Origin of the sequence: Paenibacillus prosopidis, assembly GCF_003337375.1 — a bacterium.
GTDB classification, from domain to species: Bacteria; Bacillota; Bacilli; order Paenibacillales; family Paenibacillaceae; genus Pristimantibacillus; species Pristimantibacillus prosopidis.
Genome location: NZ_QPJD01000007.1, coordinates 57672 through 115342, shown reverse-complemented (window position 1 = coordinate 115342; position 57671 = coordinate 57672). Strand labels below are relative to the sequence as shown.

49 protein-coding genes and 1 riboswitch (2 of these 50 cut by a window edge) are annotated in these 57671 nt (G+C 43.1%); of the genes, 40 read left to right on the top strand and 9 right to left on the bottom strand.

What is annotated here, in order from left to right; translation table 11 throughout:
• From DFP97_RS12430 to DFP97_RS12415, 4 genes are all read right to left on the bottom strand, one after another.
• Positions 1-499, bottom strand: partial view of a mannitol-1-phosphate 5-dehydrogenase gene (locus DFP97_RS12430; RefSeq protein ID WP_114380314.1) — the 5' end (the start) only. 668 nt of this gene lie to the left of the window's left edge; the window shows 499 of its 1167 coding nt (coding positions 1-499); the start codon lies at positions 497-499; its stop codon lies beyond the left edge, outside the window.
• On the bottom strand, positions 496-933 hold the full coding sequence (locus DFP97_RS12425) for a PTS mannitol transporter subunit IIA (protein WP_114380610.1): 438 nt from the start codon (positions 931-933) through the stop codon (positions 496-498). Before DFP97_RS12425 ends, DFP97_RS12430 begins: the two co-directional genes overlap by 4 nt.
• A gap of 3 nt (positions 934-936) precedes the next feature.
• Positions 937-3000 (bottom strand): BglG family transcription antiterminator, encoded by a 2064-nt coding sequence (locus tag DFP97_RS12420; protein ID WP_114380313.1) that lies wholly within the window; start codon positions 2998-3000, stop codon positions 937-939.
• 63 nt (positions 3001-3063) lie between these two features.
• On the bottom strand, positions 3064-4497 hold the full coding sequence (locus tag DFP97_RS12415) for a PTS mannitol transporter subunit IIBC (RefSeq protein ID WP_114380312.1): 1434 nt from the start codon (positions 4495-4497) through the stop codon (positions 3064-3066).
• Between the two features lie 319 nt (positions 4498-4816).
• On the opposite strand from DFP97_RS12415, the gene DFP97_RS12410 reads away from it, so the two are divergent.
• Entirely contained in the window at positions 4817-5755 is a 939-nt protein-coding gene (locus DFP97_RS12410) for a DMT family transporter (protein ID WP_114380311.1), read from the top strand.
• An 811-nt stretch (positions 5756-6566) separates the two neighbouring features.
• On the opposite strand, the gene DFP97_RS12400 is transcribed toward DFP97_RS12410, so the two are convergent.
• Positions 6567-7424 carry an MSCRAMM family protein gene (locus DFP97_RS12400; RefSeq protein WP_114380309.1) on the bottom strand — a complete coding sequence of 286 codons (858 nt, stop codon included), beginning with the start codon at positions 7422-7424 and terminating at the stop codon, positions 6567-6569.
• Between the two features lie 354 nt (positions 7425-7778).
• On the opposite strand from DFP97_RS12400, the gene DFP97_RS12395 reads away from it, so the two are divergent.
• The 23 genes from DFP97_RS12395 (at position 7779) to DFP97_RS12290 (ending at position 33361) form a co-directional block, all read left to right on the top strand.
• The gene (locus DFP97_RS12395; protein ID WP_114380308.1) at positions 7779-8441 is read left to right on the top strand and encodes an HAD family hydrolase; all 663 of its coding nucleotides are present in this window, start codon (positions 7779-7781) and stop codon (positions 8439-8441) included.
• Positions 8442-8563: 122 nt separating this feature from the next.
• Complete coding sequence (locus tag DFP97_RS12390; protein ID WP_114380307.1) at positions 8564-9730, top strand: mannitol-1-phosphate 5-dehydrogenase; 1167 nt, start codon at positions 8564-8566, stop codon at positions 9728-9730.
• 716 nt (positions 9731-10446) lie between these two features.
• Positions 10447-12582: an S-layer homology domain-containing protein gene (locus DFP97_RS12385; protein WP_114380306.1), complete on the top strand. Its 2136-nt coding sequence runs from the start codon at positions 10447-10449 to the stop codon at positions 12580-12582.
• 167 nt (positions 12583-12749) lie between these two features.
• Positions 12750-13517: a YveK family protein gene (locus DFP97_RS12380; protein WP_114380305.1), complete on the top strand. Its 768-nt coding sequence runs from the start codon at positions 12750-12752 to the stop codon at positions 13515-13517.
• Entirely contained in the window at positions 13498-14190 is a 693-nt protein-coding gene (locus DFP97_RS12375; protein WP_114380304.1) for a CpsD/CapB family tyrosine-protein kinase, read from the top strand. Before DFP97_RS12380 ends, DFP97_RS12375 begins: the two co-directional genes overlap by 20 nt.
• Positions 14191-14235: 45 nt before the next feature.
• Complete coding sequence (locus tag DFP97_RS12370) at positions 14236-16059, top strand: polysaccharide biosynthesis protein (RefSeq protein ID WP_114380303.1); 1824 nt, start codon at positions 14236-14238, stop codon at positions 16057-16059.
• 32 nt (positions 16060-16091) lie between these two features.
• A complete protein-coding gene (locus DFP97_RS12365) occupies positions 16092-16736 on the top strand; it encodes a hypothetical protein (protein ID WP_114380302.1) in 645 nt (214 codons plus the stop codon).
• Between the two features lie 43 nt (positions 16737-16779).
• Positions 16780-17667: a UTP--glucose-1-phosphate uridylyltransferase GalU gene (gene galU, locus DFP97_RS12360; RefSeq protein ID WP_114380301.1), complete on the top strand. Its 888-nt coding sequence runs from the start codon at positions 16780-16782 to the stop codon at positions 17665-17667.
• A gap of 26 nt (positions 17668-17693) precedes the next feature.
• Positions 17694-18299 carry a sugar transferase gene (locus DFP97_RS12355; protein ID WP_114380300.1) on the top strand — a complete coding sequence of 202 codons (606 nt, stop codon included), beginning with the start codon at positions 17694-17696 and terminating at the stop codon, positions 18297-18299.
• Between the two features lie 13 nt (positions 18300-18312).
• On the top strand, positions 18313-19182 hold the full coding sequence (locus DFP97_RS12350; RefSeq protein ID WP_245976169.1) for an NAD-dependent epimerase/dehydratase family protein: 870 nt from the start codon (positions 18313-18315) through the stop codon (positions 19180-19182).
• 19 nt (positions 19183-19201) lie between these two features.
• Positions 19202-20530, top strand: coding sequence for a UDP-glucose dehydrogenase family protein (locus tag DFP97_RS12345; protein WP_114380299.1), 1329 nt, complete (start codon positions 19202-19204; stop codon positions 20528-20530).
• 46 nt (positions 20531-20576) lie between these two features.
• Positions 20577-21395: a hypothetical protein gene (locus tag DFP97_RS12340; protein WP_114380298.1), complete on the top strand. Its 819-nt coding sequence runs from the start codon at positions 20577-20579 to the stop codon at positions 21393-21395.
• Entirely contained in the window at positions 21373-22692 is a 1320-nt protein-coding gene (locus DFP97_RS12335; RefSeq protein ID WP_114380297.1) for a lipopolysaccharide biosynthesis protein, read from the top strand. The genes DFP97_RS12340 and DFP97_RS12335 overlap by 23 nt, the downstream gene beginning before the upstream one ends.
• Positions 22676-24157 carry a hypothetical protein gene (locus tag DFP97_RS12330; protein ID WP_114380296.1) on the top strand — a complete coding sequence of 494 codons (1482 nt, stop codon included), beginning with the start codon at positions 22676-22678 and terminating at the stop codon, positions 24155-24157. The genes DFP97_RS12335 and DFP97_RS12330 overlap by 17 nt, the downstream gene beginning before the upstream one ends.
• 11 nt (positions 24158-24168) lie before the next feature.
• Complete coding sequence (locus DFP97_RS12325; RefSeq protein WP_114380295.1) at positions 24169-24942, top strand: glycosyltransferase family 2 protein; 774 nt, start codon at positions 24169-24171, stop codon at positions 24940-24942.
• 2 nt (positions 24943-24944) lie between these two features.
• Entirely contained in the window at positions 24945-26057 is a 1113-nt protein-coding gene (locus tag DFP97_RS12320; protein WP_114380294.1) for a glycosyltransferase family 4 protein, read from the top strand.
• A gap of 1 nt (position 26058) precedes the next feature.
• On the top strand, positions 26059-27243 hold the full coding sequence (locus tag DFP97_RS12315) for a hypothetical protein (protein ID WP_114380293.1): 1185 nt from the start codon (positions 26059-26061) through the stop codon (positions 27241-27243).
• Positions 27215-28312, top strand: a complete 1098-nt coding sequence (locus DFP97_RS12310; RefSeq protein ID WP_114380292.1) for a glycosyltransferase family 4 protein — start codon at positions 27215-27217, stop codon at positions 28310-28312. Before DFP97_RS12315 ends, DFP97_RS12310 begins: the two co-directional genes overlap by 29 nt.
• A 29-nt stretch (positions 28313-28341) precedes the next feature.
• Entirely contained in the window at positions 28342-29508 is a 1167-nt protein-coding gene (locus DFP97_RS12305; RefSeq protein ID WP_114380291.1) for a glycosyltransferase family 4 protein, read from the top strand.
• An 11-nt stretch (positions 29509-29519) separates the two neighbouring features.
• Positions 29520-30707 (top strand): glycosyltransferase, encoded by a 1188-nt coding sequence (locus DFP97_RS12300; RefSeq protein ID WP_114380290.1) that lies wholly within the window; start codon positions 29520-29522, stop codon positions 30705-30707.
• Positions 30708-30745: 38 nt separating this feature from the next.
• Positions 30746-32110, top strand: coding sequence for a mannose-1-phosphate guanylyltransferase/mannose-6-phosphate isomerase (locus DFP97_RS12295; RefSeq protein WP_114380289.1), 1365 nt, complete (start codon positions 30746-30748; stop codon positions 32108-32110).
• A gap of 158 nt (positions 32111-32268) precedes the next feature.
• Positions 32269-32353: riboswitch (cyclic di-GMP riboswitch) on the top strand.
• A gap of 48 nt (positions 32354-32401) precedes the next feature.
• Positions 32402-32560 (top strand): hypothetical protein, encoded by a 159-nt coding sequence (locus tag DFP97_RS30725; protein WP_181873488.1) that lies wholly within the window; start codon positions 32402-32404, stop codon positions 32558-32560.
• 117 nt (positions 32561-32677) lie between these two features.
• Positions 32678-33361, top strand: a complete 684-nt coding sequence (locus DFP97_RS12290) for a hypothetical protein (protein WP_114380288.1) — start codon at positions 32678-32680, stop codon at positions 33359-33361.
• Between the two features lie 101 nt (positions 33362-33462).
• On the opposite strand, the gene DFP97_RS12285 is transcribed toward DFP97_RS12290, so the two are convergent.
• Positions 33463-33798, bottom strand: coding sequence for a PilZ domain-containing protein (locus DFP97_RS12285; protein WP_114380287.1), 336 nt, complete (start codon positions 33796-33798; stop codon positions 33463-33465).
• Between the two features lie 194 nt (positions 33799-33992).
• On the opposite strand from DFP97_RS12285, the gene DFP97_RS12280 reads away from it, so the two are divergent.
• From DFP97_RS12280 to DFP97_RS12255, 6 genes are all read left to right on the top strand, one after another.
• Positions 33993-34931: a stalk domain-containing protein gene (locus DFP97_RS12280; RefSeq protein WP_114380286.1), complete on the top strand. Its 939-nt coding sequence runs from the start codon at positions 33993-33995 to the stop codon at positions 34929-34931.
• A gap of 237 nt (positions 34932-35168) precedes the next feature.
• On the top strand, positions 35169-37070 hold the full coding sequence (locus DFP97_RS12275; RefSeq protein WP_114380285.1) for a putative bifunctional diguanylate cyclase/phosphodiesterase: 1902 nt from the start codon (positions 35169-35171) through the stop codon (positions 37068-37070).
• A 38-nt stretch (positions 37071-37108) separates the two neighbouring features.
• Entirely contained in the window at positions 37109-38143 is a 1035-nt protein-coding gene (galE, locus tag DFP97_RS12270; RefSeq protein WP_114380284.1) for a UDP-glucose 4-epimerase GalE, read from the top strand.
• Positions 38144-38304: 161 nt separating this feature from the next.
• Complete coding sequence (locus DFP97_RS12265; protein ID WP_181873487.1) at positions 38305-39030, top strand: SDR family oxidoreductase; 726 nt, start codon at positions 38305-38307, stop codon at positions 39028-39030.
• Positions 39031-39091: 61 nt separating this feature from the next.
• A complete protein-coding gene (locus DFP97_RS12260) occupies positions 39092-39907 on the top strand; it encodes a 6-carboxytetrahydropterin synthase (RefSeq protein ID WP_114380282.1) in 816 nt (271 codons plus the stop codon).
• A 36-nt stretch (positions 39908-39943) separates the two neighbouring features.
• Entirely contained in the window at positions 39944-42478 is a 2535-nt protein-coding gene (locus DFP97_RS12255; protein WP_114380281.1) for an EAL domain-containing protein, read from the top strand.
• A gap of 58 nt (positions 42479-42536) precedes the next feature.
• On the opposite strand, the gene DFP97_RS31905 is transcribed toward DFP97_RS12255, so the two are convergent.
• The gene (locus tag DFP97_RS31905; protein ID WP_281270965.1) at positions 42537-42665 is read right to left on the bottom strand and encodes a hypothetical protein; all 129 of its coding nucleotides are present in this window, start codon (positions 42663-42665) and stop codon (positions 42537-42539) included.
• Between the two features lie 165 nt (positions 42666-42830).
• Between DFP97_RS31905 and DFP97_RS12250 the strand changes: the two genes are divergently transcribed.
• Entirely contained in the window at positions 42831-43382 is a 552-nt protein-coding gene (locus DFP97_RS12250) for a VanZ family protein (protein WP_245976200.1), read from the top strand.
• Positions 43383-43477: 95 nt separating this feature from the next.
• Complete coding sequence (locus DFP97_RS12245) at positions 43478-44653, top strand: acyltransferase family protein (RefSeq protein WP_181873485.1); 1176 nt, start codon at positions 43478-43480, stop codon at positions 44651-44653.
• 156 nt (positions 44654-44809) lie between these two features.
• Here the strand turns inward: DFP97_RS12245 and DFP97_RS12240 are convergent, their stop codons facing one another.
• Positions 44810-45673, bottom strand: a complete 864-nt coding sequence (locus DFP97_RS12240; protein WP_114380278.1) for a LysR family transcriptional regulator — start codon at positions 45671-45673, stop codon at positions 44810-44812.
• Between the two features lie 180 nt (positions 45674-45853).
• Here DFP97_RS12240 and DFP97_RS12235 point away from each other — a divergent pair, with 180 nt between their 5' ends.
• Positions 45854-47230: an MFS transporter gene (locus tag DFP97_RS12235; protein WP_114380277.1), complete on the top strand. Its 1377-nt coding sequence runs from the start codon at positions 45854-45856 to the stop codon at positions 47228-47230.
• Positions 47227-48141, top strand: coding sequence for an NADP-dependent oxidoreductase (locus DFP97_RS12230; protein ID WP_114380276.1), 915 nt, complete (start codon positions 47227-47229; stop codon positions 48139-48141). Before DFP97_RS12235 ends, DFP97_RS12230 begins: the two co-directional genes overlap by 4 nt.
• Positions 48142-48180: 39 nt before the next feature.
• Here DFP97_RS12230 and DFP97_RS12225 read toward each other — a convergent pair whose 3' ends face one another.
• Complete coding sequence (locus DFP97_RS12225) at positions 48181-49065, bottom strand: helix-turn-helix transcriptional regulator (protein ID WP_114380275.1); 885 nt, start codon at positions 49063-49065, stop codon at positions 48181-48183.
• A gap of 161 nt (positions 49066-49226) precedes the next feature.
• Between DFP97_RS12225 and DFP97_RS12220 the strand changes: the two genes are divergently transcribed.
• The 6 genes from DFP97_RS12220 to DFP97_RS12195 form a co-directional block, all read left to right on the top strand.
• On the top strand, positions 49227-50636 hold the full coding sequence (locus DFP97_RS12220; protein WP_114380274.1) for an MATE family efflux transporter: 1410 nt from the start codon (positions 49227-49229) through the stop codon (positions 50634-50636).
• 369 nt (positions 50637-51005) lie between these two features.
• A complete protein-coding gene (gene infC, locus DFP97_RS12215) occupies positions 51006-51494 on the top strand; it encodes a translation initiation factor IF-3 (RefSeq protein WP_114380606.1) in 489 nt (162 codons plus the stop codon).
• Positions 51495-51968: 474 nt separating this feature from the next.
• Positions 51969-54323, top strand: a complete 2355-nt coding sequence (locus tag DFP97_RS12210) for an FdhF/YdeP family oxidoreductase (protein WP_114380273.1) — start codon at positions 51969-51971, stop codon at positions 54321-54323.
• A 101-nt stretch (positions 54324-54424) separates the two neighbouring features.
• On the top strand, positions 54425-55156 hold the full coding sequence (gene fdhD, locus DFP97_RS12205; RefSeq protein WP_220271156.1) for a formate dehydrogenase accessory sulfurtransferase FdhD: 732 nt from the start codon (positions 54425-54427) through the stop codon (positions 55154-55156).
• Between the two features lie 66 nt (positions 55157-55222).
• Positions 55223-56941: an ABC transporter ATP-binding protein gene (locus DFP97_RS12200; RefSeq protein WP_114380271.1), complete on the top strand. Its 1719-nt coding sequence runs from the start codon at positions 55223-55225 to the stop codon at positions 56939-56941.
• A 461-nt stretch (positions 56942-57402) separates the two neighbouring features.
• Positions 57403-57671, top strand: partial view of a cupin domain-containing protein gene (locus DFP97_RS12195; RefSeq protein ID WP_114380604.1) — the 5' portion only. 184 nt of this gene lie beyond the right edge of the window; only the first 269 of its 453 coding nucleotides appear in the window; it begins with the start codon at positions 57403-57405; its stop codon lies off the right edge, out of view.

Genomic DNA, 57671 nt, shown 5'->3' with positions numbered 1-57671 from the left:
CGTTTTGCTGAAGCGGGACGATCCGATCTACGGCCGCGTCCGGGAAAGCGACAAGCCGGTCGGCCAGCGTCTGAGTCTCCGGCGACAGGTGTTCATAGACCAAATGCTTAAGCGTCGTACTGCCGCCTAAGGCGTTCTCGCATGCAATAAAATGAAGCGGCTCCCGGCTGCCCGCTAGTCTAAGCTCGATTCCCTTAGAGATGGCGGCTGCAATATGCTTCAGAACCGATACGCCGACGGCGGTCGTGACAAGATCTGCCTCTGCGATCGTTTCGGCGACCAACGCAATATTTTTACCGTCAATGGCGGTTACCTGATCAACAAGAAAGGTGTCAGCCTGTTCATTGGCAAGCTTGACGGTATATTGCCGCTTCGTCTGCAAGAGGGAAACGAGCGTATCGTTTACGTCGACGAAAGCAACCTCATACCCTGATTGATGCAGCAGCAGTCCTATAAAACCTCTGCCGATATTGCCGGCTCCGAAGTGAACGGCCTTCATTCCTGCATCCCCGCCTCGAAAATAGAAATGAGCTCTTCTTCAGAAGAAGCATTCAGAATGCGCCGCATATCCTCTTCTTCGGACACGAGCATAGCTACGTTCGTCAAAATATTCAAATGGTCGTCGCCAACCGCCGCTAAACCAATAATTAATTGAGCGGGTTCATCGCCTCCGAAGTCTACGCCATCAGGAACAGTGAGAATAGCCATGCCTGTCGAGCGGATCAAAGCCTTCGACGCATTCGTTCCATGCGGCATGGCAAGACCTCCTCCGATATAGGTGGATAAATCCTCCTCGCGCTCAATCATTTTATCGATATATTCCAGAGGCACGTGTCCGGCGTCAACAAGCAATTGCCCGGCTAAACGAATGGCCTCGTATTTGTCCTTCACTTTTACATTCAGTTTGATTTTTTCTTTCGCTAAAATAGTCATCATTTACTCTCTCCAATCCATTTTTGTTTTTATATAAAGCTCCAGCTTCTGTGAGATAAACAATTTGATGCTTTCCGCAGGGTCATGCTCAAGAACGGCAATCATTTCCGGCAGCAGCAGCATTGCACTTATTTCGCTAAGCACCTCCAGGCTGGACTTATCCAGCTTTACAGGCCCAAGCATCATTAATACTTGTTTAGCCTTTATCTCTTCATCATCGTTAAGCAGAAGGGGCTTATCGTAACGGTACAAAGCCAGCAGCGGCTCTTGAATCCATTCGCTTCGGGTATGGATTAAGGCAAGCTCCGTATCCGGGATGACCAGGCTGCCTTGCTGCTCTCTTGCGAGCAGCTGGGCGGCTATTTTCTCGCTATGAGCTAAAATGTCCGGCTTCCCAATCAGCGAGATCATCGGCAGCAGCTGAGTCTCTAACTTCGATTGCGGCTCCGTAATGGCCAAATCATGCACGGTGAAGCTTTCAAGCAGCCGGAGGATGCTCCCGGAATATTGCTGCAGCAGCGTCAAACGATCCATTGGCGAATGCATAGACGGCTCTGACGCAGAGGCGGGAACGAGCCTCTTTAAGGTCGTGCTCTCAATATAAGAGCGAAGCTTATCCGTTTCTTCTTGAGTAAGAAGGGGGCTTAGCTTAATGTACTGACCCGAATCCAGAGGCAGGTCGACGGTCGAAATGATCAGGTCATATTGATGCGAAGGCAGCCGTGCGGCTTCGTACCAAGAATAATGACCCAGTAATTCGATTTGCGGCAGCTTCTTCGTGATTCTTACGGCGAGCAGCTTGGATGAACCAATGCCGCTCGTGCAAACGAGCACAGCTCTAATTTTTCTCGGGAATTGCTTTAAGCGTTCAATGGAAGCGCCGAAATGCATCACGATATAACCGATTTCCTCGTCAGGCACAACAATAGAAGGGATAACCTCATTGACGCCTTGCCGGACCGCGGCGAATAGCTGGGCGTAATCCTTTTTAATGGGCGCCAGCATTGGATTGCGTATCGCGATGCCTTCTCTTATCCGCTGAAACGCCTTTTTAATATGTTGAATTAACCCTTCTACCAGCGATCGGTCTTCCAAAAGCGGCATTTGTAGTTGTTCCTCAACGTAACGGATCAGCAGCGTTACAGTTTCAATAAGTGACATATCGTCGTGATGAATTAGGAGGCTGCTTTCCGGGAAAGCCTCGTTGTCGAGCAATCGGGAAAGGTATCGTTTTTCTTCTATTGGAAGCTGTATATCAAGCGCGTTCAGCAGGCTTCTCAGCAAAGGGATTTCACCGCCGGTGCTATAATCGCCCGATTGAATCAAGTGGTTATGCTCAATCCGGGTTAACGCAACCGACAACTTAATAAGCAATCTGGTGTAATCGGATTCGGATAAGTCGTTCGGCCAATCGTCATTCAACTCCCACAAAGCCTGTTCAAGCCTCTTGAAATTTTTCTTGCCGATCATGTCAAGAAGCTGTGCCGTTATGGGATTGGGATGTGAAACCGTCTGGTCCGTGAATTGCCCGAATAAATCGGAATCGTCAAAATGATTGAAAGCAAGCAAGCTGATAAAATGGCGTTTCGCTGCTTCCGGGCCGCTGATCTCAACGCCGTAGCCTCTTTTTCGGACGAGGGTCAATCCTTGCTTGATAATGGATTGTTCCAGCTCATCGAGGTCATGGCTGATGGTCGGTATCGCCACGCGCAGCTCGTGAGCGAGCGAGAACAGCTTAATGGGCTCGTCATGCTTAAGCAGTCTGCAGAGAATAAGGATCTGGCGTTCTTCTGCCGAATATTCGAATGAATCGGTTAGGTCGAATGATTGCTTAAAGCGCTCCAGTGTTTCGTTGTCCGCTTCAATTCGAATACCAAGTCCGGATATTTTGTGAAGAAGAATGCCGTTAGCGGCAAGCAGCGGTTCAATATCGCTAAGCTCGCGATGGATCGTTCTCGTGCTTGTTCCGACGATAGCTGCGATATCGGCCGCGGTGATTTCATGCTTTTGATCGAGCAGCAGCTCGATAATACGACGCTGCCTGGTAGACGCTTTTATAGGAATCATCCTCCTTCCGAGGGGAATGAGCTTAACGCCGACAGGACTCTGTCAGCGTTAGGTAGGGTAGAACTAACTTAGTCTTTCTACGAGCAAATCATACTCTGGACTTTTGAGAAAATTATCGATTGAAATATGCTCCGCATTCGGAGCCTTCTGCCGCGCGCGGTCGGTGAGCGTCTTGTGAGTAATGACGATGTCGGCATCGCCCGGAATATCATTGATTGCCGTATTAATGACCGTGATCGGCAGCTCCGCCGCATTTATTTTTTTGCGCAAAATGGAAGCGCCCATTGCGCTTGAGCCCATGCCTGCGTCACAGGAAAAGACGATTTTGTTTACTTGCGCCTTCGTTTGCTGCGCCGGCTGCGATACGGACTGAGCGGCTGTACCTTTGGATTCAGCTTTCATCTGTTGCACCTTCTGAGCAGCAAGCTCAAGACCGTTGTCCGAATCATCCGCCTGCTTGCTTGTTTTCAGCAGCAGCGCAGCGACCAGGAACGAAACGATTGTGGCCACTATGACACCGCTGAACATTGCCAGGAATCCACCTTTAGGCGTCATCGTAATGTAGGCGATGATACTGCCCGGCGAAGGAGCGGCGACAAGACCGGCACCGAAGATGGAGAAGGTGAACGTACCTGCCACGCCTCCCGCGATAGCGGCTAGAATCAAACGCGGGTTCATGAGAATGTAAGGGAAATAGATTTCGTGAATACCGCCGAAGAAATGGATAACGACTGCGCCTGGAGCAGACTGTTTGACCATTCCTTTACCAAAGAGCCAGTATGCAAGCAGAATGCCAAGACCCGGACCGGGATTGGATTCCAGCATGTAAATGATCGATTGGCCTGCTTTGGATGCCTGTTCAAGCGCAAGCGGTCCAAGAATGCCGTGATTGATCGCATTGTTCAGGAACAACACCTTTGCCGGTTCGATCAAAATGTTAGCGAGCGGCAGCAATCCCGTGTTGATAAGGAATTCGACGCCTTGTGCAAGCAGCTTGCTGAAGGTTTCAACCACAGGCCCGATTCCTTTGAAAGCCAGCAGCGCGAGTCCGCCGCCGATGATGCCGGAAGAAAAGTTGTTGATCAGCATCTCGAAGCCCGAAGGAATTTTGCCTTCAATCGATTTATCGAATTTTTTGAGCAACCATGCGGCAAAAGGTCCAACAATCATCGCACCGAGAAACATCGGTATTTCCGATCCTACTATAACCCCTGCCGTAACGACTGCACCGATGACGCCGCCCCGCACGCCATGAACCATTTGACCGCCGGTATAACCGATGAGTATAGGGAGCAAATAAGTAATCATCGGTCCGACAAGCACTGCCAGACTTTCGTTCGGAATCCAGCCTGTCGGTATGAATAAAGCCGTTATGAGTCCCCATGCAATAAAAGCGCCAATATTCGGCATGACCATGCCGCTTAGAAAACGGCCAAATCGTTGAACTGAAACTTTAACGCCGCCGGATGCCGGTTTTTCTGATGTCAGTTTACTCATGCTGCAACCTCCAATTTGTAATTTATTGGTCTTTATAATGTTCTCTTCCAGAACCTGATTCAATCGTAATGTACAGCGCTTTCATTTTCAATCATTTGAAAAGCAGGTTGCGTCATGATAGCTGTTGACATCATTTTTGTTTTACTATTCTGATTTCCGGGGATACATCTAAATGTGGCTCTGTTCCCTACATGTTCCTAGAGGTTAAAATGCATATAAAATGAGCTAAATTCATTGAATACTTCGTCACGCACTCATGCTATGATGGATGAGGAATTTCTTGATAGGTGATAATAGCAAATAGATGGAGCGGAGAGAAATGAATAAAAAATGGTTGAACTACGGCGGACTTGTGCTAATAGCTGTCGTATGGGGGGCGAACTTCGGTATATCGCGTCTGGCGATGGAGTCATTTAATCCGGTTGTATTCTCGTTTTTAAGATTTGGATTGGCAATTCCGTTTTTCTTCCTTATTTTGAAGCTGACCGAGGGCAGCGTGGGCATTCCTTGGCGAATCGTTCCGAAGCTGGCGCTAATCGGGCTGCTCGGCATTACGCTGCTCGAAATTATGGTCATGTACTCGATTAAATATACGACGCTCGCTAACTCGTCGCTATTAAATGTCGCGCCATGGCCCATATTTGTCGCTTTATTCGCGCCGCTATTTACTCGCGAATCCATAACGATGCGGCTTGTGGTTGGCGGTTCTATATCGATAGTCGGGGTATGTCTCGTCATACTAGGCGGCGGCGAAGGCTTCACGCTATCTTCTGAAAATATGCTCGGCAATGCAATGGCATTCGGAGTCAGCATCATCGGCTCTTTGTACAACCTGAGCTCGATTTCGCTCATGAAGCAATACTCCGCGCTGCGCGTAAGTACATGGACGATCGCGTTCGGATCCTTGTTCATGCTGCCGCTGACCTTTGGCGCATGGGGGCAAACGGACTGGTCCGCTCTAAATACCGGCCATTATTTATCGATTGTATATAACGTGCTTATTTGTACCGTGCTGGCATTTGTCGTTTGGAACGCCTGCATGTTCAAGGTCGGAGCCACGCGGTCGAACTTTTTTCGCTACGCGGTTCCGGCTGCGGCGGTCGTTGCCGGCTACTTGATGTTCGGTGAGAAGATCGCGCTGCTGCAAATGTGCGGCGCCGGCTGCATGGCCGCAGGACTGATATGGATCAGCATAGAGCGCAAGCGGCGAGAGGAGCCGGTGGTTCCGGTAACGAAGACAGGCGGTCAAATGATCTAGTGCGAACTGCGTTTCAAGCGGTTAGCGTATCTGTCCGGTGTATTTTTCAGGGACACGCTTTAAGGCCTCCTGAAAATTTAGGTTTTAAAAATTAATGTATGCCCGTGAACTGTAAGAAGCCCACCGACCAATGGGCTTCTTCTTTATGTGGGTGATAAACTCAGTAAGCAATACGTTTTCTATCGCCATGCATATTTCATCAGAGACCAATTCTAAAGAGAGTCTTCTAACACCATGGGGAGATACCTACCACGATAACGGTATGTGCCTATTGCAAAAAAGAATTGGGATATAGGAACAATAGAAGGGTGTTTTAAACCTAGCGGCCTAAGGCCGAACAGGACGATACACATGACTAAGGTGAGTGAAGTCCAAAAGAATTGCACTTCTACATGGTCCAATGAAATCGTTGTTTGATAACCGCGTGCGACCGGGTTTTTATCATCATACTTCCCGTAGTTCGTACAGTTCCTTTTTCTTTACCGCATTTTCGTTTAAGCCGTTTGGACCATTTGGTATGATTGCTTAACAGCTCAATAGGCTTCCCGTATCGGAGTGATCGCTTTAATATAGCTTGAACCCGATACTTGACTACCTTCGTTTTTTTTCGTTGGGTTAAGCAGAAAATGACGGTGACAGGTACCAGTCCGCGATAAGAGCATTTCTTTTTCTTATGAAAACATTTGTTTCTTTTTGGTGGATGGATTGGTACTTTATCCAGTGACAGGTTGACGATAGCATTCTCCTTCGGTTCTAATTCAATCGGGGGACTATCTTTCGTTAGATATTCGGGGCTTGTTGTCACCTGTCCTCACTCCTGAACTTGTACGGATGCCTTTACACGATAGGTGCCGGCAGTAAGATCCCCGAACATATAAAAACCCCCAGCGTTCGTTTTAGTAATATCCGTTACTAGCTCATTTCCGTTGTTTATGAGGTAGAGTGCGACGATTGCATTGGGTATTGCCTGCCCGCCTATGCTATCTGTAATAAACCCGCTGATTGTTCCCGTATTCGCGTCAGGATCTGCTGACAGATTAATATTTAGCGGGGAAAACTCTCTGCCCGAAATCGAAACGGGAGCGCTTTGGTTCGGCAAAAACCCTGCTTTGCTCGCTCTAATTACATAAGTAGCGTCTTCCAGAGCAGCAAATAAATATTGGCCATCACCGTTAGAGGAGACGATTCCCACCATTTGCAGTGTTGAATTAACTTCCTGGAACAATTCGACGGTAGCATCGTTTACAGGGGTTCCTGTGCTGTTTTGGATGATACCATAGAGGGCATTCTTCTGTCCGTCAGGATCTGTTTGCATCGTAATATTCACTGTTGTCGTGGCATTCCTAGATACCGAAATGGGTATCCGGACAGGTGTCAACAGTGTAGGCTCAGAAGCCGTAATGAAATAGGAACCTACTGGAACCCTGGGGAAAATAAACAAACCGGCAGGATTACTATTGTTATGCTCAAATGGCTGTCCATTGGAAGAAAAAAGCATCACTGTTGCTAACGAAATGGCTGTGCCGTCAGGAAGTCTTACAGATCCCGAAACATTTCCTGAATCCGCATCGGGTGCAAGCTGTAGTTGCAGATTAGCTGTTTCCTGATCACGCCCGTCGACAACAATAAATGGACTTGGTTGAAGTGTATATCGGTCTATTATCGGCATCTGAAATCCCCACTTCCTACACTTTTTTTACTTTATCATATAAAGTATGAGCGAATAAATAAATGGAAAGGGATATATGCCTTAAATGCGAGACGTAGCTAGGTAGAGGCGCTGGATAACGAAATGTAAGCGTTTGACAGAAAATGGGCGAAATTTTTTTTCATAACAAATCAAAGCGCTTGCAAGAATCGTGAAAATCCAGCAGCCGCAATGGTTTGCGGGAGTTCAGGGAGTGAGAGCGACGACCGTCGGGACGAGCTGTTGAGCGGTATCATGCCTTGACGTCAACTTTTAAACCGTGTTACGGTCTTGTTAACAAATCTAACATTTTATCTCTTGAAAGGAGACGGATGGATGATTAAAGCAATCATATTTGATTTTGATGGCACAATTATTGACACGGAAACGGCGTGGTACAACGCATTTCGCGACGCATACAAGGAACATGGTGTTGAGCTTACATTAGAACAATACTCCGGCTGCATAGGCACGAGTCTGCATACTTTTAACCCCTATGAATATTTAATGACAGATTTGAAGCTGCCAATTGATAAGCAAGCCTTCCGCGAATCAGTGCATCTCCAGCATTCCGCACTTATGCAAAGCGAGGAGGTTCGGTCCGGCATCATGGATTATTTGAATTTCGCTCAGGACTCTGGCCTCAAGATCGGCCTTGCCTCCAGCTCGGCCCGCGCTTGGATCGATAAATATTTGGAGCAGCTCGAAATCGCGCATTACTTCGAATGCATTCGAACGGCTGATGATGTAACGAAGGTGAAGCCTGACCCTGAACTATACAAGCAGGCTCTGGCTGGTCTGAACGTGGGAGCAAATGAAGCGGTAGCGATTGAGGATTCCCCTAATGGGGCGCGTGCTGCATCAGCTGCTGGGATGTCATGTATTATCGTACCGAATGCGATTACGAAGAGCTTAGAGTTCGATAAGTCGGATCGTTGTTATCATGCGGAATCATTAGCTCATATTGATTTTCGTGAAATGGTTGCAGGTGCGCTATAGAGTGCCGTAATTCAGAAAAGTGGTCAAAGATTTTAAGAGATGGCTGTTCAACGCATTAAATAATTAGAATATTCAGAAAACAATTCAAGGACGACACCATCCAATTAAAGGAGGTTCGGACGATGAAGGCTGTTCATTTTGGCGCAGGTAATATCGGAAGAGGGTTTATCGGCCTTCTTTTGTCCAATGCGGGCTATGAGGTCACATTTGTGGCCCGAAATGAAAGGAAGATTCAGCTCCTCCAGCAGCAGAAGCAATATTCCGTTACACTTGCGAACGAGGCAAGAGATACGGAAATCGTGAACAATGTCACGGCGATCAGCGGCAAGAACAAGGCGGCAGTAGCGGCGGCTATCGCGACGGCTGATATGGTCACAACAGCGGTAGGCGTATCTGCATTGAAGCAAATTGCGGAGTCCATCGCCGCAGGTGTTGAGCTTCGACTCAGCGGCCATAACCTCAGACCGCTGCATATCATCGCATGCGAGAATGCGATTTCCGGAAGCTCGCTCCTCAAGCGGCGCGTTTATGAACATTTGCCGGCGGAGTGGCATGAGAAAGCGGATAGCTGCATTGCTTTTCCGGATACAGCCGTTGACCGCATCGTTCCTGTTCAGGAGCATGATGATCCGCTTAAAGTAACCGTAGAGCCTTATTTTGAATGGATTGTAGATCGTTCGTCGATGATCGAGGGTTACCGGGAGATTGATGGAATCAAATATGTGGATTCGTTGGAGCCTTACATTGAACGTAAGCTGTTTACCGTCAATACGGGTCATTGCACGGCGGCGTATCATGGTTACCTTGAAGGGTATGATACGATTCAAGAAGCGATGGGAGATACTAAGATTAAGGCGGAAATATCGGGTGTGCTGGGAGAGACGGGGAAGCTCCTTACCTCCAAATATCATTGGGATAAGAAGAAGCATGAAAAGTATATTCAAAAAATGATGGTGAGATTTACAAATCCCCGTTTGTCTGATCACGTCGTACGCGTCGGCCGTTCACCGATTCGCAAGCTTTCACTGAATGATAGGCTCGTCAGGCCCGCTTTACAAGCGCATAGGCTGGGTATTCCTATCCCTTATCTAACATCAGCTATAGCGGCTGCACTTCTATTTGACTACGATCAGGATGAGGAGGCCGTCTTGCTGCAGGCTGCGATTCGGCGTTCCGGCATTCATGATGTCATCGCCTCGTATATGGGGATTCCGCAAAAGCATGCGATTCATCAGAAAATCGTAGATAGCTATGGCGCGCTCAAAGAGTCTTATGCAATCGCCAGATGAAATATTGCCCGCCGAGCTCCGTTCACGTTCGATCTGATGACGAAGCGAACAAACATATAAGAAGCGATAGGAGTAGGACTTCCGTCGCTTCTTTTTTGTACAGAAAATTAAATCGATCATCGCTGTGGATAACATGTTGATAATTTGTGGATTAGCATAATCGAACTACGATTCCGTCAAAACTAGCAACAAACACGCTTCTGAAAAATAGTTGGTGTAAAGTGGAAAAAGAAACAAAACGGCATTGAATTACCATAAATTAACTTCTACTGCTGAAAAATGTCGGGTATAGTATAAACAAATCAAATATTTCTGTCGAAATATAAAATTAAGTGCTGATTGAACTAAATTCATATGGTAGAATAGGCTCATTAGAACTTTTTGGGAAGAGAGGAACATCTTCTCTTAGGAATTAAGGATCAGTCCAACGGACATTCGTACCCATATTAACCAGCAGATGACGCAGCCGAGCACACCTTCGCATTAACGAACAGTTAAAAGCGGTGGGTGTGCCTATTACTTGTAAATGGGTCAGAAGTCCGGGTACATGCTGATCGAGGATTTCGGATGCGCGCAGCGTACGCTTCAATTGAGAGGCGGATGAGAGAACACTCTGATTCAGAAGCAAGTACATAATGAAAGTCCTGCGTTTGGCGTTACTAGTCATTCATTCATTAAAATGAATGCAACTATTTCTATTATAGAGGTGAGAGAGAGTGACATTAAGAAAGAAACTGGCAGTATCAACAATTGCAGCGAGTGTAGCGATGTCCGCATTCGCTGGTATTCCGCTCAGCAATAAAGGTTTGGCGGAGAAGCTTGGCGTGAGTGACGTGGCTTATGCCTCTACTACAACGGCTAATTCCGTACTGATTGACCGTGCGAAGGCGATTTATAATGCGCTCGATAAAACGGGCGGGTTGGATGAAGTCGAAGCTCTTCGTAATGCGATTAACAGTTTGACTGACGCTCAGAAGGAGCAAATCGTCAAGCCAATTGTAGACAAATTTATCCCGGCAAGTGATGCGAATGCAGCAGCTAAGAAAGCAGATTTGAAAGATTTGATTCTTGATGCAGTAAGTCTGTCATACAGTCCGTCAGCTGCGGGTGTTGAAGCACTTCGTGTAGAGCATGGAGCGTTTGTTCAAACGTTCGCTACAGCGGCAGGTGTCGCTAATTTGACGGTAGATGATTTTGCTAACTACTTCTTTGACATTCAGGACGAAGTCATGAAGCAGTTGAAGTCGAAGGATCTATCGGCTTTGTTGGCATTATTGTCAGAGTCGAATGGAGTTAACGATCTTCTGGAGGATGTAATCGCAGCATTGCCTGAGAATGAGTACGCAGTTGAGAAAGTATTTCTCTACTATAAAGTGACAACTGAAGATGTCATTAATGTCGCAACGGCAGTGAAATCCGCAGTGAACGACAATAACAAATTTAATCAAGCTGCACTAGCACTATACACAGCGTATCAATCCCTGAACACTCCTACAACTGGCGGCGGTGGTGGTGGCGGCGCAGTTGTAACTACTCCTGTGATCGAGCTCCCGAAGGCTGTTAACGACTACGTTGGCAAGCTGGACGCTGTGAAGGACGCTATCGCGAAAGCGACCGGCGAAGAGAAAACGAAGCTTATCGAAGCGGCCGTGAAAGAGGCGCAAGCGCTTGTTAATACGCTCTCGACGATCTCGGCTTCGAGCAGCATTGCAACCATTAACGGACGAGCAGTTCTTCAATTAGATGAGAAGCAAATGGTTTCCGCAATCGCTGGTATTGCAGCAATTGCTGAGGGCTTGCAAGGAGCAGTTCCAGGAGCGAAGCTTTCTGAATTGAAACTGACGATTGATCTGGGCAACGTTACCCAAAATGATACGGTTATCGATTTGTCTAACGCGATCATGCAGCAAGCTGTAAAAGCGAAAATTACGGCAGTAACGCTCAAAATAAGCGATCTGACGGTTGAGCTCCCAGTTGGCGGCCAGTTCTCGAATGCCATCAACTTCACAATCAGCAAATCCGATGCCAAAGCAGAGGTTATTGGCAATAGTCTGAAAGCAGCTTCCAAAGTATATGACTTCAATCTTTCGATCGGCGGAGTTGCGACAACGAAGTTTGATCAGCCAATTCTTATTAGTATCCCGCTTGGCGACACAACGGGCCTGGATACGGAATTGCTGTCGGTCGCTAAGATAGTAAACGGCAAGCTGATATTCCAAGGCGGACGCATTAAGAAAGGCCACATCGTAGAGCCGCGCGACACCTTCTCTTCTTATGTAGTTGTTGAAAATAAAGTATCGTTCAGCGACGTTGCTTCCGTTGAAGCTTGGGCAGGCCGCGAAATTCAAGTAGTAGCCGCTAAAGGCGCAATCGAAGGCAAAGCAGCTGGTAAATTTGCTCCACAAGATAAAGTAACTCGCGCTGAATTTGCAAAAATGCTTGTTCGTGCGCTTGATCTGGATAACGGCTCCGCAACGGAAAGCTTTGATGATGTGAAAGCTAGCGACTGGCATGCTCCGTACGTAGCGGCAGCAGCTAACCTTAAAATCATCAACGGACGTTCGGCATCGAAGTTTGATCCTAACGCAACGATTACCCGAGCTGAGATGGCAACGATGATCGCTCGCGCATTGAAAGTTTCGCAAGGCGCTTCTGATGTTGCTGATGTGAATACAGCGCTTAAAGGCTTCGCAGATGCTGGGAAAATCAGCGCTTCGCTGAAGGCTGGTGTTGCTTTCGCTGCCAGCAACGGTATCGTGAAAGGCAACGCAGGAAAGTTCCTGCCGAACAACAATGCTACCCGCGCAGAAGCAGCAGTTATTATTTATCGTGCAATTAATTTCGGTGAATAAAATATAAGTATTACAAAATCTTCCTCTCATGTAGGTGGGAGGAAGATTTTTTACAATTTTTTTAATATTAATTTATGGATTTTGGGTTACTATGTAATAGGATAAAGGATATAGTTCATCAGCATCAGAAAATCTTTCGATACCTATATCCAGTGGAGGAGCATACAGTGTCAAACGAACTAGATTTGCGACAGTACATGACCATCGTTCGGAAGAGATTAGGGCTTATCGTAATATTCGTACTCGTTTGTTCTTCAGCGTCGGCTATTTTCAGTATATTTTTCAAAGATCCAGTTTACGAAGCTTCTACCAAAATAATCGTGAATCAAACGGCATCGCAGCTCGCTACCGGCCAGCTGGATATCAACCAAATTAATTCGAACATAAAGATGATAGATACATATAAAGAAATAATCAAAACTCCCGCTATTTTGGACAAAGTAGTAGAACAATTCCCGCAGTTGGGATTAACGGCTAAGCAGCTAACCAACAAGATTCAGGTTAGTTCCGTAAATAACACACAGGTGATGACATTAGTCGTACAAGATGTCGATTATCTGAAAGCGGCTAAAACGGTGAATGCCGTATCTCAAGTTTTCCAAGAAGAAATCCAACATATTTTCAAGGTTGAGAATGTGTCGATCCTTAACAAAGCCGTTATGAATGATCAGCCAGACCCTGTATCGCCGAACGTTCCTCTTAATATCGCAATCGCGTTTGTCGTGTCGTTAATGCTGGCAGTAGGGATTACGTTCTTGCTTGAATATATGGACGATACGATTAAGACCGAAGCAGATGTGCTGCAATATATGGGACAACCAACGCTTGCCATGATTTCGAAAATGAGTCCGGAAGATGCAGGCGATGGCCAAACAAGCAGAGCAAAACAACCCTACAAAGCAGGTGAACTAGAGCGTGTCTCGATTGAAAAATAAACGTCAACTCATAACAGTCACGAATCCCCGGTCGCCCATTTCAGAGTCATATCGTGCATTGCGGACAAATATTGAGTTCTCCTCTATTGATGAGAAGCTTCAAGTGCTTATGGTTTCATCAGCGGGTCCCGGCGAAGGCAAATCGACAACGATAACGAATCTTGCCGTTACATTTGCTCAGTCCGATCGGAAGGTCATTCTTATCGATGCCGATCTTCGTAAGCCTACCGCCCACCATACTTTCGCGATATCGAATCGCTGGGGCTTATCCTCAGTTATCTCGAAGCAGTGCTCCTTGGAGGAAGCCATTCAAATGACGGATGTTCCAAATATGGATGTCATAACCTCAGGCGCAATTCCGCCAAATCCGGCGGAAATGATGGCATCGAAAAGTATGACAGCCGTCATTGAGCAATTACGAGAGATATATGACATCATCCTCATTGATACACCTCCGCTGCTAGCCGTAACGGATGCCCAAATTATTGCTACTAAGAGTGATGGCGTCATTCTCGTCGTCGATCAGGGCAATGTAAAACGGGAAATCGCAAATAAAGCCGTGCAGAACTTAGAAAATGTCAAAGCGCGTATTCTAGGCGTTGTTTTAAACAACGTGAAGCGTAAAGCGAGTGAAGAAGCTTACTACTATTATTATGGAGCACAAGATAAATAGATATTTTGTTTCGTAGAAGGTATTTATGTTGGAGGGAATAGTGAAGTGAGCTATAGAAGCAGAATGCTAGTGTTGTTAGTGGTAGATATATGTATTATTTGGGTGGCCATTGCGACGTCATACCTATTCCGCTTTGACGGAAATATCCCTCCACTCTACGAGTCACAAATGCTGGTTTTTGCTTTCGTAACAACGGTTATATGCGGAGTAAGCTTGGCCTTCTTCCGTATGTACAGAAGAATGTGGCAGTATGCAAGTATTGGAGAGATCGTCGAGCTCGTCAAAGCGATCGTTATCGGCATAGCGTTGACCTATATAGCAACGTATTTGCTTCATGGGGTACGCGTCCCATTGTCGATAACTTCACGGACACTTGAGATTATGCTGCTTTTTATGGGGGGCTCCCGGTTCCTCTGGCGTTTAATCCGAGTAAATAGAACGAAAAAGGCAGAATTAACCAATAACGTGCTTGTCGTAGGTGCAGGGGATTGTGGGGCGCTTATTGCAAAAGAGATGATGACAAACAACAGCTTCTCTGGCAACCGTTTAGTAGGATTCGTTGATGATGATCCATATAAGCGAAATATGCAGGTCGTCGGCTTGCCGGTCCTCGGGGATCGAACAAAAATTGAAGAAATGGTTTGTACCCATCAAATTCATGACATTATTATCGCGATGCCGTCCGTGAAGCGGACGAACATATCGGATATTATAAATATCTGCAAGCTGACAGGCGCCAAGGTAAAGATTATTCCTTCGATAAATGATCTTATAACAGGTCATCTCGCCGTCGAAACGTTACGAAATGTCGAGGTTGAAGATTTGCTTGGCAGAGACCCGGTCAAGATAGATTTGGAAGGAATCGCTGATTACGTATCGGATAAAGTGGTGCTGGTAACCGGTGCCGGCGGTTCAATCGGTTCCGAACTGTCGAGGCAAATCGCTTCGTTTAATCCGTCCCGGCTGCTGCTTCTCGGGCATGGTGAGAACAGTATTTACACGATTGAGATGGAGCTTAGAAGCAAGTATCCGCAAGTTCAGCTGGAAACCGTCATCGCAGACATTCAGGACCGCAGCCGTATGGATGATGTATTCAACAGGTTTAGACCACAGGTAGTTTTCCACGCAGCAGCACATAAGCATGTTCCGCTCATGGAACGTAATCCATCCGAAGCGGTGAAAAACAATGTGTTCGGTACGAAGAATGTGGCTGACTGTGCCGACAAGTATAAGGTTGAACGATTTGTCATGATATCCTCCGATAAGGCCGTTAATCCTTCCAGTATTATGGGAGCTACCAAGAGAATTGCAGAGATGTACATACAGAGTATTAATACAATAAGCGAAACCCAATTCGTAGCCGTCAGATTCGGCAATGTACTCGGAAGCCGCGGCAGCGTCATACCGCGATTCAAAGAGCAAATTGCTGCTGGAGGCCCTGTGACGGTTACGCATCCGGACATGGTTAGATACTTCATGACGATACCGGAAGCGGTCCAGTTAGTTATTCAAGCGGGCTCATTCGCCAAAGGCGGAGAAATATTCATCCTGGATATGGGTCAGCCTGTACGTATATTGGATTTGGCCCAGGATTTAATCCGCTTGTCAGGCTATGAACCGAATGTAGACATTGAGATAAATTTTAGCGGAATGCGTGAGGGCGAGAAGCTATTCGAAGAGCTATTGACCGATGAAGAAGCTGTAACGTCTACCCAGCATGAACGCATTTATATTGGCAAACCCCAACAGATTAACCGCGCAGAGCTAGAGTTGCAGTTCAAGCGTTTCGAGAAAGTATTGGGAGAAAGTCAAAGTTCGGTAAGAGATGTGATTGAGCATTTAGTCCCTTTCTATTCACATGTATCCTAACATTCAGCAGACGAGAGCGGAGGTAAAGTGATATGCGTAAGAAGAAATGGAAGAAGGTCTTAATCTGGGTGGCATCGGTCATCGTGGTATTGGGAGTAGGAGGTTTATTTGCAGCAAATTATGCTGTGGATAAGCTTATTTCCACGTTAGCCGCAGATTTGGAGAATGACTTAATGAACGAGGTTGTAACTGCTGTTGAAGAAAATTCTAATGACCCAGTAGATGGAAGTGACAAAACCACAACTTACACAGCGGATGAGATTGCGAATCCATCTGACGATCAACCCGTCGGATCAGTTGATGAATTGGTGGAGTCAGAGCAGGGAAGAGTTGATTCAGCACAAACGGATTCTTCCACGCAGACAGAAGATGTACAGTCCAAAGACAGTTATCAAGCAGAGGTACCAGTAGATAAAGCAAAGGTTATTCAAGAGAAAATTACGGTCGGTGAGAAAGCACAGCTTACATCTGTGTTCCTTGAAGAATTAAGTATGTCAGATATAAAGGACTTACAGGCTCTTGCAAGCGGCGGTCTGAGTATTGATGAGAAAAAGGAAGCGCGTAGTCTTATTCTTAATAGATTATCTCCTGAACAATACGATGAGTTAATTCAGATTGCTAAGAAATATGGGATGAGTCAGGGTAAATCGTACGGTGAGGTAATCGAAGAAAAATAAGTATTTAATGATTAATTAAAAAAGATTAGTAGGAAGGTGTTATATGAGAGTTCGGAAGGCAATAATTCCAGCGGCTGGACTTGGGACAAGATTTCTTCCAGCAACTAAGGCTATGCCAAAAGAAATGCTCCCAATTGTCGACAAGCCTACTATTCAATACATCGTAGAAGAAGCTGTTGAGTCGGGTATTGAAGATATTATCATAGTTACAGGTAAAGGGAAAAGGGCGATTGAAGATCACTTTGATAATTCCTTTGAACTTGAACAAAATTTATTGGAAAAAGGAAAGCTTGAACTTCTAAGTGAAGTTCAGAAATCTTCCAAGATGGTTGATATTCATTATATTCGTCAAAAGGAAGCTAGAGGACTTGGTCATGCCGTTTGGTGTGCAAGGAAATTTATTGGCGACGAACCTTTCGCAGTATTACTTGGAGATGATATCGTCAAAGCAGATAAGCCATGTCTAAGGCAAATGATTGAACAGTATGAACGTTATCAGTCATCGGTTATTGGAGTGCAGCGAGTACCTGAGGCAGAAGTTAGTAGGTATGGAATAGTTGACGGTAAGGAAATTCATGATCAGTTGTTTAGCGTTTCATCATTAGTTGAAAAACCACGGCAAGTAGATGCGCCATCTAATTTAGCAATTATGGGACGTTATATTCTAACCCCAAGAATATTTGGAATCCTTGATCAATTGGAACCGGGTGCTGGTGGTGAAATTCAATTAACGGATGCTATTTCTAAATTAAATGCTATTGAAGCAGTATATGCGTATAACTTTAACGGTACTCGATATGACGTTGGGGAGAAGCTTGGTTTTATTAAGACAACTATAGAATTCGCACTGCAACGTGGAGAGCTACAGCGTGATTTGCTCGAATATTTACAATCTGTTTTAATTGAACAAAATTCATTATCTAGGCCTTAACTTATCATAAAAGAGTAGGTGAATATATGAAATTTTACCTTGGAATTAAAATAACCTTTGATTTTCTCTTAGCCTTTATAGGATTGTTATTGATATCACCACTTATGGTAGTTATTGCTCTCCTAATAAAACTAGATTCTAGAGGGCCTGTTTTCTTTAAACAAAAGCGAATAGGTAAAAATAGAAAATATTTTTACATATTAAAGTTTAGGACGATGAGGACTGACTCACCGAAAGATACTCCGACACACTTACTTCAAGATCCAAGCAAATTTATAACTAAGACCGGGGAATTTTTAAGGAAAACAAGTCTTGATGAGCTCCCTCAAATAATAAATATACTTAAGGGTGAGATGAGCATAATTGGTCCACGCCCAGCATTATGGAATCAATATGATTTAATAGAAGAGCGTGATAAATATAATGCAAATGATATTTATCCGGGACTGACCGGATGGGCTCAAATAAATGGCAGGGATGAACTGCCTATTGATATAAAAGCGAAATTTGATGGTGAATACGTGAAAAGGATAAATTTACTGTTTGATATTGAAATTTTCTTCAAAACAGTATTCAGTGTGCTAAGGAGTGAAGGTGTAAAGGAGGGACGGAAAGCAGAAACAAGCAAATAGTAGAGGTGTAAATATGATTAATATATTAATCACAGGCGAGTCTAGCTATGTAGGTTTGAACTTTACAAGATGGTTAAGCCAATGGCCTGATAAATATAAAATAGAAACTATTTCATTGAGAAACAATGAGTGGCAATTAAAGGATTTTTCAAGATATGATGTGTTATTAAATGTAACTGCAATTGTTCATAAAAAAGAAGAGATAAAATTAGAAGAATTATATAAAAAGGTTAATCGAGATATTGCAGTTGAAGTAGCTAATAAGGCAAAATCTGAGGGTGTAAAACAATTAATATTTATGAGTAGTTTATCAGTATATGGTCTTGAAGGGGAAATTGATCGGGAAGTTAATATAACTGAGAATACACCTTGCAATCCAATAACATTATACGGAAAGAGCAAATTAGAAGCGGAATATGAACTAAATAAACTTAACGATAATCTATTTAAAGTCGTAATAGTGAGAGCGCCGATGATTTATGGACCAAATTGTCCAGGTAACTATGCAAAATTACGTAAGCTTGCATTAACATTGCCGGTATTCCCTAATATATTTAACAAGCGTAGTATGATATATATTGATAATTTATCTGAGTTCTTTAAATTAGCTATTGAGAATCAAGTGGCAGGTATATTCTTTCCACAAAATAATGATTATGTGAATACAACAGAGCTCGTACAGCTGATTTCAAGGTTTAATTCAAAGAAAATACATCTATCTAAGTGTATTGCCATATTTATAAAATTATTTGGTGTGAAAGTATCTGTATTTAACAAAATGTTTGGCAGTTTGACTATTGCAAAACATTTATCAACTGATAAACAACTAGATTATTGTGTTGCAGATTTACACCAATCAATAGAAAATAGTGAAATTAAGTAAATTTTAAGGAGCTTGTTGAATGAAGATAGGAGTAATCGGGACAGGGTACGTTGGGCTTGTACAGGGTGTGATATTAGCTGAGTTTGGCATGAATGTAACTTGCATGGATGTAATTGAAGAAAAAATAGAGAGACTTAAAAATGGGGAGTTACCAATTTATGAACCCGGATTAAGAGAAATTATGGACAGAAATGTCCAAGCTAATAGACTCAAGTTTACAACAGATATAAAAGAAACAACTGAAAATAGTGATGTAATCTTTATAGCGGTGGGCACACCGCCAAAAAATGATGGTAGTGCGGATTTAACGTATGTCCTTGAAGTTGCTAGTAATATCTCAATGTATATGAATGGATATAAAGTTATTGTTAATAAGTCAACTGTTCCTGTTGGTACAGGTAAATTAGTGGAGAGTACTATATCTAAAGTACTCACTGAGCGAGGCGTTGACCACTCGTTTGATATTGTTTCTAATCCTGAATTTTTAAGAGAAGGGAAAGCAGTTCGAGATTGTCTAACCCCTGATCGTGTTGTTATAGGGACTGACTCAGACAAAGCAAAAGAGATTATGAAGAGTGTATATGATGTACTTTACATTAATCAAACACCATTTGTTTTTACTAACGTTGAGACATCAGAAATGATAAAGTATGCTTCAAATGCTTTTCTTGCTGTGAAAATTAGTTTTATTAATGAAATGGCGCTTCTAGCAGAAAAAACTGGTGCAGATATACAAGAAATTGCACGTGCTATGGGTATGGATGGAAGAATATCTCCAAAATTTTTGCACGCTGGACCGGGATATGGTGGTTCATGTTTTCCAAAAGACACCAAAGCAATAGTGGATATCGCCAGAAAGTATGGCGAGGAAATGTTTGTTATTGAAGCGGCAATAAGAGCCAATGAGAAGCAGAAATATAAAATGGTCGAAAAAATTAGATTTACATTAAGTGAAGACGGAGATCTCACTGGAAAAACAATAGGGGTATTAGGCTTATCATTTAAACCAGAGACAGATGATATGAGAGATGCACCATCTATTGATATAATAAACGGTCTTGTTGCTTATGGGGCAAATATTCAAGCTTATTGTCCGGAGGGTATAAAGGAAGCCAAATGGAGACTGGAGCACCTAGGAAGAAATATTAAATATATGAATGATGAGTATGAAGCAGCTAAAGAAGCAGAAGCATTAGTTATTGTTACAGAATGGCATCAGTTTAGAGGAATGGACTTGAAAAAGATCATTGAAAATATGAATGATAATTTTCTGTTTGATTTAAGAAATATATTCTCTAAGAGAGAGAAGTTACTTGGTAATTTCAAATATTATGGAGTAGGTAGATAGACCAATTACTTAGCGTGTAATAAGAAGTAATGGAGGAACTAGTATTATGAAACTAAGCTGGGAAATAGATAAAAATGTAATCAGTAGGCTTTATGTCAATGGAAATAATATAATCTATCCTTGGGGGTTTGAAACAGCTGATTCGTCGGCTTTTTTTTCATTAGAGGATGGAATTGGATGGAGATATAAGTCGATTAAAGAGGAATTTGAATATAATAATTCAATGTTTAAAGCAAATATTATAACCAAAATGAATGAAGGAAAGTGGGCTTTAGAGATTGTAGATGAAATAAATAATGAGAATGAAGTAATTAGAATGGTCAAAGCTGAATGTTTGGAAGACACTAATTTTATGGATTTTGTTATGAGGTTCAGATTTAAAAAAGAGTGGTTTAATTATGCAAGAATTTCTGATAAAACGATATATCATAAAAAATCTAATATATATCATCAATATCCTGTTGATCTTGTTCAATTAATAGGAAATAAATTAGATCTAAATGTAAGTATTATTGATTCAATTGTACCGGCAAAAATGGAACCTGTTATGTATGTAAGAGATAGTGGCGATGAATGGGTTGTTCATGTACGAATGTTACCTAAAATATATGATAAGGAAGTAATTAAAATATGTACGAAGTGGGCTCAAACTAGACCGCTTCCGCAGTGGCTGACTAACATATTATTAAAAAATAAGAAGCTTAAAAAATATTTATGGTACAGAGGCGAATTATCTCCAAGTACGAAAGGCATATTTCTTAAAATATTTAATCCAAGTGCATATCCAATGACTAGTATCAAAAAAGGAACAAAACTAATGTGGAAAGTAAGGACAAAGTTGAATGAAAAGAGAAATAATCACTAATATTATACAGTCTCTTGTTGAGAAGTTCTTTATTATAGGAACACAATTAATAATATCGATTCTATTGGTTAGATTATTAAATATTGAAGACTACGGAATCATGGGGGTAGTTCTTGGATATTATGTTTTCGTGAATGTTATTAATATTTCTTTAGAGTCAATCATTCTCAGGGATCATAAAGAGTATAGTAATAATCTAAATAAATATTTTTTAAACTTTTCAGTTTTTAATGTGGTCAAATGTATTTGTTTTATAATTGTAGCTTTAGTATTAGCAGAATACCTTGTAAAAGCACATAACAACTTGAATTTCTTTTATGCGATAGTTTCAATCACAGCAATCTTAATTTCAGATTCTATTGTTGCACCTATTGTAATTTATACTACTTCAACTTTCAAACAAAAAGTAGTGACAAGGATTGCGATATACAGATCAGTTCTTAATATTTTATTAACTTGTGGATTGTTTATTTCTCCTTCGATGACATATGTTGCAATGAAGGATCTATTAGTTTCATTATGTTATATCATTTTATGGATTGTCTATTCAAGGAAACTTATTGATTACAAAACAGTTATGAGAATAGAAAATTTTGATTTTCATTTTATCAAAAAAAGTTTGCTTGGATATTCACTATGGACGCATTTAAATGGGGTTGTTACTGGCTTTATATATAAATCTGATACATTCTTTTTATCATTTTTCGTGAGTTTAAGTGTGATTGGTAATTATAATATAGCATTAACAAGTGCAAATGTAGCAAATATAATTCCAATGATCTTTGGATATCAAAATAGCGTTGCACTCTCACACGCTAAAAATGATGAGCATGCAAATAGAATATCTAATATTTTTATTAGACTTTCTATATATATTGGAATCCTCACACTGATCGGCTTTTTAGTTTTAGGGAAATTCTATTTAATGATAATAACAGGATTATCAAATGTTGATGTGATTTATAGCTATATGATACCAATTGTTGCGGGATTAGTAATTGTTAAATCATTTGCTTCACCTTTAAATGCTTTTATTAATATTAAAGGTTCAGTTAAGTCGCTATTTGTATCGGTGCATATCCCAGTATTCTTAGCTACTGTTTTATTATATTACTTAAGTTCACGTTACTGGGGGCCGCAAGGAGTATCATTAACCAATGTAGTTGTTGCGATAATTTGGCTGTTATTGATTATTAGAGAAATCAAAAAGCATTCGTACAATTTTAGTAGTATAAAATATATTAGTGATGATATTAAGTATTTAAGGAGTTTTTTCAAAAATGGATATAAAAAATGAAATATTTAATATAAGTAATCAAATTTCTGATTTTATTAATAGTTGGTTAGAGGATAAAAAAGACTTTGAATGTAGAACGTTTTATGGAGAGACATACACACTGGCTCTTATGCGAATGCTAGGTGTACTCAAGCCGGAAATAAAAGAAAAAATAATAAACTCATATGAAAAAATTGACAAACTAGACTCTCAATTTCATTGGGAGTTTAATAATTATGCACTTTTGCAGTACTATTCATTTTCAGGCGATAAGGATATTTTGAAATATATTTATCCACTAAAATTTAAGCATACTCCTTGTACAAATTGGACGCTCTTAAGAAGTGTTGCCCGATTAATTGCAAAACAGGATGAAGAATTAGCACTTAGAGAGGCTAGGGATAAAATTAATAAGTTTCAGTTGAGTTCGGGTATGATACTTGACGAGAAAAATGTTAAATCATTTCAATACCATTGTTTTTCAATGGCTATGATTGCTGAGATTTACGAGGCAACGGATAAAGAGGAGTTTAAAAAAAGTTTTTTATTGGGCGTAAGTTTTATAAGAAATTTCATATTATCAACAGGGGATACCATTTATATTGGGAGAGGTCAAAGACAATCTTTTGGCTATGGTGCACTCATTTATATACTTGCAATGGCCTATAAATACACAAGAGATGCTTCTATATTAGGGGATCTTTCGAGAGTTGTTGAATTTTTAAAAATACACCAAAACAGTGACGGAAGTTTTCCTTTGGTGTTGAATGGGAATCAACAAAAGATCCCGACCACAGTAGATATTAAAGATCCTGACTATGCTGGGTGGTACCCATATAATAATTATTTTGATTACTTGCCATTTATGGGGTTTTTCATAGCAAAAGCTAATATAGTTCTTAATGAGTTAGATGTTGCACAGCCAATATTTAATACGCCTAAGAACTATTCTGACAACAACTATATTAAAAAAGTAACGAATAAATATGAGGCTGTAATTTCAAGGGTTGGCGGTTATTGGACCAATGATATGCCAATTCCATACATTGTCAGCAAAGATAAAAGTATTACTCCATGCTATGGCGGTGAACAATTCCAGAAAAGTTTATATAGTTTAAAAGGTATTCCCTTGCCCTATTCTAAGTTGCTTAATAAATCAGCAAGATGGAAGGGGTTGAGCTTCCTCAAAAATCAAACTCTATGGGTTATTTCTCCTCTAGGGATTGTTAGGAGAAAGTTTAGTTTTTTAGATGATTATATAAGGATTGAAACGAGTACATTTTCATTATTAAAATTCGTAAATTTATATCTATTCAAAGCGGATTCAACTCGTTTGGATGGAAGAAACAACTTGGTTCTTCATGATGTTGAAGTTACATGCACTGGTTTAAAAGAAGTTGATAAATACGAGTATTCTCCTGATGGTAAGCTAATTTTATTAGAAGATGAAAGTAAGATGTCAATAATTGAATTTAAATTTTATTAAAGGGGATTGTTATGAAAGTTAGTATAGTAATACCAACTTATAAACGACCTGATTATTTAGAGCGCTTGCTAAATTCAATTAGCAATCAAACGTTCAAAAGCTATGAAATTATTGTTGTAGATGATAATTCACCCAATCGATCCGAGTACGATCAGCTTGTAACTAAGTATATTAAAATATTTGATAAGTTCAGGTTTTTGAGGAACGACGAAAATAAAGGAGCGCCCTATTCAAGAAATCGTGGAATCAAGCTTGCAAAATACGATTTCATAGCACTTGTCGATGATGATGATGAATGGTTACCGGAAAAACTTGAAAAACAAATCGAAATGTTTAGTAATGGTGATGAAAAGCTTGGAATTGTTTACACATGGACGGATACAGTAAATAGCGAGAAAGAAGTATTACATCAGTACAGAAATATAGTTGAAGGAAGCCCTAAGAAAGAAATATTAAAAGGATGTTTTATTCCATCTCCTTCAGTAATGGTAAAGAAATCACATATTATCTCTGCTGGATTATTTGATGAAAATTTACCAAGTTGTCAAGATTGGGATATGTGGACAAGGATGATTCTAGATGGTTCAGAATGTAGAGTTGTGAAGAGCGTTCAAACTCTATATTATAAGCATGATTCCGGATCGATAGGATTATCTAAGAAAGCATATTTAGGCTTTAAAATTTATTTCAAGAAGCATGCAATTTCTGCTTTTAGAACAAATCCAATAATTGCAGCATATTATTTGTACCAATATTTAAGGATGTCGATTAGAAAAGAGGTGTAGTCTTGAGGAAAATTGCAATACTTACCAATATAGTTCCCCCATACAGGCTGCCTTTATTTAATGGAATTGGTGACCGAGTTGAGCTAGAAGTTATAGTATGTACGGATAAAGAAAAGAACAGAAAATGGAGTATAACTAAAGAAAGAAAATTTAAAACAAAAAAGCTATTTGGTCTGACTTTGACCTTAAGAAATAATCTTAATGACTATAGATTCATTTATCTGAAATTTAGCATACTATTTTATCTGATATTTCATCGACCTTACAAATTAATTATTGGAGACGCTTCTTTAACATCGTTTATGGCAGCTATTTGCTGCAAAGTGTTAAAAATAGACTATATATGGTGGAACGAAACACTGCCATACACACCAATCAACCAAGGGATGTTGGGAAAAGTGAGGGGTTATTGTATTAGAAACGCAGTTCATCATTACGTTTCTGGTTCCTTAGCAAAAGAGTTTATTATTAACTATGGAGTGGATGAAGGGTTAATTACAATTGTTCCAGATGCAGTTGATAACGATAAATACTTTGATCTTCATGAATTACTGCAGCCACAAAGTAATGAAATCAAGAGTAAATACGGAATAAATCGAGATGATAATACAATGCTTTATGTTGGTCAATTTATTGAAAGAAAAAATATTCAATTAATGCTAGATGCATATAGAGAAATTTATGAAGACGATAAATGTGTCAAGTTTATAATGGTTGGTGGCGGAGAATTAAAAGATAAAATCTTTCAGTATAAAGTAGAACATGGATTAAAAGGGTTAATCGTATTAGATTTTATGGAGCCAGAGAAGTTAGCAGAGCTATATACAATTGCAAATGTATTAATTTTGGTTAGTAATAGTGAACCCTGGGGAATGGTTGTTAATGAGGCTATGTGCTTTAAAGTACCAGTAATATTGTCAAAATACGTAGGGGCTGGTGCTGATTTAATTGATAATTCAACAGGTCAAATAATATATGATTTAAATGTAAGTACTTTAATTGAAAATATAAAAAAGATTCAAGTCATGAATTATGATGGGACTATTATTATGAACAGAGTATCTCATTGGAATAACTCTACAGCAGTGGAACGTGTTATCAAGGAGTTGAAATAGATTGTTTGATTTAATTATTATCGGGTTACTTCTCTTACTATTGATAATTAGGATAATAAAAACCAAGACATTTACAACATCTGTTCTGTTTCTTGTAGTATTGAGTTATATTGTAATATACCTTGTACCAACACTTAATTACCAAGACTTAAGTATTGATAGACAATCATTAATGAAATTTTATCTATTATTCCTAGTTGCGTTGTTTTCTCTTATCATGGGATTCACTTGGAAGAATAAATTACTGAATTCAAATTTACAAAGAATAAAGAGGAATCAGAATCAAAGTTATTGGATTTATTTTATTACAGCGATTATTTTAAAAATAGCGATTATTAATTTTAGCAGCTATTCTGAAAATAATATAGTTAAGGGATTAGTCTTTATAATGGACGACATTTCAACGATTTTTTTCTTTGGATTTATCTATGCATTTTTTATGAATGGTAAGAAAACAAACTATATTATAAAAAGTTTAATTATAGTAATATTCTATGGTTTATTTTACATGGCGGATGTTATCAATTCCCTAAAAGGTGAAGAATATAGCAGGTATAATCTGCTTCTAGCAATTATAATAATATTTGTTTTTTTATTAGAAAATGTAAAAAGAAAGTTAAGGTTCTCAACAATTGCAATTGCTTCCTGTGTAGTAATTATACTTAGTTTCCAGATACTAAATCGCGGGGATATGTTGATACTAAAACATGGTACAGATACAATTAATGCTTTACAGTTTAATGTTACAAACTATAAACCATTTCTTATATTGTATAATTTAGGGTTTTATATGATAGCTATACCTCTTGGTATTAAACCGTTATATTACACAGCAAATGGACAATATATGCTTGATATATTAGGTTATTCAAGTTATCAAGTAGCAAGTTATCCATTTGGAATCGGAATAACTGGAGTTGTTGATTCTTATTGGAACTGGGGAATACTAGGTGTTATTTTTTTCTTTTATTGTGCAGGATTTTATTTGAAGATACTTAGAAACAATGCAATCAAATATAACTCTTCTTTTTTGTATGGTATATATATATTGCAAGTTTGCAAACTATTTCTGTTATTTAGATTGGATTTCAGCTTCTTTTTTGGCAGACTAATTGTTATTTTACCAGTTCTATATTATATAACAAGGAGGTTTGCAAATGAAAATAAACATAATAAATTTGAGTGATATAACTGGGGGGCAAGAAAAATATATATATAATATTATAAAGAAAATTTCATTGAAATATACGATTAGAATGTATACGAACTTTAATATGTGGGAAAACAACAAAATGATTGATATTAATACTGAATATATTAATGTGAATTCAATTAAATATAAAGAATTATTTAATATTAAGAAAAATACCTTAAAAAATTCAATAAATAAGGAGGAGGATGTATTCCTGTTCAATGGAAACAGAGCGATTTATTTAGGGAGCCTTTTTCCAAAGAAATATAAAAAAATTGCTATTCAACATTCATCACTAGTGGACGAACAAGATGGAAAGTATAAACGTATATTTAGGGTTTTATTTTATAAATTTTTATTATGTAGATATAATCGCTTAATTGGTGTTTCAGAAAATACGATTAAACAACTCAATAGTAACCGTAAAGTATTTGTTGTCCACAATGGAGTTGACACGGAAAAGTATCATCCAATTAACCAAGATAGTAAAGAACTTTTAAGAAAAAAATTAGGTTTTACTAGTGGGGATCGAATTATATTAATGGTGGGGACCTTGACTGATAATAAAGGACAATTAAATGCTTTAAACATTATAGAAAATCTAGATAATTCTTATAGATTGATATTAGTAGGTGACGGTCCCGAAAGGAAAAACATTGAAAAATACATTAAAGATAATAAACTTGAAAAAAAAGTAAGGTTAGCAGGGAAAATTGATAATGTTGAAGAGTATTATTGGATCTCTGATATGTTAATATGTCTTTCCAAAAATGAAGGGCTACCCTTAACAATCTTAGAGGGTATGGCAACCGGCCTTCCAGTTTTAACAACGAGAATAGGAGGCATACCCGAGATATTTGTAGACATGGAAAATGGTTTTTTTATTGATCGAAATAATACATTGGATACTGTTTATAAAGTGAGGACCATCTTCGATGATCAATATATGATAAGGCGACTCCGAGAAAATAATATGAAAAAGATTAGGGATGAATACAACTTAACTAATTGTGTCAAAAATTTGGTTAGGCATATAGAAGAAGTTTCAATTGGAAAAGGATAGTTTTATGAAGTCTTGTTCTAGAGTAAATTATGGAAGGACTAGTAAGCATGAGGCTTGGGATAGATGCAAGATATATCAATGGTGAAAGAAGAGGAATGGGGAACGTTTTATATAATATCTTATTGCATTTACGCAACTGTCTTACTAATGACATTATTCTTTATTTTGATAGAGAGATTGACGTGGAGCTTAAAAAAATACTAGAATCGCTTAATTATGAACTAGTGGTATTAGATGCTACAAACTATTTTATTTGGGAGCAATTGAAGTTGCCTAAGAGAGTTAGGGGAGACAAAATAGATATATTCTGGCATCCATATAATACCGGATCATTATGGCTGAACAGTATTCAAGTTGTATCTATTCATGATGTAATGTTTATGAAATCAAGAAAGGTACTACCATACTCTAAGAGTTTACAGCAGATTCTTGGACGAATATATAGAAAGTACAATACACCGCGCATCACAATGAGAGCTGAGAAAATTATAACTATTAGTCATCATGCGAAACAAGATATTATGTTGGAGATACAAGATGTCCATGAAGAGAAAATTGATATTGTTCATAATGGGTGTAATAAAACATTAGAGAAAGATAGGGACTTATCAGAATGGATACAATTTAAAGTCCAATATGGAATCAAAGATAAATATCTATTTTGTTTGGGTGCAGTTGAGCCTCGAAAAAATACTATTTACACGATTGAAGTATTTGATCAGATTATTAAAAGAAATAATCTTGATATTCAACTTGTTATAGCCGGATTAAAAGGATGGGAAACCTCAGACGCTTATAGTAAGGCTAAAGAGCACGGTATAAGTGAACAAGTGATTTTTCTTGATTATGTTCCTGGTGAAATATTGGACTTGCTTTATATAAATGCGTATATATTTTTGTTTTTATCTTATTATGAAGGTTTTGGCCTACCTATATTAGAAGCAATGGCGTTTAATACACCTGTAATTACAACGGATGTAACTTCAATGCCTGAAATAGCTGGAGATGCTGCAATTATCACCTCGTACAATGATAGAGATAAAACTGTTAGTGATATTGAAAAATTGCTATTTGATCAAGAACTGTACAAAGATTTATGTATACGTGGCCAAGAAAGAGTAAAGCTATTTACTTGGGAAAATGCTGCACTTAAAGTGGGTAACATATTCAAAACAATTATTAACCAAAGGTTGTGAGACGAAACGTTATGAAAGTATTATATGTAACGACTAGGCCTCCTTATCCGCCTCATCGTGGTGATCAACTGATAGCCTATGAGCAAATTCGCAATCTTCCTAAAGGGAAATATGAGTTATATTTAGTATCATTGGTTAGAAATGAAAATGAAAAGAAAGAGGCTTTAAACCAATTACAGCCATATTGTAAAAAAATTATATTTGTAAGACTTGGAAAAATAGGATCAATATTAGGTCTAATTAAGACATTATTTAATTGGAAGCCACTTCAGGTTAACATGTACTCAAACAAGGGTATAAGAAAACAAATGACCGAAATATATGATATGATTACGCCTGACATAGTACATATTCAAACAGTAAGACTGGGAGAGCTTCTAAGAAAAAAGAATACTTCAAAAGTAATGGATATGATTGATATATTATCTTTAAACATGGAAAGAAGAGCATTGAAAGAGAATATTATATTGAAAGGCATATTAAAGCTTGAGGCAGTTTTACTGAAAAAATATGAGAAGAAAATGACAAATGATTATCAGGTTGTATCTCTGGTCTCACAAAATGATTTAATACATTCACATTTAAAATATGCTAATACCATTATTAATCCTAATGGGACATATATCAATAACGAATATATTGAAAAATACAACAATATCGTAAAGGAGGATATTGTTATTTTTCATGGAAATATGAGCTACTTTCCAAATGTCGAGGCTATGGTTTATTTCGTGAATGAAATATGGCCCGATATATCGAGACAGTTTCCTAAATATAAATTATATATCGTGGGTAAAGATCCAGTAGATAAAATTCTTAGATTAAGTGCTGTTAAAAATGTACATGTAACTGGGTTTGTAGATGATATATGCGAGCTTTTATTGAAGGCGAAGATTGGTATATACCCTTTGCGCTCAGGGACAGGGATGCAAAATAAAATATTAGAAGCTCTTGCTTGTGGACTGCCAACTATTGCATCTAATTTTGCATTACAAGGAGTTCCGGACGTTACCTCAGAGGAAGTCATTAGAGCAAATGAAAAAGAAGAGTATATTAAAGCAATTGAATTGCTTATTAATGATGAGAATATCAGAGAGAAATATAAAGAAAATGGGCAGGGATTTGTATTTAGTAATTATTCTTGGGAGTCAAACGTAGAAACGTTAATGAGCATGTGGGAGAGAGCTCTAAAAACATAGTTTTAAATATACTTCTATTATATTAAGGATGTGGATATATGAAGGTACTCATATTAGCTGGGGGTAGTGGTACAAGGTTATGGCCGCTAAGTAGAGAGGGATATCCAAAGCAGTTTATTAAACTATTAGAGTCGAAGACTTCTTTATTTCAGGAAACTTTTAAAAGAAGCTTGTTATTGGCAGATATAACTGAAATATATGTTATTACAAACAAAAGGTATAAATTTATTGTCATGGGGGAAGTAGAGGAACTAGGTTATGATTATAATGAATTAAACATATTAGTAGAGCCAGACGTAAAGAATACATTGCCAGCTATTTACCATGGTGTACACAGAATTCAAAAATCATGCAATGATTCTATAATTGTATTCCCATCAGATCAAGTTATTCAAAATGGACAAGAATTTGTTAATATAATAAAGGCATCTGAATCGTTAACTAATGATTCAATTATTACCTTTGGTATAAAACCAAATGGACCTAATACGGGTTATGGATACATATCTCCAGGTGAGAAAATATCTAATGGTTTCTTAGTGAAAGAATTTAAAGAGAAGCCTGATTATGACACTGCTTTATCTTATATTGCTGAAGGATATGTTTGGAATAGTGGGATTTTTCTATTCAATTCTTTATTTTTTTCGAATGAAGTCAAAAAACACTCTAGTAATATCTACGATGCGTTTGAATTAAGTACCGATATTAATGAGGTTTATCTTAATATAGAAAAAGGAATATCTATAGATTATGGAATTATGGAGAAAACAGATAGAGTTGTAGTTGTTCCAGTGGATATCGGATGGAATGATCTCGGTAGTTTTGATTCTTTCTATGAAGTATTTGATAGAGACGCTGCAGATAATATTGTGAATAAAGAAAGTATATTAATTGAATCTAGAAATAACCTTATCCATTCTAACAATCAAAAAGCTATTGCAGTTATAGGAGTAAATGACTTAATTGTTATAGATAATAAAGACGCTCTGTTGATATGTCAAAAAGATCAATCACAGAGGGTAAAGGATGTTGTAAAAATCTTAAATGATAATAATGATTTACGAACTGTTTATCACGTAGATGATTACCGGCCATGGGGGCATTATCAGGTTATAGAAGAAGAAAAAAATGTTTACAGAATAAAAAAGATTACGGTTGCACTGGGTAAAAAACTAAGTTATCAACTTCACCATCGTAGAAGTGAGCACTGGATTGTCGTAAATGGTATTGGAAAAGTAACTATAAATGGTGTTGAACAGTTAGTCAGAACTGGTGAAAGTATCTTCATAAAAGAAGGCCAGAAACATAAGTTGGAAAATGCAGGGTGGATACCTCTTGAAATTATCGAAGTACAAATGGGTTCATATTTAGAGGAGGATGATATTGAGAGGTTTGATGAGTAATAAATCCTGAATTTTTAAAGTTCAAATTAATTAGTGGTTAAAGAGAACTACTTGTATCGAAAGATAGCGACCTTGCATTTTCTTACAGGTCCCCAAAAGGATATACATCCTCTAATAATTTTGTTAAAATACGATTGAAGTAATTAATTACATAAATCGTACGATAAAGGCAAAGCCATTGAAAAATGGTGGCGCAAAGCTAGAGGGGCTAAACTTGAATGAGTATGCCAGCCAGCTACCGAATATCGTGCCTCCCGTTGTGATTTATGTAGAAACCAGGAGGAGTTTCTTATGATAGTACGCGAAAATATTGTGCGTGAATGGCATCAGCTCTGTATTGCGTTTCATGAATTGCTCTTAGATGGCTGCTTAGATGAAGCAAAGCGGATGGAGATTTATTCGAAAATTGTTCATCATAAGAACAAGCTGGCGGGTCTCGTTCTATCATAAGCAAGCTCGCGGCGTGTCAGGCTTAGATTTGAATACGTTTTATCCTTAAGCTGACGCTTTGTCTTCATCAAGCGTCAGCTTATTTATTTGAAATCATAGGTCAGGAGAAATACATAGGTGAAAAAATCGCTGATTATTACTGTAGGCTCGCTTGTTGTGGTTGGAATTGTTCTTTACGGCAGCATTAGTTTGTATTCCAAATTAAATAAAGTTGATGAATTGAATCAACGTATAGAAGAGACTGCCGATTTCGATACTAGTCAAGACTCTAATACTGATCCATCATTGGTTCAAGAGGAAGAGAATCAGCCAAAAGAACCTTCGCAAACAGAGCAAGTGCAGGAGGATAAGTTGCAGTCTACTTCCGTCGAAAATGAAACGCCATCCCCGTCTCCTAATAACGTGGACACAAGTGAGAAGCCGACGGATGATGCTAAGTCTACGGAAGACAATGTGCGGAAAAAACAAGAGATTGATGCTGCAATTACCGCAGACTTACAGCAATTAAAGGCTTCCTGCCAAGCAAGCAGCAGCAGCTTAGTTCAACAAATTACTCAGGAGCTAGGCAAGAATGATGAGGCTGCGCTTGAGATGATACAAAACAAGTATCTGACTAAGGTTTTTGCTGCTGAGGCAGAATGCGATGCTCAGTTCAATCAATTGATCAGCAAAGCCAAGAGCGAGTATAGCGCGGCGGATCTAAGCGATCAACCGTTACCGGATTGGAGCACGCAATATGAGAGCGCCAAGGCACAAGCTAGGGCTGATGCTATTACCGTTATATCTAATGCAGTACAATAATAAAATGTGGTTCAGAATAACAATCAAAGAACCTCCACAAATCAAAAAAAAAGGTTGGCCAGCGGCCAACCTTTTTTCTCGAATATCAACCACTAATGATCTTAAAAAGATAACTTAAAAATAGCTCCAATCATTTGATTGCTCAGAGCTGTGAATTTAACTCCGTATCTGTGCTGAAGCAGCCCATCCACATTTTCTTTCCAAATAATGATCCCATGTAAGTCCCCATATGACTCACTATGAAATTTATAAATAATCCCTTCATCGACAGGGAACGACATATTGGATTCAAATTGTAAACCGCCCAATGAAATATTCCGAACCAGAACATCTGTATTTTCTGTTAAATGACTCTCTTGGTTGATCGTTTCTATTTTCAAATCCGAAAGAGAGGAAACCTTCAGCCGATCGTATAAACGTAAGTTACTAGTAGCCATTATCAGCACATCCCTTCTTCTACATTAAATCATATGAACCCGCAACAGAGAATGGGAAACGAGTCCTACGGGATATCCGCTAAAATCAAGTCTTTACTGGTACTATTTAATAATATCAATTAAAATAAAATAGGTACACAGAACGACAATTTTTTTCAGGATTGTCGATTTTATGGATAAGAAAGGAATTGACTATGAAAACCCTTAGATTATTAGCATTACTCCTTATCGTCATCTTCTTGTGTAGTACTCTTTCAGTAAGTGCGTTCGCCGCTGAAAGCTCTGTAAAAGTAAAAACCGTCCCAGTCACACTCCAATTTGACGGACAAGCCCTTAAACTGCCCGAAGGCCAGCACTCTTTTATTTACCAGGGACGTACATATGTGCCGATTCGTTATATTTCCTACGCATTGCAGAAGTCAGTGAAGTGGGATGGAGCGAAAGCTTCAATCTCCGAGCCGACGGAGCAGGAGCTTGCAGCGCTGAAGAAGCAGCTGCAAAGCGCGACCACAGGTAATCAGACGCCGAAGGCTAGCGTTGAAATTAACATTCAACCGGTAAAGGCGACGCTTGAGTTCGACGGGGAAGTAGAGGCTTTGCCAGCGGGACAAGCTCTCTATGGCTATAAAGGTTCGATTTATGCGCCGCTTCGCTTCTTGTCGGAATCGGTAGGTACCGTAATCGACTGGGATCCGGTAACGAAGACGGTTAGCGCAGAATCTGAGGCTTATCGTGCGGAGCACGGAACGGAAGAGGAAATTGTTTTGCCAGGAACCGGCGGCGGTGCTGAAGTCGGTGGAGCGGGCTCGGGAGCAGGCAGTGTAAAGCTTACCGAAAAGCAAATTACAGCTGATGCGGAAGCGAAGCTAACCTCGCTGCGTAATAGCTGTCAGGCTGCTTTAATGGACATTGCCTTACAATATGTGGCGGCCGATGATGCGGGTAAAGCTCAGCTGAAGGCGAAGGGCTTGCAAGAGCTGGACAGCTGCTCGTCGAAGTTTGAGGTTATTATGGCGGATACGTCTGCTAAACTCACAGCGAACGGCTACAGTACAGCGATTATCGCTGATTATCGGGCAAAATTCAATGAAGAGCTTGCGAAAGGGCGAGCGATTGCCGAAGGCTTGGCATAAATAGAATACTGCCAATAAATATAAACTAATATAGCTTCCCCAACCCTCTAGGTTGGGGATTTTTTTTATTTTCAACATGCTTAGTAATAGTCTGTTAGTCCCTTTAATTTCATTAATATCGTCGTATAGTTCGATGAAGGTATATGTATGAATGTGTCGAATTATCTAGATATACATATTTACTAGAAGAGCTTCTCGGAAACGATAGATTTTGAACGGAGGCGAATAGCTAGCCACATGATCAAACGGAAATCAGGCTCCAAGTCGAATTTGAGTGTAGCAAAAATTTTGGGCTTATATATCACATGCGGTATTCTTTGGGTTATATTTACGGATTACTGGTTCGCTCGATCGGGTATTCATGAGGTGCATCCGCAGGAATCTCTGAAGGGCATTTTATACGTCATCATCACCGGTATGCTGCTTCATATGCTGCTGCGGCGGTACTTGAAACAAATTCTGGAGGTCAAGCAGAAGGCGCAGAAGAGTGAAGAAAGCTTTCGCGAGATATTCGAGCATGCCAACGATGGTATTGTGCTGTTTTCAATAGATGAGCATTTCTCCATGCAGTTTAGAGGCTCGAATGACTTGTTTCAAAGAATGACCGGTTATTCTGAAGATGAGCTTCGTGTCCTTTCGCCATTTCGCTATATTCACTCATCCGCATTCTCCTCCAATCTATCCAGCTTAGTGAAGGATGGAGAAAGGGTGGAAGAGGCTGAGATTCATACGAAGAACGGTTCGGTCCTATCGGTTGAAGTAAATTCGAAGACGTTCAGGAAAGGGAATCGGATTGATGTTGTATCCGTGTTCCGGGATATTACGGAGCGCAAGCATGCAGATCAAATGATTCAATTTCTTGCTAATCACGATTATTTAACAGGGCTGCCAAATCCCCGGGTATTATATGATGAGCTAAACCGGTTGATTGGATCGAACGAGGAATTCGCTCTTCTCATTATTCAGATTGACCGGTTCAAGTGGCTGCGAAATACAATCGGAAGAACAAATAGCAATGAGCTTATGGTCCTGATTGCCAAGAGGATCGTGCAGAGTTTGCAGTTGAATAACATCACCACTAGAATAAGCGATGATCAATTTAAAGTGCTGCTTCCAGGTGTGAATAAGCAGCAAGGCTTTGAGCTGCATAGTCAGATCGAGGAACAGCTCACGCTGCCTTTCCTGATCGGAGAAGATGAAATCAAGCTGGATTTCGGAATCGGTATCTCCAGCTATCCCGTAGACGGAGAAGACGAGCAATCGATTATTCGTCTTGCGCACTATACCTTAAATCAGGTGAAGGACTGGAATCCGGAGCAGCGGAAGGACAAGCAGCGAAATGTTGATTTTAAAAGAAAAGTATTGATGGAGAATGAACTCCCGGTTGCCGTTGCCAGAAATCAGTTCTCCTTGCTCTATCAGCCTAAAATACTATTGTCTTCGAAAGAAATTGTCGGAGTAGAGGCTTTGATAAGGTGGAACCACCCGGTGCTTGGCACGATATCGCCGAATGAATTTATCCCGATTGCCGAAGAAATGGGTTTTATCGTTCCGATCGGTGAGTGGGTATTGCTTCAGGCGTGCCGGCAAGTGAAAGCTTTTCAAGAGATATCAGGTGTTCCGCATACCGTTTCCGTTAATATTTCATCGAGACAATTCGTGCAGCGCAATATTGTCGATGTTGTTAAACAAGCTGTCTTTGAATCAGGTATTGAGCCGGAGCAGCTCGTTCTTGAAATAACGGAAAGCATTACGATAAATTTTGAGTCCTCTATTCATGTGTTAAGAGCGCTGAAGGATCTGGGCGTTAAGATCAGTATCGATGACTTCGGTACGGGCTACAGCTCGTTGGCTTATTTGAAACACCTGCCGATTGATGAGTTGAAAATAGACCGTTCTTTTATTCAAGATATTGTTCATCAAACGAATGATCGGAACCTCGTGCAAACGATCATTTCCTTGGCGCACCATATGAATATGCAAGTGGTTGCCGAGGGCGTACAAGCAACGGGACAGTTGGATTGTCTCAATGAGCTTGACTGCGATATGGTTCAGGGATATTATTTCAGCCCGCCAATCGATCCCGTTCTGCTCGGAACCTTACTGACACGCGGCAAACCGATCACCTATTTGGATTAGCTTGGGATGATAACATTTCTTTGAGGGGGAATTAGTAGATGGCGATACTAGTAACTGGAGGGGCTGGCTATATTGGCAGTCATACCTGCTTGGAGTTATTAAATAGCGGCTATGAAATAGTCGTTGCGGACAATCTTAGTAATAGTCATATTGTATCCTTACGTAGATTGCGTGAGCTTACGGGCAAACCTATCACCTTTTATAACGTCGATTTGTTGGATAGGGACAGTGTAGAAGCTATTTTTCTCGAAAACAACATTGATGCCGTTATCCATTTGGCCGGGTATAAAGCAGTCGGTGAATCCGTTCAGATGCCTCTCCATTATTATCATAATAATATTACCGGAACTCTTATTCTCTGCCAGGTCATGCAAAAGTTCGATGTGAAAAGAATGGTATTTAGTTCTTCGGCTACCGTATATACCTCTGTTGAATCAGGGGCTATATCCGAGGATTCTCCTCTGGGGGCTACTAATCCATATGGACGTACCAAATTGATGATTGAAGAAATGCTGCGGGATCTTTATGTTTCTGATCATGACTGGAGTATCTCGCTCTTGCGCTACTTCAATCCGGTGGGCTCTCACGTAAGCGGCCGAATCGGCGAGGATCCGGGCGGCATTCCTAATAATTTAACGCCATATATTACGCAGGTAGCGGTTGGAAAGTTGAAAAGTCTTCGGGTATTCGGCAACGATTATCCAACGCCGGACGGTACGGGGGTAAGAGACTATATCCATGTGGTGGACCTTGCTTTGGGGCATCTTAAGGCCATTGAGAAAGCCATGTCAACGACCGGCGTAGAGGCCTATAATCTTGGTACGGGCAAAGGCTATAGCGTGTTAGAAATGATTCGTACATTCGAACAAGTATCAGGCAGGAAGATTCCTTATACCATTGTAGACCGGAGGCCTGGCGACATTGCCGTCTGTTATGCGGATCCGTCTAAGGCGATTAAGGAATTAGGCTGGGCTGCACAGAGAGGAATCGAGGAAATGTGCGCGGATGCTTGGCGTTGGCAGTTACATAACCCGAACGGATATGAAGAAATGGAACAATCAAGCCTGGTGTGAACTAGCTAAAATATGCAAGAAATTCCCTGACCCTAGTGGTTAGGGATTTTTTAAGATCTTTAGTCACTATTCTTACAAGTCAAGCAGGTAAATTGTCGTATCATGTAGAATAAACTTACTCTATAATGTAAATTCGAACTAGTAGCTATGGGGGATTACATTTGGACAAAAATAGTCTTTTCGGCAAGGTAGCAGTTATTACTGGCGGAGCGCAAGGGATTGGCAAGAAGGTCGGAGAGATGCTGGCCAAGTCGGGAGCTTGTGTCTGGTCGGGAGATATTAAGGGATCCAAGGATGATAGTCCTCCGGCTGCTGGGGAGGTAAGCCGGATATATATGGACATTACGGATGAGAAGCAGGTTGTAGACTTTTTTGGTAGAATCGCTGTTCAACATGGCAGGGTGGATATGGTTATTAATTGCGCAGGCATAGGCATATTCAAGCCTATTGTTGATACAACGCTTGAAGAATGGAAACGGGTGCTCGATATAAATGTAACCGGGGTGTTCCTTGCTTCCAGGGAAGCATTCAAGCTGATGAAGAGAAATGACGGCGGCCGGATTATCAACCTTTCCTCGATTTCCGGCGTTACGCCTATTATACATAATGGTTCCTATGGGACCTCGAAGTACGCTGTGCATGGTTTTACCCAAATTATAAACGAAGAAGGAAAAGAATTCGGAATTAGAGCCACAACCGTTATTCTCGGGGCAACCCGGACGGAGATGACCGATGGGCTTGGGGCGTTTGATCCGGACGAGATGATTCCGGTAGAGGATGTGGCGGATGCCATCATCGAAGTTGCTGCTAAGCCGCTGCACATCCGGATGGATGAGATTAAGATCATGCCGCCTAAGGGAATTCTGACCAGCAAATTAATAGGATAGATGCATCATCACCAACAGGATAAGACAATATGACTGATCTTTGGAAAAGGTGGATGGGACCATGATTTATTTATCAAGAAAGCTTTATTTCTCTGCAAGCAATCGATACAGGGTAGAGGATTGGAGCGATGAAGAAAACAGGCAGGTTTTCGGCTTACGCAGCAATCCGAATGGTTACGGGCAGGATTATACGCTTGAAGTGATGGTGAAGGGTCCGCTTGATGAGCGGTCGGGTATCGTGGTCAATATCACCGACATCGACAAGGTGGTCAAGCATCTCATTCAGGAAGAATTCGATGGGAAGTTTTTGAATTATGAGCATCCTTATTTTGCAGAACGTATCCCTACTACGGAAAATATCGCGGAATACTTATGGAACGCGCTTGAGAACCAGATAGAAGGCTGTGAACTGCACAAGATCCGCCTGCATGAAAATCATTATTTACTTTCAGAAAAAGGGAGTGACAAGATGGTTCAATTGTCCAGAAAATATCATTTTTGCGCGGCTCACCGCCTGCACAGCGATCTGTTAACGGATGAAGAGAATAAGCAGATCTTCGGCAAATGCAATAACCCTCATGGGCATGGGCATAATTATTATCTTGATGTGACCGTGAGCGGACGGCCAGACTCTGTGACAGGAATGGTTATTAATCTGGCCGAGCTGGACGAGAAGGTTAACCGGATCGTTATCGATAAGTTTGATCATAAAAATTTGAATCTCGATACGGAAGAGTTCAGAAATATTAATCCTACCTCGGACATTATGGTCAAGGTCATCTGGGAGATGCTGGAGACTTCACTGCCTGGTCTGTACAAAATCGGATTATGGGAAACAGAGAAAAACTATTTTGAATATTTAGGTCCCGGTAGATAGATAGATGGGTAGATCAAGTACAGGGAGAGATTGCAAGTGTCGTTAAAAAAGAAGTTATCCATCATTTTTGCACTTGTTGTAACGGCTGTTCTCATTATGAATAATGTATTATTTTATGTCACCACGGAAAACCTGCTGCGGAAAGACCAGGAGAAGCAAATGGAGCTCATGGCTAAAGCTATAGGCATTACAATCGAGCATTCTAATTATGGGGCGCAGTATGTAGAAGACTTGATCGGGGAAAAATTGCGCTTCGCGGCAGTCGCCGCCCAGTATGCCTTAAACAAGGATATCGACAAGGTTACCGACGAACAATTAGAAGAGGTTGCGAACAAGGTAGGCGTCTCGTATATTACGCTGCTCGAAAGAGTAGACGATGACATTAAGGGAGTGAAATCATCCGATCCTAAAGAACGGAATATGAGCACAAAGGACTGGGGGTATTGGTTTACGGCATTTGAACAGCTGCTGGATCATCAGAATGTAAACATTCCTGAAGGGCAAAAGCTGAAGAACTATTGGTCCGGCCCGATGAACACTTCCTATACCAATCCTGATCATGTCGCTAAATGGGGGTACTATTACGACGGGACAACGAACTATATCATTAACCCAGCCGTTTGGGACAGTCAGATCATGAACTTCAAGCAAGAGGTTGGCGCCGATTCGATTGTTACTAAGGCTTTGGAGAGCAATGATGCCCTTTTGGAGATCACCGGCTTTAACCCGCTTACTTTCGGAAAGCCGCCTATTTATACGGAAACGGATGGGCAAAAATACATTGATTTTGTTAATCAGGAAATTCAATTCGGCAAATATTCATATGAAGACAAGGAGAATGATGTACGGATTGTCTCCGAGGTGATGGCCACAGGTAAGCTGATGAGCGTAGAGGCCGCAATCAGCGGCAAGAAGGTGTTAAAGAGCTTCATCCCCATTCAATCGGAAATACCTTATGTCATTGGTATTGTCACCGATTATGACGTCATCCAGGGCGTGTTGAATAAGCAATTATTCAATAATTTTATCATTTCCATTATCGTTTTGCTCTTTGTTATCGGGTTCAGCTATCTGCTCGCCGCTTATATTGTTAAACCGGTCAACCGAATATTAAAGAAGGTAAATGAAATTGCGAAAGGCAATTTTGGCGCACAGCTGTCGATCGACCGGAAAGATGAGCTTGGCATGCTGTCTGTACAAGTTAATACGATGTCGCGGAACCTGGATACCTCTACAAAAGAATTAAAAGAGAAAAATGCCGAAATTGAATATCAAGCTTACCACGATTTCTTAACGGGCTTGCCGAACCTTCGGTATCTTACCAGCCAGTTCAATGAAGAATTGCAGCGTTTGGAGACGATGGCGGTCATTTTCGTGGATCTGGATCGCTTCAAGATGATTAATGATATGTTTGGACATACGGTTGGCGACTTTTTGCTGAAGGCTGTTGCTAAACGAATTGTGGAGCATACCGAAGAAAATGGAACGGTCGCCCGTATAGGCGGCGATGAATTCATTGTTTTGATTCCGAATTACAATAGAGAGCTTTCTGCCAGCAAAGCCCAGGAGCTCTTGAAGGTGCTTGCAAAGCCTTTCGTTTACATGGGGAACGAGCTGTTCGTGACGCCTAGCATTGGAATCAGCCTGTACCCAACCGATGGAGATCATGCGGATAAGCTGGTTAAAAACTCGGATATCGCCATGTATCGTGCCAAGGAGCAAGGGAGAAACACGTATCAGTTTTATGAGCCTGAAATGAACGACTTCATTTACAAACGGGCTCAATTAGAGCAAGGCTTGCGAAAGGCGTTGGAATTGAATGAATTTACGCTGCTCTTCCAGCCTCAGATTGAGTTAAACGCAGGCAAAATTATCGGCAATGAGGCCTTGATTCGTTGGAAACACGGTGTAGCGGGCATGATTTCGCCTGCCGATTTTATACCCCTGTCAGAAGAAACAGGGTTAATCGTGCCGATCGGGGAATGGGTGCTTCGCAAGGCCTGTGAGCAGAATGTAGCATGGCAGAAAGCCGGTTTTCCTCCAATGAGAGTCTCTGTTAATTTATCTGCACGCCAGTTCCAGCAAATGAACTTAGTGGAGAATGTAACCGAAATCTTATCGGAAACGGGCCTTGATCCTCAGTATTTGGAACTCGAGATTACCGAAACCATTGCCATGCATAATGAAGAGTATGTCATTGCGAAGCTTAATGCTTTGAAGAAATTAGGGATCCGGATAGCGATGGATGATTTCGGAACCGGCTATTCTTCGCTGGGTTATCTCAATAAACTGCCGATTGATACATTGAAGATTGATAAATCCTTCCTCGGCGATATTAAGGAGGGGCAAAATTCAGAAATTTGCGCTACGATCATAGCGATGGCTCGAAATATGAATCTGAACGTCATTGCTGAGGGAGTAGAGACTAAGGAACAGCTCGATTTCCTCTTCCAGCATAAATGTATGGAAGCGCAAGGCTATTTGTTCAGTAAGCCCGTATCTGCCGATGAGTTTGTCCAAACGTATTTATCCATCCAGGAAGTCGCGGCAGGCAAGGTTGATAAAGGCTAAAGGTTTTGCCTAAGTGAATATCTTTTCCCTGGCCTTTGCGGTCGGGGATTTTTTAATTCTAAATTAAACGTTTGCGTTTATTCTTTCCAAGCTTATACCAGAAGTGACCTTTTTCGTCTTTGAATACCCGGATGCCAAACAGCTTCAATGGTGTCGATAGTTCTGTAAACATCATATAGCCGGACAATGAGCTCACCTCTTATTCTATTCTCTTTGTAATAATACCAAACTTAAGACTTATTGACTAGAATGAATTAGGACTATTTTACTGTATGTGTACATGCTGGAATGACCGTTTTGTGATTGCATGCCATTTTGAAGTATGATAGGAGGAACAGCGTTTTTGTTGGAGGTGCAATCGAAAGTGAAAGCGAATGCGAAAGTAAAAGTGAATAAATCTATGAAATGGCTGCCAACTCTATTATGGGGAATATTGTTAATCGGGTGGTTAACGCTCGTTTTTGTATTTTCCTCTCAATCATATGAGCAGCAAAGCATACAACCGTTATTAAGGAAATCACATATTTATATAGATATTGTCCGGCGTCTGCCTGAAGTGACGATAAAATATAGGTATAGCGTTATTAATTCGCATGCTTCGCCTTATGCCTTTATTGAATTTCTGTTCCGCAAGGGCGCTCATTTGTTTGTGTATGCCACCTTTGCTTCTATTCTATTTATGTTCATGCGTTCTTTAAATCCCAAGCGCTTGTTCCGGGCGATTGCGGTGACGCTCGTTGTGGCCATTGCGGTTCCGGCTTTGGATGAATGGAATCAGCTTCAATCCGATGAGCGCACAGGAAATGCGACGGATGTTGTGCTGGATTTTACAGGGGCATGTATTGGCATGATTGTTTGCTTATTGATGATAGGTTTTTTTAAGCTTTGGAGAAGATTTAAGTAGGGGAACGGAAATAAAAAGTTGCGGACAAAATGATGCGTATCCCTTATAATTATCGTTTGAGTAAGATTACGAAGGTATATAGGGGGAGTCGCAGCTTGCAACGCTTTGAACAACTAGATTCGCTCCGGGGATTAGCCGCGCTTGCGGTAATGGTGGGACATTTTTTTATCGTGTTCACGCCCTTTGCGCAAAATACATCGAGCTTAGGATTTTTGGAATATCCGCTGAATCTGCTTAAATATACGCCGCTGCATACGTTTTGGGGCGGGCATGAAGCGGTTATCATGTTTTTCCTGCTTAGCGGTTTCGTACTTTCACTACCTTTTTACAACGATCGTCAGCAGCCGTATACGAAATATGTGATCAAACGGATATGCCGGATTTATATTCCGTTCGTCGTCGCTTTGTTCGCAGCTATTTTGATGAGAGAAGCGGTATTTGAGACGAAGCTGACGGAATTGACCGGGTACTATAACAATTTGTGGACGAGACCGCCGGATTTTGCTTCGATTTTGCATCATTTGCTGTTTATCGGAAATTATAATACGACGAAGTATGATCCGATCTTGTGGACGCTCGTGCACGAGATGCGTATATCGCTATTATTCCCTTTTATTATGATTATTCTTGTAAAAGGCGGCTGGAAGCTCGGCTTGCCGCTTGCTTTCGCTTTATCCTACGGGGCTGAGTATTTACTGGCTCATTTTGAAACACGCTACATGACAAATTATGTGATTACCCTGCACTATACTTCGTTCTTTATTATTGGCGCGCTGCTGGCGAGATATAGAGATGGACTGAGACAAGCCTACTCCCGCTTGAACGGGTGGTGGATCGGGCTGCTTGTTATGGTTGCCATATGCGCCTATTCGTTCAAATGGATCGGCTATGGACAACCATTTCATGACATATTCAAGCCGGACCGGGGCGATTGGATGATTGCCTTGGGAGCCTCTTTCTTTATCGTCGCAGCTATATCGTCGGTGCGTTTATCGACGCTGCTGCAACGTAAGCCCTTGTTATTTTTGGGCAAAATATCGTACAGCCTATACTTGTATCATATGATTGTGCTATTATCGCTGGCGCATTTGCTAAATGGTATGCTGGATACATCATATATTGTTATGATTGCCTTTGTAGTTTCATTTGCAGTAGGCGCGCTCAGTTATTACTTTGTCGAGCTGCCGGCCATTCGTTTAGGTAAGCTGCTGACGAGCCGGGGCAAGAAGCAATCCGTTCCAGCGGGCAGCGGTGCTTCCGCCAGGATGTAAAGAAGTAGATAAGGTAGAGAAGGAACAGCTCTCGATTGAGAGTTGTTCCTTTTTTTAAAATATAAGAAAGTATAAATTTGAACCTTATACGATGCTTATATTTCACCGCGAAACGAGCTTTTGCCGCCAAGACGGCGACAGCCGTTTACGCTTGGTTTAAGCAAAGTACTGGATGACAAAGTCACGAAATTTGCGGGCCGCCAAGGAAAGGTACCGTTTTTCATGCCATATGATTTGGTAATGGCGTTGACAGACAGGAGATTCAATAGAGAGTAGAGTAAGTTTGGAATCCTCTCCGCTTTTGCATCCGAAAAGCGCAACACCCAGCCCGGCGCGGACAAGACTTGCAACGGCAGCGGGTTCGTCTACCCGGCAGACGAAATTTGGCGTTATCCCTGCCTGCCGGAAGAACATATCGTTCATTTTTTGAAACGGAAATTCCTCTTTGTAGCCGATAAATGGTTCATCAGCCACCTCGCTTAAGTGAACGCTAATGCGATCCGCAAATCGGTGCCCTTGAGGAACGGCCAAAAAAACATCTTCGTTAAGCACGGTCGCCTGTGCAAATCCCGGGCGATCGATAGGCAGTGCAGTAAAGCAAATATCAACCTCACCGGCTTCAAGCAAGTATGCTATTTCTTCCGTTGCAGTCTGTGTGATCCTAAAGTTGACTTCCGGGTGATGAGAAAGGAAATCGCTCAATGGTTCCGACAAACGATCCAGAGTCGAAGTCGCCAGATGAATGCTCCCATGCTCCAGTCCTGCTAGCTCGGCCACCTCCTTCTGTCCCTCGTCCAGCAGGGTGAGCGCCTTTTCCACTCTATCCAAAAACGCTTTTCCAAATGTGTTGAGCCGAATTCGCCCTCCCTGGCGGTCAAATAACGGGACCCCGACGTCTTCCTCTAACCGGGCGATCGTCTTGCTGAGCGCGGGCTGTGCGATACACAGCTCCTGGGCAGCCCTCGTCATATGTTCCATTTTGGCCACCGTTCTAAAATACCGCAATTGCAGCAGTTCCATCCTTTTCTCCCCTTCCCATATACCCTGGTATATAAACTATATTGCTTAAGATGTATTTTTGTTTATTTAGAATCGATTATAAAATAAAGCATGTAAGCAAAACAACGCCCTTTCCCGGGAAGAAGTGCTGGTGGAAATGAAGTGTTGAAGTGAAGTGTGGCAGAAGGGGGACGCGCGGCTTTGGAAACCGGAGTTCAACAGCAACAAGCAGGAGAAAAATTGATTCGTATTCTTGCATTCACTCTTGTCATATCTGTGATGAGCGCGACGATGTTCAATATTGTATTGCCTGAGATCGGCGCGGAATTTCACCTTTCACTCGCGCAAGTCAGCTGGGTCACATCAGCTTTTTTACTGATCTATGCCATCGGAACCGTTACCTATGGAAAGCTCGCCGACACCTACAAGCTCAAAAATCTGATCACATTCGGACTCATCTTTTTTGCTCTCGGCTCCATGATCGGTCTAGCCGCTCAAGATTATTGGATGGTTCTCCTCGGCCGGATGCTGCAGGCAGTGGGGGCTGCAGTTATTCCGGCTACGGCCTCGATCATCCCGGTTCGCTATTTTCCGCCTGAGAGCCGGGGACGCGCTTTGGGAATATCAATGACCGGTTTGGCAATCGGCGCTGCGATCGGTCCTGTCGTTGCCGCTTTAGTGGTCAGCGTTGTTCATTGGCGGTTTCTGTTCTGCATGCCTCTCTTTACGTTGTTCACATTGCCATTTTACCGCAAATATTTGGACGATGATCAAAAAAGGGCGGGGAAAATCGATTGGATTGGCGGCGGAATGCTCGCTGGAACGGTCGCACTGCTGCTTCTGGCGATCACGAATAAGGCGTGGTTTCCCGGTGCCGGCTGCCTGGTCTTGTTCGTTTTGTTTGTAGTGAGAATCCGTTCCGTTCCGGAACCTTTTATTAAGCCTGACCTGTTCAGAAGCAAAGGTTATTCTCTGGGGCTCTCGATTGCTTTCCTGGGGACCGGGATCGGTTATTCACTCGCTTTTCTGAGCCCGCAGTTGTTGTTCAATGTTAATCATCTGGCTCCGGGAATGATAGGCTTTGCGATGGTTCCAGCCGCAATTACAACCGCGGTCTTGGGACGAAAAGGCGGCAAGCTGGCGGATTCGAAAGGCAATCCGGTACTTTTTTATACGGCATCCGTACTTTTATTAACCTGTTTTGTTCTATTGTCTTCGTTCTCAGGAATTTCGCCGCTGTTCATAGCCTTCTTTCTGATCTTCGGCAATGTGGGGCAAGCGTTCATGCTCATTGCGTTGTCCAATGCGATTTCCCGGACGCTGCCGAAAGATCAGAGCGGGGTGGGAATGGGACTGCTGGCGATGCTTAACTTTATTGCCGGCGCGGTTTCCGCAAGCGTTTATAGCAAGACGGTTGATCAAGGCGCAGATTCCAACTGGAATCCGGCGAATTCGTATCCGGACGCGTTCGTTTATAGCAATATTTATTTTGTTCTTGTGATTATGCATGTGATTATTTTGTTGCTTTATTATTTTCAGTTCGGCAAAGCCAGCAAACAGAGGAGGAATATTTTATGAGAGCGATGGCGTTTTCTACATTTGGTCCACCAGAGGTGTTAAGGTTAACGGAACTTGTGGAACCGCAAGCGGGTGCAAGCGAGGTGCGTGTCCGGATCAAAGCAGCAGGCGTGATGCCGTACGACTACGGAGTGCGCAGTGGTTGGACTCTTGCCGGCTATACGATGACTTTTCCTGAAATTCCAGGCAACGAGTTCGCTGGCATCATTGATCAGGTGGGTGAAGGCGTATCCGGCTTCTCTGTCGGCGACGAAGTGCTGGGGTTCAACATGCTGAAGTGTTATGCCGAGTATGTGGCAGTCAAATCCGACCAGATAGTAATCAAGCCGGAAAACATGCCGTGGGAAGTTGCGGGCGGGTTTTCCGGCAACGGACAGGGCGCGCACCTTGCTTTGACGGCGCTTGGCTCCTTGGAGGGCGACACGGTGCTGATCCATGGAGCCGCCGGCGGTCTTGGCACCTTCGCGGTACAGTTGGCCAAGTTATGGGGTGCTGCCACTGTTATCGGTACTGCGAGCGAGAGCAATCACGACTATCTCCGCTCGCTCGGCGCGATCCCGGTCAGCTATGGAGAAGGACTTGTAGACCGGGTGCGCGCACTCGCGCAAGGTGGAGTGGACGCAGCGCTGGATGTCGCCGGTCCGGAAGCGTTGAGGGCCTCCATGGAGCTCGTCAAGAGCAAGGAGCGTATCCGAACGATGGTGTCCTTCGATCTCGCAAATGAGCTCGGGATTCGCCCGATCATCGGAACGCGGACCGCCGCGCGGCTCGCCGTACTATGCGATCTTTACGCCCAAGGGAAATTGCACATCCACATCAGGAAGGTCTTTCCGCTGGATCAGGCCGCTAGCGCCCATCGAGAAGTCGAGAGCCGGCACGGCCGCGGCAAGGTCGTCCTTACTGTCAACTAAATCGCATTTCACAAGCCTATAAAAAGTCCTTGAATTTTCTTATCCATGCGAAAAGCGCTGCCGGTATTTACGCGGCGAGATGCTCTCGTATTTGGCGAAGCAGGAGGTGAAGTAGGCTGCGTGGTTGAAGCCGACCTCCTCGGCGATCCGGGCGACCCCAAGGTCGGTTTGCAGCAGCAGCAGCTTCGCCTGTTCGATGCGGAAGCGCATCAAGTAGTCGAACGGCGCGCAGCCGAACTCCTTCTGCATGCATCTCGCGATATAGACAGGGTGGAAGTTAATGCTCTCGCCGAGCTCCTGCGCCGATATATCCTCCCGGTAATGCTCCCGCAGGTAAGAAGCGGCCTGCTCCGCGCACAGAGCGGACGGTGACGGGCCATGTGCCTCCATCGAAGCGGACAAATGTTCAATGACCTCTTGAAAAACAAGCTGCTGCTTCCATCTGACGCTAGGGATATGGTCATTCATATTGAGCTGCATAAGCTGGCGGATGAGGCTCTCCATCTTGGAAGGCTGGAGCAGCCTCGTAAACTGGGGCAGCTGCTTTGTGAAGGTTTGTGTTGTATAAATATTTTTTGTAAGCATTCTCTCATTCGAACTGTTGGCCAGCGGTACCGTCACCGATTGATCGGATACGTGCCATTCTCCGCTTGTTTGAAAGTGAATCCAGTAATAAGCGGTATGCTCTTGGCAGGCAAGCGTTGCGTAATGATAAGCATCCGGTCGTAAAATGAGCGCATGACCAGCGCTTACTTCGTAGTGGCGTTCTTCTTCCCCGACATATAAGCATCCGCTTGTCACAACAAGCAGGTCAAACACTTCGATGTTGCGTCTGCTTGGATGCTTGCGGCCTGGCGGCGCTACGGTATAGCCGCCGATTATGTAATGCGGCAGCGGCGGAATCGTCATATGGAAAATCGTCATGGCCTGGGATGCTCCTTTAGACGCTGAAGTTTGAATCGTTATAGTTTCGGTTGTAAAACTGATACATCAAGCTCAGTATAGCATCTATAATTTGAAAAGACGATTGATGATTTGACATCGGATGCGGCCTTATGAAAGGGTCATCACAGGGGGATGCTTGAATGGCTAAAACGGATAAAAAGTTTTCGCTGGGGATGTTGGCTTGGCCGATATTTATAGAATTGTTTTTGCAGTTTTTACTCGGGGCTGCGGATACGCTGATGGTTAGCCGGATATCGGATGACGCGGTTGCGGTCGTCGGCTTCTCTAATCAGCTGTTTCAAGCATTGATGACCTTATTTATAACCATAGCCAGCGGCGCGGGCATATTAATTGCGCAGAAGCTCGGTTCCAGGAACAGTGAAGATGCGCGTACGATTGCAATCATGGCGGTTAAGGTGAGTGCCGTCATAGGAATTGTAATTAGTATCGTGTTGTATTTAATGCCGGGAGAGATAGCTTCGCTGCTGCAATTGCCGAACCATTTGCTTCCGCTTGCGGAAACGTATATATCGATTGTCGGCGGCGGTATGGTGCTCATTGCGGTAATGGCGGCGCTCAGCAACTCTATCCGCAATACGGGCAATACGAAGGGGCCGATGTATACGGCGATCGGAATGAACGTCGTGCATGTTTTTTTCAACTATGCATTCATCTTCGGTGCGTTCGGTTTTCCAAAATGGGGCTTGCTCGGCGTGGCCGTTTCAACGGTGCTGTGCCGCTTATTGGCAGCGATTGTGCTGTTTTTCATGTTTTTGGGCTCCTTTGAACGTACGATCAGTATTCGGGATTTTAACGTGTTTAACCGCAAGCTTTTCGGAGATATTTTGCGAATCGGTTGGCCGCTCGGCGTCAATATGTCCTGCTGGTTCTTCACGCAGCTGCTTATTTTCAGCTTTATCGCAATAATCGGCTCGAATGAGCTGGCGGCGCGGACGTATATGAACACGCTGGAAGCGTTCTGCTTCATGCTTGGCTATTCCGTCGCGCTTGCGGTACAAATTCAAATTGCTCATCTGTATGGAGCAGGCAGGGTGAAGGAAGCTTACGGCATAGCCTTCCGGGCCATGTGGATCGGTCTCGCGGTCGTGGCGGTCAACGCTTTCCTCATCTTTTTGTTTGGCCGGCAGCTGCTCGGACTGTTCACGGAAAATGCCGAGATCGTCTCGCTTGGCGTATCCCTATTGGGACTCAATTTGCTGCTTCAGCCCGGCAAAATGATCAATATGGCGCTCAACAACGCGCTGAATGCGGTCGGCGACACCCGTTATACGATGTGGACGTCTATGTTCTCGATGTGGCTGATTGCGACGGGGCTCGCGTACTGGGTAGGGATTGAGCTCGGCTGGGGGCTGATCGGCATTTATTTATGTATGATTTTGGATGAGTATGTACGCGGCGCGGTGTCGCTGTTTCGTTGGAGGGGCCAGAAGTTTCTGCGCAAGGCGGAACGCAGCGAAGCCGATGCCGGAATAAAAGCAGACGGCAGCGGCGGCGGTCCGCTTGGCAAACAGTCGGCGCTGGATGTTTGAATAAAGATAGATTATCGCGCGAGCTGGAAGGGCTATGTTGGATTTTGTCCATTATAGGGGGAAGACTTTGTTCAAAAGCGCGGCTATGTTGGACTATCTCCAGTAAAATTGGCTCCTCTAGTCCGACCAGCAGTACTTTCAGTAGGAGATAGCTTTTCTATATTGGAGAAAGTACAGGATAGGTCACAAATTAGCTTTGAAAGCATTAAAGTTATTGGATAAAACCATTATCGGTTCTATACATTATGGGCAATGCAGAGGTTTAAAGAGTCCTGTATAATAGTAGCAGTAGGAAAAAAGCGGCCTCGCACTTGCAAGCCGCTGTTTTCCGTATAGCTGGCAAGGGAGCTGGAGTGTGAAATGGCATCTATGATGATAATGAATGAGAAAATACGAGCATCAGAGGTACGGCTGACAGGCATGAAGGGAGAAGACCTCGGCGTTGTATCACGCGATGAAGCGCTGGCGATGGCCAGGGAGCTGAAGGTGGATTTAGTTTGCACCTCGCTCATGAGCAGTCCGCCGCCGTGCAAGCTGGTCGGAAAGGGGCAAGCGAAGCAGGAGCTCAGCCAAGAGAAACGCGGGGAGAGAGTGAAGGAGCAGCCAAGCAAGGTGAAGGAGCTCCGCTTGACTCCCCACATTGAAGAGCATGACTATGACACGAAGCTGCGGCAAGCGGCAAAGCTCCTTGCATCCGGCAATGGCGTCCAGCTCATTGTGCGCATTCAAGGCAAGGAAGGACCGAAGGCGAAGGAGCTGCTTGAGCGAATGGTCAAGGACCTTGCCGGGAGCGGCAAGAAGCAGTCGGGCATTCAGGTTAGCGGCAAGCAAGCGGCGGTGCAGGTTCTGCCTTTGTGAGGAGGTTGCCCGAGGGATGGGCAGGGTACCGGGATTGCTCTGTCTGTCTTTGCTAAAAGCTTGCTTTTCACATGGATATGTATGCGCTTTCTTTGTTGATTAAGGTTACTGGGCATGCAGGTGTGTAAGTGTAAATGAGTATGTATGCATGAGGATTGGGCTGGCATATGGATTAGTGAGTGAAGCTTAGTGAGGGAAGCTCATTATACAGTGAGGTTAACCTCATTAAATCATGCTAGAAGCGGATGTAAATTTGATTTAGTGAGGCAAACTCATTCCCCGTGAAGCTAGCTTCACGTAGAGTGAGATTTACCTCACTCTTTTTACGGAACTTCGGTTGAGCGCGAAAAATAGTGAAGCGAACTTCACTATTTAGTGAGTTTGGTTCACGAGACTGAATGTGTGTGCGGACGGACGGACAGACAGACAGACAGCAGTAACCCTAATAACGTTTATTAACGAGGTGAATCGTTTATGACGAAAACGATGCATACAGGGCCGGTTAAGCTGCCGAAACGGCCGGATCCGAAGCTGTGGGTCAGCAAAGCGCCGTTCGGTCTGGGGCGTATTAAACCGCATCATATTCGTGACACAATCAAGGTTGTTTGGGATAACCGCGATAATCTGCCTTATGCATACCGGATTTTAACGCAAGGAGTATGCGACGGCTGCGCGCTCGGCGTATCCGGGCTGTATGATCAGACGCTGGAAGGACCGCATATCTGCACGACAAGGCTTAATGTGCTGCGGCTGAATACGATGCCGGCCATTAAGCCTGCAATGCTGCATGCGGATATCGAAGAGCTGCGGAAGCTCGGAAGCTCGGAATTGCGTAAGCTTGGAAGGCTGCCTTATCCGCTTATCCGCAGCAAGGGGGAGCGCAGCTTCCGCAGGCTGTCATGGGATGAAGCGCTTGATCGCATCGCAGCCAAAGCGCGGGCAATCGATCCGAAGCAGCTGGCATTTTACTTAACGGCGCGCGGGATCACGAATGAGTCGTATTACGCAGCGGCCAAGGCGGCGCGTCTAATCGGCACGAACAATATCGATAATGCATCCCGCATATGTCACTCTCCTTCCAAGACCGCGATGAAGCGGTCGGTTGGAGTCGGCGCTTCAACGTGCAATTATAAGGATTGGATCGGGACGGATGTGCTCGTCTTCTGGGGAAGCGTGGCGGCAAACAACCAGCCGGTGTCGACGAAGTATATGTATGCCGCTAAGCGGAAAGGGACGAAAATTATCGTCATTAATCCCTATCGCGAGCCGGCCATGGAAGGCTACTGGATTCCGTCGATACCGGAATCCGCTTTGTTCGGCACGAAGCTGGCCGATGACTTCTACCAGGTCAACATCGGCGGTGACATTGCGTTCATGCACGGCGTCATGAAGCAGTGGTTCGAGATGGAGGAAGAGCAGCCCGGCTCAGCGATCGATCATGCTTTTGTTAGGGAGCATGTGAATGGATATGAGGCACTTAAGCCGCATGTACTGCAGCAGAGCTGGGAGCTGCTTGAGAAGTCGTCCGGGCTGACGAAGGAGCGGATGGGTGAATTCGCAAGGCTGCTTGCGGCGTCGAAGTCCGGCGTTTTTGTGTGGAGCATGGGGCTGACGCAGCACCGGTTCGGGACGGATAATATTTCGCAGGTTGCAAACCTTGCGCTGCTGAGGGGCTTTCTCGGCCGTGAGCATTGCGGCTTAATGCCGATACGCGGCCATAGCGGCGTACAAGGCTCCGGCGAAATGGGCGCCGATCCGTTCAGCCTGCCTGGCGGCGAGTTTAAAGGAGCAGACATTAGCCGCATTGAAAGCCTTTGGGGCTTTAAGCTGCCGGAATGGCAGGGCGATATCGTAGGCGTGTCGCTGGAAAATGCACTTCTGCCCGAACGGCATGAACGCAAGCTGAAGCTGTTCTATACATCGGGCGGCAACTTTATCGAGACGATGCCGGATCCTGATTTTGTGAAGCGCTGCCTAGAGGCAGTTGATATAAGGGTACACCAGGACATCGTATTGAACAGCTCGACGCTGCTTGATGCGCAGGAGGAGGTGATCGTCCTTCCGGCGATGACGCGATATGAGCAGCCGGGCGGCGGCACTTCCACGTCTACGGAGCGGATGGTTTATTTCTCGCCGGCCATCGACGGTCCGCGTATCGGAGAGGCTCGCGCGGAATGGCAAATATACGCCGATCTGGCTGCTCGTATTCGGCCCGAGCTTAAAACAGCTATTACCTTCAATGATGCCGAAGCGATCCGCAGAGAAATTGCGCTCAGCGCTCCCCTTTACGACGGGATACAGCATTTGAATAAGCAAGGCGATGTGTTTCAATGGGGCGGAGCATGGTTGTGCGAGGGCGGCATTTGTCCGACCGTTGACGGAAAGGGCAATCTGCTGGCGATCGAGCTGCCTGAGCTTCGTAAGCCGGAGGGACACTTTTATGCTACAACAAGGCGGGGCAAGCAGTTCAATTCAATGATTTATGGGCAAAAGGATGCTTTCAACGACGCTGGCCGCTACGATGTGCTGATGAATGAGACGGATGCAGCAGAGCTCGGTATCGCGGAAGGTGACGCGGTTGTCGTCTACAACCGCAGCGGTACCTTCCACGGCAGAGCCAAGCGCGAAGCCATTGCGCGAGGCAATATCGAGCTGTACTGGCCAGAGGGCAATTACCTTTTCCACAGAGGGGTGTATGAGCCGCATGCGGGCATTCCCGAATATAACGCATCGGTCGTCGTGGAGCGGGCGGATACGTATCATGCTTTGAAGGACACGAAATATACAGAGAAGCGGATCGAGGAGCTGGAGATGGAGCCTCCCGCATAAGCAGAAGCCAAGAAGGCAGAGAGGGGGAGGCGGCTCTGACGGAAAATTCGAACACGACGAAGTGGCGCATACTGAAATACGACGGAAGCGCGCACTTCGAGATGGACGACGAGATCGCGACGGAATTTGCGCTTACATTAAAGCTGGATGGCGAAGAGTTTGCGACTTTAGTGTGCTCGCCGTCCCATTTGCAGGAGCTGGTCATCGGCATCCTCGCTTCAGAAGGCGTTATTCGTTCAGCCGGTCAAGTTAAAGCATTGTCCATCCACGAAGATACAGGCTTTGCTTATATTGAACTCGAGCATAAGCAATCAGTGAGCCGCGATTATTATACGAAACGGTTTATCGGCTCTTGCTGCGGGAAGAGCCGGCAGTTTTATTTTCACAATGATATGCTGACCGCGAAAACCATCATAACCCGCACGCGAATTAAAGCCGGGCAGTGCATTAAGTTTATGCGGGAGCTGCAGGACAGCTCGCCGGATTTCCGCAGCACGGGCGGCGTTCATAATGCGGCGATTGGCACTTCGACCAAGCTGCTGGCCGTCCGGACGGATATTGGCCGCCATAACGCGCTCGATAAGCTGTTCGGCTATTGCCTTCTGCACCGGCTCCGTACCTCGGATAAGGTGATCGCGTTCAGCGGCAGGCTTTCCTCGGAAGCGGTGCTGAAGGCGGCTAAGATCGGCTGCGGCATTATGCTCAGCAAGTCTGCACCGACCGATCTCGCGCTTCGTCTCGCAGACGATCTTGGCATAACGTGCGTAGGTTTTATTCGTAGCGGCGAAATGAATGTATATACGCATCATGAACGGATTGACTTTACCAATTGATTGACAGGTTGGAAACGATTGTATATCATGTATCGAAAATCAATATAGATAGAGAAGGAGTTAAAGATGCTTCGACGATTTTTTGCCTATTATAAGCCTTACAAAAAACTGTTCCTGCTCGATTTCTGCTGTGCGGTTCTGCTCGCCTTTCTGGAGCTGTGCTTCCCGCTCGCGGTCAGCTATGTCATTAATACGCTGCTGCCTGCCCAGGACTGGGGGCTGATTCTAACGGCTTGTGCAGTTTTGCTTGTCGTTTACGTCGTAAATACGCTATTGAGTTTTGTAGTTACCTACTGGGGCCACATGCTCGGCATTAATATTGAAACCGACATGCGCAAAAAGCTGTTCGATCACGTGCAGAAGCTGAGCTTCCGTTTCTTCGACAATACGAAGACGGGCCATCTGATTTCTCGCCTGACCAATGATTTGTTCGAGATTGGCGAGGTGGCGCATCATGGGCCGGAGGATATGTTCATCGCTTTGATGACGCTGCTCGGGGCATTCGGCATTATGGCGTACATCAATCTTGAGCTCGCGGTTTTGACCTTCGTCATCATTCCTATCATTATATGGCTTGTCCTGTATTTCAACGGCAGAATGACGAAAGCGGTCGAACGTCTTCTCTCGGATATGGCTGACTTCAATGCGCGCGTCGAGGACACAGTAGGAGGCATTCGCGTTGTTCAGGCCTTTTCGAACGAGAAGCATGAGAAGAAGCTGTTCAAAGCGAACAACCTGCGTTTCCGGGAAGCAAAGCTTTTTTCGTATAAGCTTATCGGCTTGAATGCTTCCATAACGTACATGCTGATGCGCTTAGTTTCGGTATTTGTGCTTATCGCAGGCGCCTGGTACGTGCTTCAAGGGAAAATGAATTACGGTGATTTTGTCGCATTCGTCCTCCTGACCAACATCTTCTTCAAGCCCATCGAAAAAATTAATGCCGTTATCGAGAGCTATCCGAAAGGAATCGCCGGCTTCAAGCGGTATATCCAGCTGCTGGAAACGGCGCCTGACGTTGCGGATAAGCCGGGTGCGGCTGAGGTAGACCGGTTAAACGGAGATATTCAGTACCGCGGAGTTACTTTTGGCTATGAAGGCGAAGCGAAGGTGCTTCAAAATATTGATCTGACTATTCGCGCAGGCGAAACGATCGCATTCGTCGGACCTTCTGGTGCCGGCAAAACGACGCTGTGCAGCCTGCTGCCAAGGTTCTATGAAATTGAGGACGGCAGCATTTCCGTCGATGGCTACGATATCCGTGACCTGAAGCTGGAATCGCTGCGGAAGCAGATCGGTATCGTGCAGCAGGATGTATTCCTTTTCGCGGGCACGATTCGCGAGAATATCGTCTACGGGAAGCTGGGAGCATCGGATGAAGATATTTGGACGGCGGCCCGGCGGGCGCGTCTGGAGGAATTCATCCTGGCTCAGCCCCAAGGGCTGGAAACGGTTGTCGGCGAACGCGGCGTGAAGCTTTCCGGCGGACAGAAGCAGCGGCTTGCGATTGCGCGGATGTTCTTGAAGAACCCGCCGATCCTCATTCTCGACGAAGCGACATCGGCGCTCGACACGGAGACCGAGGCTGCGATTCAGCAATCGCTAGCTGAGCTGTCCGTTGGCCGTACGACGCTCGTCATCGCACATCGGCTGGCAACGATCAAAAATGCCGATCGCATCATCGTTGTCACCGAGGACGGCATTACCGAGCAGGGCCGCCACGAAGAACTCGTATCGGCAGGCGGCATTTACAGCCGTTTGCACCATGCGCAGTTCGGCAATAGATAAGCAAATAGGCAGTCAGGGTGGTCATAAAAGACCGCACGGCTGCTGATTTTCTATATGTTGGTATTTTTCCGGTTGAAACGAGCAATCTCCATCACACCTTGCATAGGACGAGTTTGTATAACGGTAATTTTTGGTCTTATTCACACTGAAACAACTTCTGACTCTCCAAAAACCGATGAATAACGCCTATGGTTTGCTCTATTTCAGTCAGTAACGCAGAAATAGAGGATCTAGCGCCATTTATTCTTATCCTTTGTCGCTGAATTGACGAGCCGTACGATGCGGTATAAAATGAGTAAACGATTTTTTTAAATTCTAAGAATTTATAAGTTTCACACTTATATCTGCTTAGAATTCTCCGCGAAACGACACTTCGCCTCCAGAGGACGGCGAAGCCGTTTACGCTTGGCGCTGATTCGAAAAAGAGAAAGAGAGAAAGAAGGTTGAGAGGGATGGGAGTCCTGCAGAAACAGCTGTCGCCGCTCGTGCAGTCGCTTGATTTGAAGCCGCATATCGAAGGCGGATGGTACAAGGAGATTTGGAAGGCCGGTTTTGAAATACCGCAGGAGGTGCTTGGCGCTCCTTATTCAGGGCCGCGATTTGCGGCATCATCGATCTATTTCCTGCTTCACCCTGAGGAGTTCTCCGATTGGCACACGGTTTATTCGGACGAGCTGTGGATGTGGCATTCCGGCAGTCCGCTAATGCTGACGCTTGGCGGCACAGAAGC

Excerpts from the sequence above, each read along its gene's own strand:
- DFP97_RS12425 (WP_114380610.1), bottom strand. The coding sequence starts at position 933 with ATGACTATTTTAGCGAAAGAAAAAATCAAACTGAATGTAAAAGTGAAG.
- DFP97_RS12420 (WP_114380313.1), bottom strand. The coding sequence starts at position 3,000 with ATGATTCCTATAAAAGCGTCTACCAGGCAGCGTCGTATTATCGAGCTG.
- DFP97_RS12415 (WP_114380312.1), bottom strand. The coding sequence starts at position 4,497 with ATGAGTAAACTGACATCAGAAAAACCGGCATCCGGCGGCGTTAAAGTT.
- DFP97_RS12410 (WP_114380311.1), top strand. The coding sequence starts at position 4,817 with ATGAATAAAAAATGGTTGAACTACGGCGGACTTGTGCTAATAGCTGTC.
- DFP97_RS12400 (WP_114380309.1), bottom strand. The coding sequence starts at position 7,424 with ATGCCGATAATAGACCGATATACACTTCAACCAAGTCCATTTATTGTT.
- DFP97_RS12395 (WP_114380308.1), top strand. The coding sequence starts at position 7,779 with ATGATTAAAGCAATCATATTTGATTTTGATGGCACAATTATTGACACG.
- DFP97_RS12390 (WP_114380307.1), top strand. The coding sequence starts at position 8,564 with ATGAAGGCTGTTCATTTTGGCGCAGGTAATATCGGAAGAGGGTTTATC.
- DFP97_RS12365 (WP_114380302.1), top strand. The coding sequence starts at position 16,092 with ATGCGTAAGAAGAAATGGAAGAAGGTCTTAATCTGGGTGGCATCGGTC.
- galU (WP_114380301.1), top strand. The coding sequence starts at position 16,780 with ATGAGAGTTCGGAAGGCAATAATTCCAGCGGCTGGACTTGGGACAAGA.
- DFP97_RS12355 (WP_114380300.1), top strand. The coding sequence starts at position 17,694 with ATGAAATTTTACCTTGGAATTAAAATAACCTTTGATTTTCTCTTAGCC.
- DFP97_RS12350 (WP_245976169.1), top strand. The coding sequence starts at position 18,313 with ATGATTAATATATTAATCACAGGCGAGTCTAGCTATGTAGGTTTGAAC.
- DFP97_RS12345 (WP_114380299.1), top strand. The coding sequence starts at position 19,202 with ATGAAGATAGGAGTAATCGGGACAGGGTACGTTGGGCTTGTACAGGGT.
- DFP97_RS12340 (WP_114380298.1), top strand. The coding sequence starts at position 20,577 with ATGAAACTAAGCTGGGAAATAGATAAAAATGTAATCAGTAGGCTTTAT.
- DFP97_RS12335 (WP_114380297.1), top strand. The coding sequence starts at position 21,373 with ATGAAAAGAGAAATAATCACTAATATTATACAGTCTCTTGTTGAGAAG.
- DFP97_RS12330 (WP_114380296.1), top strand. The coding sequence starts at position 22,676 with ATGGATATAAAAAATGAAATATTTAATATAAGTAATCAAATTTCTGAT.
- DFP97_RS12325 (WP_114380295.1), top strand. The coding sequence starts at position 24,169 with ATGAAAGTTAGTATAGTAATACCAACTTATAAACGACCTGATTATTTA.
- DFP97_RS12310 (WP_114380292.1), top strand. The coding sequence starts at position 27,215 with ATGAAAATAAACATAATAAATTTGAGTGATATAACTGGGGGGCAAGAA.
- DFP97_RS12305 (WP_114380291.1), top strand. The coding sequence starts at position 28,342 with ATGGAAGGACTAGTAAGCATGAGGCTTGGGATAGATGCAAGATATATC.
- DFP97_RS12300 (WP_114380290.1), top strand. The coding sequence starts at position 29,520 with ATGAAAGTATTATATGTAACGACTAGGCCTCCTTATCCGCCTCATCGT.
- DFP97_RS12295 (WP_114380289.1), top strand. The coding sequence starts at position 30,746 with ATGAAGGTACTCATATTAGCTGGGGGTAGTGGTACAAGGTTATGGCCG.
- DFP97_RS30725 (WP_181873488.1), top strand. The coding sequence starts at position 32,402 with ATGATAGTACGCGAAAATATTGTGCGTGAATGGCATCAGCTCTGTATT.
- DFP97_RS12285 (WP_114380287.1), bottom strand. The coding sequence starts at position 33,798 with ATGGCTACTAGTAACTTACGTTTATACGATCGGCTGAAGGTTTCCTCT.
- DFP97_RS12280 (WP_114380286.1), top strand. The coding sequence starts at position 33,993 with ATGAAAACCCTTAGATTATTAGCATTACTCCTTATCGTCATCTTCTTG.
- DFP97_RS12275 (WP_114380285.1), top strand. The coding sequence starts at position 35,169 with ATGATCAAACGGAAATCAGGCTCCAAGTCGAATTTGAGTGTAGCAAAA.
- galE (WP_114380284.1), top strand. The coding sequence starts at position 37,109 with ATGGCGATACTAGTAACTGGAGGGGCTGGCTATATTGGCAGTCATACC.
- DFP97_RS12260 (WP_114380282.1), top strand. The coding sequence starts at position 39,092 with ATGATTTATTTATCAAGAAAGCTTTATTTCTCTGCAAGCAATCGATAC.
- DFP97_RS12240 (WP_114380278.1), bottom strand. The coding sequence starts at position 45,673 with ATGGAACTGCTGCAATTGCGGTATTTTAGAACGGTGGCCAAAATGGAA.
- DFP97_RS12230 (WP_114380276.1), top strand. The coding sequence starts at position 47,227 with ATGAGAGCGATGGCGTTTTCTACATTTGGTCCACCAGAGGTGTTAAGG.
- DFP97_RS12225 (WP_114380275.1), bottom strand. The coding sequence starts at position 49,065 with ATGACGATTTTCCATATGACGATTCCGCCGCTGCCGCATTACATAATC.
- DFP97_RS12220 (WP_114380274.1), top strand. The coding sequence starts at position 49,227 with ATGGCTAAAACGGATAAAAAGTTTTCGCTGGGGATGTTGGCTTGGCCG.
- infC (WP_114380606.1), top strand. The coding sequence starts at position 51,006 with ATGATGATAATGAATGAGAAAATACGAGCATCAGAGGTACGGCTGACA.
- DFP97_RS12210 (WP_114380273.1), top strand. The coding sequence starts at position 51,969 with ATGACGAAAACGATGCATACAGGGCCGGTTAAGCTGCCGAAACGGCCG.
- fdhD (WP_220271156.1), top strand. The coding sequence starts at position 54,425 with ATGGACGACGAGATCGCGACGGAATTTGCGCTTACATTAAAGCTGGAT.
- DFP97_RS12200 (WP_114380271.1), top strand. The coding sequence starts at position 55,223 with ATGCTTCGACGATTTTTTGCCTATTATAAGCCTTACAAAAAACTGTTC.